The following is a 51,728-nucleotide window of genomic DNA, read 5'->3' on the forward strand; positions in this document are numbered from 1 at the left end:
AGATTCTTACCGCCCATGCCTGCCCTTCCGCAGTATACGTTAAGGTGTACTAATCCTCTTCGTTATGCGGTTTTCAAAGAGCTTGTACATTAAGAATACCGTTGATTTCATTATCAAAATTCCCCCTATTTACTCCCCTTTTTTATCGGGATTTTGTCGGTGTTTTTCAATTGTTATACCTACCACCAAACACTTTCTTCGCCTAATTGCTCGAATGTTTCTCTATTAAAACCATGCATCAATAAAATAAAGAGTAAGTATGGCCAACTAAATGGATGCAATAGTCGTAGCCTGCACCCATATGTGTAACAATCACCTTGTCGTCCTTCTTTCGGAATTAACTTCAACATCCCTGTATAACAGGCAAACTTAACTCCTCGCGACTTTCCTTTTAATTGTTCTTTCAATGTAATATGTTCCATGTAATAATCATCCTTTCTTTATAATTAAATCATCCCTAAAGATGTAGCAATCAATCGAATTGCATTTTTCTTCTTATAATAGAAGTGATCTTTCTTCATCGATAATTCAGTGTAAATAAAGCTGTCTTTCGGCTTTTCTGCATTTAAATACTTTCTCTTGATAATCTCAGCCTCGTCATAATCTAAAACATACTGTAAGGCCTTATCGATTTGTTTGAACTTGATATTACTAATATGTCTCGTGTTTCTAATCTCAGGGAACAAACTGATTCCTTCGTGTTTTAACTCTACTTCATTCTCAAAACGAGTTTTTAATGCGCGGTATTCCTTTAATATTTTCACTACTTCTCTCTGAACCTGTTTTTCTGTCTCTCTATCGATAGCTGGTAATAAAGTTAATTGTCTTTCCATGAAGGAATCCCCCTATTTCGAATTTGTCTTTTTAACCTCACATCAGGTACGTGAAATTTTAATGTTTATCTACTGAATAAGGGAACGATGACTACAATACAGCCCGTTGTCAAAATTTATAAACCTTTATATTTTCAAACAACAAAGCTCAGTAAAGTAGCTCGTTGTCAAAACCTTATAAAAATCTATAAAGTTTGTTTGCTTCCTGCTTCTACGTGTCCGATTTCACCAAAGCTACTTTCGTTTGATATAACACTCCACAGGCGTAAATTCGGATACAACGAATCCTACATATTAGCAGTAACTTTCGATTGTTATTCTGCTAATTTATAACGAGATAAGTTTATTGCTGCGTTTAAATCTCTATCAATTGCATTTCCACATTCACATTTATAGACGCGATTTGATAGTTTTAAATTCTTTTTGATGTTTCCGCAACATGAACATATTTTCGATGAAGGATACCACATATCAGCTTCTACAAATTCGATTCCATGTTTTTCACATTTACACTTCATTTTTTCTTTAAAATCATGGAATCTTTGTTTTGATATAGCCTTCGAAAGGTGTCTATTCTTCATCATACCTTTCACATTCAACTTCTCCATAACGACTCTGCAAGGTTTGGTTTTCACGATTGCATTTGTTGTTTGGTGAATGTGGTTATCTCGTATATTCGTTAATCTCCGATAAAGCAACTTTATTTTCTTTTCGATTTTTACAATGTTCTTAGTTTTGACAAACACTGTTCCACTCTTATTCATTTCGTATTTACGAGAAACTTTTCGTTGCAACCTACGAAGGTGTTTTTCTGTTTTCTTAACATTAGTTGTTTTATTAATGTTTTTAAATTTATCCCCATTTGAACAGATAGCTAATTCTTTAATTCCTATATCAATACCTATACTTTCATTTGTTAATTGTTGTTTATCTGTTTTTATTTCAACACCCACCGAAATAAACCAATACTTCCCATCAAAGCTAATACGAGGATTTGTATATCTATCTGACGTTGGTATTGTTTCCGATGTTTTAACCCATCCGACTTTTTCAATAATGACACTTTCCCCTTTTACTTTTAATCGTTCATTATCATTATAAAATGTAGGTTTAGAATGTTTGCGACTCTTAAATTTCGGTTTATTTGATTTACCTGTGAAAAATCTTTTGTAAGCTTCGCACAAATCCTTTATGGCCTGCTTAGTAATATTGTTCGATACATCATACAACCAACTGTATTCATTCGTTTTCTTCATTTTTGTTAGTTCCTTACGAAGCACGCCATGAGAAATGAATTTACTGCCAGCTTTATATGATTCTTCTTGTTTTTCTAGTGCCCAATTATATGCCCATCTTGCAACGCCAGTAGATTTCCAAAGTTGTTTCTCTTGTTCTTCTGTCGGTTTTAAACGTATCTTTTTCGAAAGAATCATTTGTTACTCACCTCCATAATTCAATTATACATTTAACTACATGTAGTTGCAAGTAGTTTTATTTTATGTATAATTTATTATGAGGTGATAAATTATGAATAACCGAGGATTAAAAAATCGTAAAACAATATCAAATGCTATCGATAAAGATCTACATGAACGTTTTGAAAAACTAGCTCAAGAAACACGTATACCTAAATCTAAGTTACTAGATGAAGCTATTGGCGATCTTTTAAAGAAATATCAAGACTCTACAAAATAGTTGTAGGGTCTTTTCAAAGTAGCCCCCACCAATCTACTCTGCATTGTTCCGTTATCCATTAAGCTGTTGTTCTCTGTAAAGCTACTGTTCTCTTATCCTCATCATGGATAGCCCATCCTTCTTCTAAGTGTTTCATTAACTCGTGATACTTAAATACATCGAATATCCAAACATACTGATTGCTCCCGAAACCTGGTTCTTTCATATACAGCATGAATTCTCTTGTACCTTTGTATCTCGGAATCATCCGTTCAGCTCCTTTACGATTACTTCAACACGTGGTTTCTCTGAATACCATTTGCTAACCTTTAGATCCACTACCTGGCTGTCATCGTTCCATATAACCTTGTTAAGTGCGTCTTTTACTCCTTTTACGTAGTTATCAACATCCGGCTTTGTTGTAGGCCTTAGTAATCCTTCTTCTGCCGCCAATGTTTTTTTTTTAGAGAAGGACTTGAGAGAAGGCTTGTACACCTTCACCTCAAGTTGTAGCGGTCCTTCTAGTAAACTCGCAGGAGCGTACCTTGCTGCTACTGCGCTAACATATCGTTTAAAGTCACGGGATTTTTTCGGATCATACATCCTAACCTGTCCATTAATAGTTGTTGCTCTTGGTCTCCCTTGTGCTACAGGTTCTATCATTATGGTGAATTTAATCATGCTATGCCTCCATTTTCTCTTTGCACTCTTCAAGAAAATCAATAACTTCCTGAACATGCTCCTTTGTCGTCATACTTTCCATCACGTATCCTGCATCGTTATAAACATTGACCTTACTTCCTGTAAACTCCATTCCACACATTCCGTCTGTACCCAATAACTTTACGTTACCTTCCATTCCTTTAACCTCACTTTCTATTCTTCGTTTTTTACATAAAACAACTTCATATAGAAGAACGCCATCGCAAACGTAACTAATTCCGCACCAACTTTATAGTATTCAGCGTTCATCATATAAATCGCAGCCGCTACAGTAGCGAATATCGGGCCTACTGTAAAAACAATTACTGCCAATCTGTTTGTGCATCCATTACGGAAAATAATTGTTATTCCTATTACGATTAAGAGGTGGCCTATTTCTCCTATGATTCTAGGTGTGTTCAATTCGTAAATACCTTTCCCTAATGATGTTATTGCGCTCGCCCATATTATTGCTAAAACTATATTCACTAACTTAGGTGAAAACATGTACACACTTCACTTTCTACAAAAGGATTATTTTATTAAGTTTTGATTCTCATAAATATTTCCTATAACTTCGAAAGCAACTGCACTCATTCTTAAATCATCATCTTCATAACCATAGGAATCTTTGTAATAAAACATTGCTTCTTTTTTATCCCATTCCACAATATAGAGACATTCATCATGATCTTTGACAATATCTCCTTTGAAAATCTTTTTACCATTCTTATCTTTGATGCCTGTATACTGCATCAAATCGTATTTGTTATCCAACTGATCATAACGTGTTAAATCTGCTTCGCAAAAATCATATCCGCGTTGTTCGTGTTCCAAAATAATTAATGTTCCTACAATCCCTACATCGTGATACATCTTCTTTTCTTCTTTTTCCCACGCTCTAAACTCAACTGTATTCATTTCCATCTCTCCCCTGAATAAAACTCAATATTCCGTCAATACTGTAGACAACCCATTAAGTTACTTTCTCCTAGTTCCCCCTTGGAGATGAGCAGTTAGCTTTTGCTAGCTTCTCTTTTTAATTCCCTTTCCCCAACATTTATATTTAATAGGTAAGTATAAAAGCTGTTGTATTTCACTATCATGAGTAGGATGTTCCCAAACATCATCCCACACCTCGAAATGTTCAATAGCTAATACACATTTTCTAGACATACCTTTAACTTTTTCTTCTGCATAAGCAAGTTCTATGCATAATTCCATATCCATTCCCCTTTTCTACAAAATGAAATTTCTATTGTATTTTGTACGATGCATAAATTTCAGATTGATATTTTCGTTGTGTAGGACGATCCTTCCACAAATGCTGATCAAACTTTATTGAATCATCAGTAATCCAAGTTCGTTCTCTATATTTCACATAATCAATCTCAAATTTATGTCCTTTATACTCTATATGGCATCTAGGCATATGTTTTCTACACCAAGGCTTGTCTGCTGTTTCGTAAAATGGCGAGTATATGGATGGTAGTAATTCAGATAAATATCCACCATCCATAATGACTTCCCCCAATTTTGCGCTGCCTATGATTTTTTTCTTATCTATTGTGTACGGCCTGTAATAATCAGTTCCTAACCACTCAAGATAATCATCAAAGTTAAATACTGTACTGGAAGGATTAATGATTCTGCGCTTAAATTTCCGGCACACATTGTTCTTCTCGCTTATTCTGATTTGATCGTTTTCTAACAATCTGCATGTACCATCTTTGAAGTGTTTACATTGACCACAATTTACTCGACAACCATCGTATTTCATGCATTTTCCTTTCGTGTTGAGTTTGTATTAAACTTTTATAATGACCACAATTCAACTTCTTCATATCCTGCAATTAATCCATTCTTCATCAATCCAATAACTGCTGTCTTTGCAGATTCTTCCGTTTCCGTAATACCTACATTGCTTTTTCTAGCGAATGTATCCATCGTGAAAATAATATACATGGATTTCATGCCTCATCCTCCTCAAGTACTGTAACTATTAAGTAATTTCTCGCTCTCTTCCGCTTCATTAACTTCCTCTGATAAGCTGGAGTTGTATAATAACGAACCGTTGCAGGAAGTACGCCCATATGTTGAGCGCATTCCTTTGCAGTTCCAATACATACGAATGATTCACCTTTATAAACGACGTACTCCTTTAAGTTCATTATCCATTCCCCCTTTTCGATTAAAATAACGCTTTTGTTATAAAACTAATCCATCATTATGCTTTCCACTTTATTCATGGTGGCTTGCATATCTTGATACGCACCTAATATATCTTTAGTCTTATAGTTACGTTTACCTAAATTCATGTGTATTTCCCATCTAATCACACTAAATCTATCTTCGCTTTTCCGTTGCTTCTCCAAACGAATAACCGCACGTCTGCGTACCATTTTCACTACGTTTCCCCATTTCTGTACAAAATTCAAATTTGGTCTTACTTCACACCTGTAGATCCAAACCCAAGATTATTTACAACCGATAAATCCTTTGCCGATATGTTTTCTTGTAAATATCTCTTCTATTGTCTTTTCTCCCTTTGCAATCATATTTCTTGTGCTGCTATATGGATAATTCAATTCTTCGCACCATTGCACAAGTGTTTTCGTTTCACCTTTATATTCGATATATTTATTTCTAGAAGTGTTATTGGATTGTGTTTTAACATCTGTCCATCTGCAATTATCCGGTTCGTAATTTCCATCATTATTAATTCGATCAATTGTCAATTTATCGTTATACCCATGTTCTAATGACCATTTTTTAAAAGACTCATAGTTATTTACCCATTCATCACAAATCGTAATGCCTCTCCCACCATATCTAGAGAATCTATAGTTTTTTGGATCGTTGCATCTATTTCGCATTTTTTGATAAATTCTATACAACCTGGTATTAGAATCCTTATGTTTAGAGTGCACCATTTTAGCTGTTTCTACGGAAAGGCATCCACAACTCTTTGTTCTTCCACTAGTTAACGAATCCCCTCTAGTAATTACATGTTCTCCACAATCGCACAGGCACTTATAATAGCTTCTATTGTTTTTTACTTCTCTACTGACTACTAATAATTTTCCATATCTCTTGCCTGTATAGTCCTTCGAATACATCGTTTTTCTTCGCTCATTATCACATTTCTTACTACAAGTTTTCCTTCTGTCCCAAATACTTTTATCTATTTCAAAAAGTGATCCACAAATACAACATTCTTTTGATTTCTTCATCTAATCCCACTACTTCCGAAGCCGCGATTTCCTCTTTCTGAATCCGACAACTCGTCCGCCTCAACAAAATGAGCTGTTTCCACTGGCGCTATGACGCCTTGAGCAATACGGTCACCTTTGCGAATGATATATGTTCCTACTTCCCATCCTTCAGGTGTTTCCTTAAATTCTTCATCTATAGTCCATAATCCATTAGTCGTCATATCGATAAATGGCATTAAGTTCTTTGCAATAACTCCAACTTCTCCACGATACGATGAATCCACCGTACCAAGAATTACTAACAATTCTGTTCGGAATGAAATTCCGCTTCTTGGCCGCACCTGTAATTCGTAACCTGGTGGAATTTCAAAAGACAAACCTGTAGGTACTATTTGAGTTTCAGTTGGTTCGATGATTATGTCCTCTGCTGCTACAAGATCAAAACCCGAATCCCCTGGTTTGGCGTATTTCGGCATTTCCACATCTTTCACTCTCTTAATCTTCACTCTTAAATTCATCCCGTTACGCCCCTTTTAGTAAATTGATAATTTTATTTTTGCGATCAACTAACTCTGATAGATTTCTTTCTGATTTTTGTTTCTCCAGGTTTAACATGTGGATATGTAACTTCGTGTTGCTAACATCGCTTTGAACCTTTTCTAATTCTGATTCGAGTTGAATTCTCGTTTCTTTCTTCATGTAATCCCTCCTATAGTCCTAAATGCCCCATAATCTTTCCTATATTTTCATCAAACCCGCGGTATACTTCATCATCAATAACAAACGTTGGTAATGTATTAGAATTATATTTCTTAGTTAGCACTTCCATATGGTCTTCATTCTCGTCTACGTTTCTTTCAATTAGAGTTACATAAATTTCTGAAGGAAGACTTGCAAACATTTCCTGAGCCCGTTTACACTTACCGCAGTTATTACCCGTATACATAACGATCTTAGTTACCATTCTCTTCAGTCTCCTTCGCTTCTGCTAATAATTGAGTTACTTCAAACGTGCCATGCTCTGTATATTTCATTGTTATTCCTCCTTGTATTTAGATAAGATAGTCGTTAAAGCAATTGCCGTCCCTTCATTCGCAATCCATTTCCCTCTATAGAAACCAGCAAGCCCTAAATCTTCAGCTTCATAATCCTTATCCGCTTCTTTTCTGTTTTCCACTGCTGATTGTTTTAATTGGTCGATATACTCTTCAATCACTTCCCTCATTCTTCCCATCTCCTTTTATTAATTCGAATAGTTCCTGCTCACTCATTTCATACAGCTGACGTCCAGTACTTTCTTCTTTGTAAATCCCTTTATGCAGTAGTACTTCTATGTAGATTCGCTTTTTGTTCACGATTGAAATACCTCTTACCTTTTACTACTGGAATTGTCATTGCGTCTTCTTTGCTCCACCCTTTATGGACTCGCTGGTAATAAGTGTTTTCGCTTATTCCATTTTTAATTGCTATTGCTGCGTTGCTACTTCTTTCGATGGACTTTCTCGTCGCTGCTTCCATTGGATCACAACCTAAATCCATAACTCTTTTATAAAAGGTTTGATAAGCAATCCCGTTACTTTTAGCGATTTTTAATTCTTTCTTATATTCTTTAGAAAAACTTTTATACTTTAATGGTTGCGTCGCTGCTTCGTATGGCGTCATTCCTCTTCTGAGACGAGCGTAAAACGCTTCAGTTCCAATACCATTGTCTAATGCCATCTGAAACTCTACACTGTATTTGTTACACTTCACAGCAGCTTCATGAGGATCCATTCCATCTTTTATTCTCCTTTTATAAGCGGCATAACTAATTCCGTTTAATTCAGCTAACAGCATTAAAGCGCGATCTGTTTTTTTATTTTTTGTATTATGAAGAGGTTGTGTAATAGCTTTTTCTATCGACCAACCATATTCGTTTACACGTTGATATACATTTTTCTTTGAAATACCATTTCTATTTGCAATTAAATACTGATCATCCGTGATGTATACTTTCATTTCAGGATTCCTCCTTAACTTTTACTGAGCAATTTCGACCCGTCCAAATTGTCGGAGTTGTGGCTGCTTTTTCTGCATCCCATTTACGTGTATTAATCCTGGACATGAATGTTTGGTAACCAATACCATTCTGTTTAGCGATATCCAGCCATTTTGTCGCTAATTTATTTCTTCTTTTAACAGGTTTTGTTGCAGCGTCATGGTAACTCCATCCGCCATTTATTCGGCTATGAAAAGTTTCCCTGCCTATTTCGTTCTCCGCAGCAAGTTCCAACCATTTGGTATATTTGCCTTTGTAGTTATGTCTAACCGTTCCAGGCGAGGCTGTTAAGGCTTCCTCTAGCTCCCACTTATCCGATCTATAAAGACGATAGTATAATGTTCTTGCACCAATCCCATTAGCTGCTGCTCTTGCTCGTTCTTCATCAGTTAACCAACGATTTAAAGCCATTCCCTTTTCCCTCCTTAGATAATCTCTTTTAATTCGCCGTTTGTATCGTAGCGATTCCCTTGTTTACCTGGTGGCTTCGTTGCTGCTAAATGATATGACCAACCTCTTTTTAATCGGCTATAGAATGTAAAACGTGAGATTCCATTCTGCTCTGCTACACGCATCCAGTCTCCATGTTTTCTATCAAAGTCCATCTTCTTTGTGCCAACTGGTTGTGTGGTCGCTCTTTCGATATCCCAGTCATAGCGGTATATCCGTTCCTGCAACCTTCTTCTGTCAATTCCATTTAATTCAGCTTTTTTATAATGCTCGTCCAAGATAAAGAAGTTCATTACTATTCCCCTTTCTTAATCCAGATCCATAATCTCCGCTAAAGTCCTTGCACTTACAACCGTTTTTATAATTTGAATTCTTCCATGCTTTGTTACAGCATCGTTATTTGCCGTTTCTTCGTTCTTCGATTCAAACCAATCAATTTTTTGCTTCTCATCCTGATCATAGAAGTGAACTTCATACGTAGGCGTTATAGCGTTATAGCTATTACTATGTAGGAACTTTTCTGAAGTACTAGTGGCTGCATAGTCAAAAGTTCCTATGACATCTTCAAACGAAAGCTGCCCACTTTTCATGACGCAATTCCTTTTTTTTCTTCCTGCTGCATACGATGAATTTCCATTAACCTTGCTATAACGGCATGACGCTTTCTATCCACTTCTTCAGGTGTTTGATTCGCAGCTTCGCAAACGCATGGTCCAAATTGATACATTCCCATTCCAATACTGTTTTGAATTACTCCAGTTCCGTTACACGCGCACATAATCGTCATCCTTTCTTATTACAACTTCGATTCCATAATTTGATATCTGAGCTACTGCAAAAGCCATATTGTTATGACCAGCTATTTGTAAACGTAGTTTGTTGAAGATATATAGCAATTCTTTATCTGAAAATTCAATCTTTTTATCTGTTGGCTGTCGTAGTAATTGACCTTCCGTTTTTTCAAGCACTTCAATTTCTATAGAAAACTTCTCTTCTTCAATTTTTTGGTGAACTTCCCTTACGCTCCTTTGATATCCGTAATGCTTACCAACAGCTTTGATTAAGTCGAACAATGTTCTCGATTCTATTCTTCTTACAGTTGGATCACCGTAGCATATTGAGCAAGCAGTCATTTCCTTTTCTTCAATTCTTACTTCGTGTATATCGATATTATCAATTGCTGCACCGCATATATCACAATACGGTTTAGACGGAGCTTGTACATCATCGTATAGCATTCTACTTCCCCTCCTAAAATGGTAGAGCCTTTCTTCTATAATCCTTTGTATCTTTGAAAACCAGAGCTTTAAAATTGTTAAAGATACGCGATACAATCCGTTCATCATATGCGCCTTCTAAACGCTCCCCTGTAAGGTTTGTCGTAAAGATAGTAGATTTACCTTGCCTTCCATCGAAAACATCGAATAACACCCTATTAATGAAGTTTGTCGCTTTTGTATTCGCATCTAACGCTCCTAACTCAGCTCCTAAGTCATCGACTATTAACACTTTTGCCTTTACTAATGTTCGTATGATTTCATCCTCAGTTAAGGAGGAATCTTTATTGAACGTACTTTTAATCTTCCGTAGTAATTCACCGACTGTGACAAACACGACTGATATACCAGCTCCTGCCAGTTCTTCTGCGATAGCGTAAGCAAGATGCGTTTTCCCTGCTCCGCAATTCCCTGCCATAATCGTATTAAATATCTTTCCGTTGCGATAATCATTTGCGATGACCTTTGCGAGTTCAAGATTCTTTGCTCCTTCCTCGCTAGTCGGTTTGTAATTATCAAAGTTCGCTTTCCTAATGTTGCTATCGGCTATCATGCTTTGTTGATAGAATAAGTGTTTTTGCTTATTTGTTTGATCAGCTTCCCATTTTGTTTGTTCATGTTCTTGAAGTTTTTTACTTTCGTTTTCAAGGTAGCACCGAGGACATACAACTTGTCCTTTGAAATTCATTTTTTTCATTTTATGAGTTTCACAAGTATCAGAAGCCATAGTCATATTGACCCTTTTGGCTATAGCGTCTGGTACTGCTGCTATCGCTCTCTGCATTGTTATTCGCTCCTTTTCTTGATTTCATTTGAATTGTTAACTGGTCGAACTTTTCACGTAATTTTTTAGGAGATAAGATATTTCCTTGCCAAAACGCATCTGCTTGGCACCAATCAATAACATCTTTAATCTCTTGTGGTTCTCTATTATCTCGTTCTCGTATTAATCTGAATTCATTTGCCCACGAATCTAAATTAGGCTCTTTTTGTTTAGGGTTATTACCCTTAATCATTTCAAACAAATACTTAGCTGCATTGGTGTCGCAAGTTTCAAACTTGTGACGAGAAGTCTTTTCTTTCTTTTTATCTTTTTCTTTATCTAATTCTTTTTCTTCTTCTATATCTGTATCGTCATGTGACGTCACGCAAGCGTCACTTTCTATACCCTTGTTTTCTAACGCTAACTGTTGTTGTTTCTTACGTTCACGATACTTTTTATTTCGCTCCGCATTTAATTGTTTCACACGTTCTAAACCATCGATGTTCTGATGTTTTTCCCAATTTGAGATGCATATGTACTGATCATCAGTGACATCAATCATTCCAAATTGCTTAAACGTTTGCAGTGCAAGTCTTACTGTTGCTATTGGCCTATTGAAAAGAGTTGATAGCATTTCTTCTGTAAAAGGAATGTTCTCGCTCAAGAAAATGTAACCACTAGCATTTGTTTTACCCGCTTGAGATAACAACTTAATCCAAATGATTAGCAATGTATCTGCATCCGGTAAACTTTCAATCAATCGAATTTTTTCATCTTCAAACATGCTAGTAGAAAGTTTTATCCATTTAACATCTGCCATTTAATTCGCCTACTCCCTTTCGCATAACGCTATGTCGCCTTGAATTTTAATAATTTTGTAACCCGGATAGCGATCAGGAGTAATGTACTTAACCGCCTTCAATTTCGCTTCTTTCTCATTTTTTACGCCCTTCCATACCCATGAAGGGAGGACGACTTTTGATTGATTTTTATCTAACATAGGCTTTCACTCCTTATTTACTTAGAAGAAACGACTGTGATATAATAGAGAAACAAATTATTGCGTCGTTTCATCAACCAGTCGATTAGGGGTAATCGGCTGGTTTTATTTTGTTTTGATGCTTTCACGCATCGGAATATCCAGGAACCTTTCAATAAGGTGGGGACCAACGTTAGATTCCTGAATATTCCGACAAGCGAAGGCTTGTCCTATTTAGCTAGAGTTATAAACTCCTTATGCATTTCCTCAACCTTATCTGCGCTGTTATGTATCCCTTTAGCTCGTAAATCCTTTATGATCCATGCTAGTTTCTTTTGTTCGTATTCATCCCGTTGCTGTCTATCCATCAATTTCATCCTTCATCAATTTCTTTATGCTTTTGTAGTTCAATCCTACAAAGATGAGAAACACAGCCAATACCATGAAATATGAGTATGTGCTTTCTTCCATTGTTTACACCGCCTTCTGTTCTTGTTCTTTCTTCAGTCGGTCTATGATGTAAGCTTGTCCTTTTGGTGTTACATATGTTGTTGTCCATGTGAAAGGCTCTCCACTTGGTTTCTGTTTAACACCTTGAGCGATTTCGAAGTATCCCTTTTCAACCGCCGCTTGAGTTGGTTCAGTAGAACGTTTGAACATTAACTCCCACTCTCTAAGCTTTGCGAATAACTGACGTTGCCCGATTTTGATATTGTGTTTTGCTGCTAACTTAGCAACTTCACTCACTTTTAGTGATTTATCTGACTGCATACACGCTTCAGCGAATGTTACGAGTGGTTGTTGCTGTACGATTTGTTGTTGTGCTGCTGCGAGCTTTTCTTTCTCTTCTTTTAATTTAGTAATAAGCCCAATTGCGAAGTCTGGATTGGCTACTACTTGTTCCAGGACTTGATCTGTCATGTATGCTCCGTGTTTTCTAATAGAAGGAAGTACTTCGCTTGTTACCCACTTTTTGAATGCTTTCGCTTGTGGTTTGCGACTTCTAAGTATTAGTGAGTAAAGACCCGATTCGTTGATAATCATTGGCTTTCTTCCTGAACCCGAATACTGTTCGTGTTTAGATTTTTCATCGTCATCTAAAGCTAACAACGCTTTGTTTGTATCGTTTAGTTCTAAAATGTCACAAACATCTTTCGCTAGAAACCAAACATCTTCACCTTGTACCACCGTTCGAACTTGCCCAAATTCTTCATTATTGAAAACTTGTAATTGATTCATTTTGTTTCCTCCGTTTCGTTAGTTGTCATTTCGACAACATTTTGAGCAAAAAAAAGTTCATTTATTGATACTCCAAGTGCATTTGCTAAGGTTGGTATCTTTTCAGCATCTAATCTTCTCTTGCCATTTTCTATAAAAGAAATAGCCGAAGCATGGCTGAAGTCAAGCTTCTTAGCTAGTTTTTCTTGTGTTATATTTTTTTGTTTGCGAATATCTCGGACTCTGTTTCCGAATGTCATATCCGCTTCACCTCCTGTCGTTGTCGTTTTGACAACTTCTTGATTTCATTATAGGTTGTCATTTCGTAAATGTAAACCCAATTTTGTCATTTTGTTAAAAATATTTTTACAGATAGTGAAAAGTTGTCAAAAAGTATATATACTGTAATTAAGCAAAAGTATTGAAATGCACAGCACATTTATAATGGGATATTATTTATAAAGGGGAATAAAAAAATTATGAACTTAAACGAAAGATTGAAAGCGTGTCGCGAAAAGAAAGGTTACACACAGACTTTCATCTCAGAAAAATTAGACGTAAATAAAGCAACTTTATCTAGTTATGAATCAGGAAGACGTAAACCTGACTACGAGACATTAACTAAATTAGCAGACATATATGAGGTTTCAGTTGATTACTTATTAGGAAGAGCTATGCATCAGAAGTTAACAGTTAAAGAAACAGAAGAGATAAGTAAAGAGACTAATGAATGGATGATACTGATCAACCAACTTTCAGAGGACAACAAAGAGTTATTTAAATCAACAATCCAAAGCTTTATATCTAAAAATAAAACTCCGTGAGACTAATAATTGTCTACGGAGTTTTATTTTACTTTTTTTCTGTATTTGATAATTCTAGTAGCATTTCACGGAGATGATCAATGTTTACCCCTTCTGTCTTCTCCATTAATAATAATTCAGATACTAAATTCTCCATAATACGTTGTCCCCCTCAAAATGTTTATGTATCAGCTTTTATAAGACTATTTTGGAAAGCATTTGACCATATGGTCGATTCGCTTCCATTCCCCTTAAATTAGAAATGACACTATCAATTGTTGATAGTGTCATTTCCTTTATCTATTAAATTCCCGTTGTGTTGCGACAAAATCAGCCGCCTGTCCCACCGGGATCAGCTTCCATATATAGTACAGGTTGTTCTGATTTAGCAACCTGTTGTGTTTCTTCTGTTTTTACTGCTGTAAAGGAAAAACAAGCTACAGCGGCAATCGCTAAAATCGATTTAATGACCTTTAATTTCAATCATTTCACCACCTTTATGTATGCCTTCATTATATCATTTCAAAGCCATTTTAGGTAGGGAAATATAGAAAAAATCACCTGTTTTTTCAAAATCTGCTATGGCCTCTTCAAAGAATGTTTTATCTCCTGTAGCAAGACCTTTGTAGTATTTTTGGAAAGGAGAAAGACTGCCATATTTCTTTTCTAACCCCTCTAAAATAATAATCGCCTCTTTCTCTTTGCCTATTTTTGCGTATAAATGTGCTTTTTCAGCTAAACTCGACGGGTTTATTTTATCAAGATTCTTTTCATGAACTATATTAAGAAAATCAAGCGTGTTTTTTATAAACCCTTTACGATTAAGAAGTTTTTTATTTGTAATGATTGGAAGAGTGGCGAAAGATTGTTCTAAAAAATAATGCGCCTTTTCATAATCCATCATATGCGTCTCGGCCAATGTACAATAAGCTAATGATTTCATACAATCATAAGGATTAGTTTCATCGTTTATAATTTCGAAACATAATTTCCTCGCAGTCTCTAAATCATTTCCTCTTTGTGCACTCATTGACTCCATTTCTTTTATTCGTAATGAATATGATTTTCTAATGGTATCTTTACTAACATCATCAATCATTGGTTTCAATTGATTTGTATATTGCGAAACCATTCGATAGTCACCGAAATTTAGTTGAGCATATATAAACGCAAACCCTGATAATATTTTAGCTTCGTTGTTAGATGTTTTAAAAGAATTCCTCATCTTGTCCGTCTCCATAAAAAAGTCATTATTAGATATCCTTCCAGACAGTCGCAGAGCAAGTAAATCATAAATAGATGCTATTTTCTTATTTATTCTTGCGTTTTTCGTAGTTTTATCTGAGTTTATTATTTTAGCGGTCAATTGTTTTTGTAATCCGTATTCGCCATACATATTCAAAACTTCCATGGCTACCCGTTCATTAACTGGCGTTAATTGTTCGAACATTTTTTTGACGCATTCTCTTCTATAGTTGATGTTATTCGGTTTATGCAACCTCAATGATTCTACAAAGTGCATAAAGTCAAATTCACTAGTCGCTTTAAAATAACTGTTCACAGTTGTGTGACTAACATCGAATCGTTTAGCTAATTTACGATTCGTGTACCCGTTACTCTTTAAATCCTCATGCATGTCACTTAATAAACTCTGCATTATTTGTCCTCCTCGTGGACAAAAAAGACACGTAAACCCCATTTTCTTACATAAAAGGAAAACGTGTCACTCTCACTCTAAGTTGTGTTATAATAAGTATGTACAAGATCCGCGACAATGTTCCCTAGGTGCTTAGGGGGCAGTGTAAGAGTGCGTCCAACACTACTTACACCGTGGGTCTTTTTTCACGTCCGTTTATTTTATTTGTTTTCATAATAACACAAATTTCCCAAAATTCGGTCATGGAGTTATCTGATAAATATTGAGAAAGTTGAGAAACCGCTTCGCATCAACGTTTCTCGAATTTTTAAAAATAAAATATGCAATTTTGCATGGAACGTATAAAAGACTTCACATGCATATTTTACCACCAATCTCTCAAAATGAGAACACTAGTTCTTATTTTTATTTTCACAAACAGAAACTACAACTACCATTTTAACATTAAAGGTAGTTAACCGCCCATAAATAGTAGTATAGTTGTTTAGTATTTATACTTTAAACTATGAGACACTTTGGACAGATTCTAAAAAAACTAAGGAAGTCACGTGGCTTAACTCAAGAGCAACTTTCCCACAAGTTAAACTTGAGCAGGAGCCAAATCAAGAACTGGGAAACTGATCGGTATCAACCGGATATAGACACTTTGGTTATTATCGCCTCCTTTTTCAATGTTTCAGTAGACGTGCTTATTGGCTTCAAGAGCGATTTTGAAGATGAACCACTACAAGAACTATTATCCAATGTTCAAACAACGTATACGGCGCTAAATGAACATCAGAGAGAACGTTTCTGTAAGCAAGTCTCCGCATTAATCGATATGCTTGAAGATAATCAAGATATATTCTGATTTAAATTCATTGTAGGGGAAATGTTTTCCATTGAACAGTGGTAAAATTTTACATAATATTACCATATTTGACAACGAGGGCTGCGGCTCTCTTTTTTTTATTTGCGTTCGACAAAATATGACAAAATGGTTGTAACTGAATTTGTTATAATCAGGTCAAAATCGTACATTTCATTCGGAGAGGATGCAATAATATGGGATTTAAATTCCGTAAAAGTATAAAGGTCGCTCCAGGAGTTAAAATAAATTTAAGTAGTAAGGGTGTTGGGATGAGTGTAGGAGGAAAAGGTGCTCGTGTTAGTGTAGGTCCATCTGGAACTAGACTTACATCATCAATTCCTGGCACTGGATTTTCCTATGAAAAACGTATCAGTAATAAAAAGAGGAAAGCTACCCAATCGAACTCTTCTCAACAATATCAACAACAATATTATCCTGGTACATGTGAAGTAACTCCTTTTCAAACGAAAGATAACAAATTAAATCATGGCGCTAGAAAGTTAATGATTCCATTTTTTATTCTTATGAGTATATTATCAGTTATTTTCTTTTTTCTAATGGAATTCTGGTATGCTATTCCCTTCGCACTTATAGCTTTCTTTTGCTACAAGAACATTAGAGTTCCTCAATCAGCAATCTGTCCGGCTTGTAACAAAGAAAACATCATGTTATTTAAGCATAAAAAGATTAAATGTTTGAAGTGTAGAAGTACTTTAATACTCAAGAAAGACTAAAAGATTATCAGTTTAATAAACACTAAGAAGTTATAGATTTAATAGTGAAGTGGTAATAGCACTCGAAAGAGTGCTTTTATTTTGTAGATTAATACATACATATTTGGGAGGACTACAAATGAAAATATCTAATAAAATGCTTATTTTAAGCGGTATAGGAATACTGATAATACTCTTTGTAAGGGGAATCTATAATAGTATCAATATGTTTGGAGATGCTGAATATGGACTTGGATATATTTTAGGTCAAGCGGTAGGAGGAACATTAGCATGGTTCAGTATTATCGTGTTTGTCGCATCTTTAATTTTTTTAATTATAGGCATTGTGAAAAAAATAAAAAAGACAGAATCCAGAAAATTGTTTATTAAATCAGCTGTTTCATTTGCAACGTCTGTTGCAGCGATCACTATACTTACAGGAATTAGTTTTGCAGTCGGGAGTATAGAAAGAGAGCATCAAGAAGCGGCCGAACAGAGAAAGAAAGATAATGAATATTTAATGGCTGCAGCTAACTTTTACAATGACATTGATTCATTTGAAATGTTTTCAACTTTAGTTTTATCTGGGTATTCCACTACATGGTCCGAAGCAATTACTAACCGAAAAGACTTTAATGTGGAATTAGTTTCTAAAAAAGTGGAATCTGAACCTATGATTAAACATGCTGATTTACTCCATACGGAAATGGGACAGCAACTAAAACTAGTTTCAGAGGCTTCTAAAGAACACCCAAAAGAATATAAAGAAGTGTATGAAGAATATAAAAGGATATATAGTATTATAACGGCGCTCAATGAACAAATGGCTTCACCAACTGGTAGCTTAATTTCATTTAATCAGAATGTTAATGCGTTAATTCAAGAGTATAAAAAGGCTCAAGGAAGTATTAAGGTAGCAATTACAGATGAAATTAAAAGTAAATCTGAACAAATCGAAGAATCCAGAACAAAAAAAGCTAATGAAACAAAAGTGAATAAAATATAAATTTTAACAACATTTCTCAATGTGTGAAACAACTTAACATGGTAAAATAATATTTGGATGGGAGTCCAATACATATTATTAAAATTAAAGTGGTTCAAGTCGGAGGAAGACACCTTAGGGTGTCTTTTCTTTATTAAAAAAACACGTCATTTTTTAAACGTGTTTTTCAGTAAAACGATATTTAATATAATCTATTCCTAAACTGGTCAATGAAACACTTACTGTTAAACTTAGTGCATAAAACATTAATTTCATACCTGTATAATCTAAAGATTTATTCACAATAAATAATACTAAAACAAATAGTATTGTAGATTTTATATATAGTTTAAGAAAATCAATTTTCATATCAGTCCCTCCTTCATATCTCATTAGAAATGCAAAAATCTTCAAATGAGTGTATAATATACATTAGACAGAGGTATGATTGCACTAGAACAGAGTGGTTGAGACACCCTGTTCTATGTAATACTCACTAATTAGTGAGTGAACGGAACATAACTAAAAGTAACTATCTTTAGCACTCTTAGCCACTCTACAGCTACGTTCATAGCTTGAGTGGTTTTTACATATGTAAAAATAGATAAATTCCGCGTTTTTTGTTCTATATATTCAACGAAAGGTTCAATTAAGTATCTTTTTTCTCAATATAAGAGTTCTAAATGCATGCTATAATTTTAATACAAATTCCCTTTTGTGCAATGAGATAGTAATACCCAATAATAAAGCCCACCTATTTCTGTAGGTGGGTCTCTTCAAATTCTTGAGCATCATGAAAACCTAAATTAAATGAATACAACGTTTCTAGTGTTTCTGAGGCTCCAATGTATTGTAAAATGTTCTCTATATCTTTATATGACTGAAAGTATAGTGTTTTTGCTTTTGGTATTTTCCCGTCAGTTTGTAATTTCTTCTTTTTAATCCCTAATTCATCAAACATAAATTTATTTAAATGTTCCAAGATATCTGTAGATCCATGAATACGTAAGCGAGGTCTAACATAAATTTTGTTGTTTTTTCGTTTCTCTTTCATTGTACCAAGGTCGTGTCGCATTAAAATATAAGTTTTCACGAATACTTCTTTATTAAACTCACCTTTAGGAAATGCTCTAGATTTTTCTTGTATCGGCGTCCACCCTAGTTCTTTTGCTTTTATGATAAATGGATGACCACTATTCATAGATGTGTACCATTCCACATACCCTTTATCTTCACGATATCTTGATCTTGTTTCTTTCCCGAAGAAATCAGCAAACTTCCTTACCATTACTTGTGACTTATGAGTAAATTGAAAATATCCTGCTGATTCATATCCATTACGCCAAACCATACCTAAAGCCTCTGAAAATGTATCTGTTTTAATAAAATCATCAATCCAATAATTTTCTATAAGATTATTAGTCATAAAATTTTCCCCTTAAATTTTATTATTCTAATCAATTGTAGAATAAAACATGTATAAAACAAATATTCAACTTATGAAATTTCACGTACTATATCTGAATGATAAAACCAAATTCGGAAATAGGGCCTAGTCTAACAGTTCCCCACCAAAATAAAACCCCCTAAATAGGAGGTTCAGAGTTAAATAGTTTATATAATAACTACTTTAAAGGACACACCAGTGCGCACTGCTACAAGAGCCTCTATAACTATTGCTTTAAAGAACAGACCAGGTAACACTTCAACATAAATAATAGAATGCTTTAAAGGGACAATGAGTGCGCATCTAACTTACAGTACAAAAAGTACCATAGTACAAGCACATAAACGAAGTATTCAACGTTCGTTAGTGAAATAAACAAATGTACAGTAACCACATATAACATGGCTTTAAAAGGACAGTTAGTGCGCACTATATTATTTGTTTTAACTTTCGTACATATGATTCAGAAATACCCATAATTTTTGCTATTTTACGTTGTGATAATTTTGGATTAGTTGTTAACAGTTCTTTTAATTGTTTAATTTTTTGATCTTTCTCGTTTGTTTTAGTTGTTTTGTGTTCTTCCCAACTAACAGAACCACGTTTTTCTCGTTTTCTCATTTTGTCTCTACGTTTAATTTCTTCAGAATCAATTAGCGTATCCATGACTTCAAGTTCTTTTTCTGTCAGTTTAATATCTAACTTCTTGAAAATAGTCTCTGTTTTCATTGGTTTTATTAAACCGTATGGTAATCCTTGTTTACTGAAGTTGTTGGCCGCAAACGCATCGAAAAACGCAATCGCATCTTTGTACGCATCTTTTGCCGTCCGTTCTATTTCTTTTCGTTTCTGTGGTTCTTTGAACTTATTGTTTAATTGAAATGTCATTTCTAACGTCGCTGTTTGGTTTTTAACGATTAAAGCCGTAGTGAAGGCATAAATGTATGTCATGTCGTGTCTATGCTCTATTTCGCCGTTTCTGAGCGTTACAATCTTCTCTAAATCGGATTTCCTTTTTGTGTTCAAACTATAAAGATTCATTACACCTTTTTGACTCGGAAGAGTTGAAATTGACCCTTTTTTACGTGTTGCGGTGCGTTTTGGTTGTCTCTTCTTCTCTAAAGGTGGCACATAGTCATATAACTCCTGTAAATCGTGCTCGCGTCTTGTCCAAATTTCAAGACCTATTTGCTTTCCGGTTTTGCTATGAGTCGTATATGGCATGCGTAAAACCCTTGAAAGGTCACTGCATGATCCATCGGCTCCTAATGGCATTAACATTTTTATGAAATGATTCGTTATGTATTGAGATAAAAACGCCATTTGCGGGGCAGCTCCGCCTTGTACAGTGTAAATCAGTTGCATTCCTCTTCCGTACATTACAAGGTTTGGACATGGTAACAATCCTTCAGCGATACAATCTTGTAAATTCTGAATCACGTATTCTTTTGAAATATCCAACTTATAAAAATCTAGATCCACACCAATATTTCTTATTTGCTTTAAATCTGTCGCTTTCCTACTTCCGAATGTGAAACTATTCAGAGATAGATAAAAGTCCTTATTTGAAGGGGTAGACATGTTTGAAAGAGTTTTAACATCGTTCGTGCCTATCCATAATTGCTTCTTCTCGCTACCGCTTAAATCTAAAACGGCTATATATCCGCTTTTTTTATGTTCTGATAGATAGCATTCATGCCATTCATCAATAAATGTTTCCTGTGATTGCCGTATAGCTAACACAAATAGACCTCCTTAGAGAATAAAAGGAAGCCACACAAGGATATAAAAGTATTTACCTTATTGATTAAATTTGATATCATAGAGACATAAATTAATTAACAACAGGGTATACACCTTGTGTAACTTATCAGAGAGTCTTAAATCCAAAGTTTGGTCGCGGAGGATTTAGGGCTCTTTCTCATTTATTCGATTAATTTCTACAACAATTGTAATACAAGTTTCATATAGTTACAAGGAGCAGGGAGATAAGCGCGAAGCTTGTCTTCTTTTTTATTGTCAAAAACTTTTAGGGAGGATTGTAGATTCTTAGCGAGAATGTTGCAATTAGGAACGGAAGGAGGAACGAATAAAAATGGATCAGGAACATTGGAACGGGGATCGTGACTCGTTAGAAAAGTCCTATTGGACAAAGGAAGTTGCTGAGACGCTCAGCATAAGTGACAGTTACTTACGTAAATGGTGTTTGGAACTCGAAAAGAACGGTTACAAGTTTATTAAAGTTAAAGACGGAAAGAACAGAGAGAACCGTGCTTTCACGGAACATGATCTATTGGCTTTGCGAAAGTTTCAATCTCTAATCGGGAACGCCGGAACGACACGTTCCATGGCTGCTAAAGTCATAGCAGAAGAATACAGTTTGGAAGATAGGAACGGCGGAACGGGGGCTGTTCCTACACCTCTTATCAGAGATAATGACCGTGACAAAGCCTTGAAGGAACTGAAAGAACTAGCTTTCAATGATTGGAAAGATGAATTGAAAGAACAACTTAGAGAAGAGGTTAAACAAGAGCTTAAAGAAGAAATGAAGCAGCAGATGAAAAAAGCGATTCAGATAGCAGAGGAACGTCTTGGGGAACGACTGAAAGGCCATGACGAGTTACTTATGAAGACGATTCGCGAACAACAGGAAACGAAGAAGCTAATAGCAGCTACACAAGAGAAGAAAAAATGGTGGCAGTTTTGGATTAAATGAGACTGCTGCTGTTTCTTTTTTCAGCCATTCTTCATATCTTCATTGATTAATCATTGGTTGATTTTATGTGTTTTGGTATTTTTCGTTGTAAACGTACATAAGTATCTGTTAGAATCAAAAATATCAATGATTAACCATTGGTTTTGAAAGGGGAATGTATATGTTATTAGGAAATCCATATGCGATTGACTTAGGAAATGGCTTTACAAAGCGTGCTTCAAAGAAAAATAAAGACCTAGAAGCAGCTGTTGTTACAGAATTATCGGTGTTAGCACCTGTAGATGATTACTACAATGAGGCTGAGTTTACAAAAATCGAATTAACAAACACTGACTTCCCTTATTACATAGGAGAAGAAGCTAGAAAATCTAAGCTTCCACTAGTTCGTGCTCTTGGAGAGAATAAAGCAAAGCGTTATGAGGATCCAACGTTTAAGAAACAACTATTCGGATTCATTGCAAAAGACTTCAAAAAGAACGTTACTATTCCGTTACTTGTTACTGGTCTTCCGGTATCTCATTTCGGGAATCAACGTGAGTCATTACAAAAAGTAGCTATGGAAGAGACTGCTGTTAAAGTAAATGGCGAATTAATCACTATTAAAGTCAAACAATGCTTAGTGATTCCGCAGCCCGTGGGCACTCAATATTACTTAGTGAAGAAAGAGATCATTAAGAAAGAAGATCGAATCTTAATTATCGATGGTGGTTTTGGTACTTTTGACGTGACAGATATGAGCGGTAATGCTGTTATTGATCGATTAGGAACTGAATTAGGATGCGAGAAAGCATTCATGACTATTGAACAAATCGTTCGTGATAACATCGGTGAAACACCTGATTTAAGCGTTTCTAACATGCACTATATCCTTGAGAATGGTTATAAGTATAACGGTTCATTATATGACTTATACACTCACAAAGACGTAGCAGAGAAAGTTGATGCTGAATTACAACGTCATTTTGATGCAGCGCTTCGTGAAGTTTCTCAAAAGTTCAATTTAGCTGTATACGATAAAATCGTTTGGACTGGTGGAATGGCTGCACTTCATAAAAAGCGTATCGAAAAGAAAAAAGAGCAATTCCCAACATTTGCGGTTCTAGAAAATGGTCAAGAAGCTAACCTATTAGGATACTACTATTTAGGATGTGATGTCTTTGACAAACTTACAAAAGAAAAAGCTTCAAATTGAGCTTAACCCTAACAATGATAAGGTCCTTTATAACTTTGTAACTCGATTAGAGGAACAAGGGAAAGGGCAAAAAGGCTACGTAAATAAGCAGATTAAAAAACGACTAGAAATGTACCAGGTACTTGCTGAAGTTGCTGGTGAAGAAGATCCGCTTCAGTTAGTTAAGAAGTTGCTAATCAATATAAATACTCATGGCATACAGAACGATGCAGGAGAAGATGAAAAACCATCTGAAGCAGCTGTTGATAATGCTATGGATTTGCTGGACAGTTTAGGTAACTGGTAAATAATTATGTAAAGAAAATATCTCTTCTCCCTCTCTCTCGTTGCTTTTTCGTGGAATAACGGAATTATGGAAAAGTGTCCCTGAGATAAAAGAGAGGGAAGAGGTGGATTTTCGAAAGAGGGGAGCTTCATGAGTGTAATCAACCCTATGTTCGAACCTCGAAAACAATCTACTACAATAACAAACCAACAACCTCGTAAAACTCGTTGTGATAAAAAGAAAGACGTAAAAATCCCCGTAACTGAAATACAAAGACAACTAATAAGATCCTCAGCATTCCAAGAAGGAATAACCACTACACAATACATGTCTAAATTAATTACAGAACACCTCAGAATTGATTATATAAGCGAAATACATGCATACGAATATAAAGACACTAAAAAGTACATCCATGCGAAATTGGAGCAGGAAACACATTCTAAGCTTGTCCAATTAGCAATTGAATGGGGAGTTTCGCAAAGAGCTGCAGCAACACGTATTTTATGCTTTGCATTACGCACTATGTGAGAGGTGACAGCATGTATAGTAAATACGATGTTATGACGAAAGAGATACAACTTATGAGCGCAAATAATTGGTGGGAACGAACTAAGATTGAATGGAAATTAAAAGAGAAGTACCGATTTGAAGTGAAGATGCTCAAAATTTACTTATTCCGCATGAATATTATTATCGAAGATATGGAAGAGGAAGATTATGAATGTAACGCTAGTGATCTAGCCGAGATACTTGTGGAAGACTTCCTTGAGCACATACGCTCTAAAAATAGTATGGAGCAGCTGTATCAAATCTTAGAAAGCAAGAAACACTATACGGATTATGAATTAGAATTCAATGAAAACGATGAGCGATACGGAACAATTGATGTGAAAATTGATAGAAGGACATTGAGAAGAATTGAAGTATTTTTCTCTGATATGGCTCATTCATTTCCGCTACATGGTTATACAGCTGATAAACTAATTAACATTTTAATGTGCGACTATATGAAGTTTTATGCCGAAGAGCCGGGAAAGAAGCTATCCTTACTGAAAAGAAGATTTTCATAATACTTAGAATTCCTATTTTCGGGATGTTTAAAAAATGAAATCTTTGACCACTCTTGTACTAAGAACTTAAAACAGGAGTGATAAAATGGGATGGCTTATTTCTGGCAAAGGAAGAAAGTCAAAGCTCTCCAATTTTCTGGAGAAAAACAAAATTACTCAGCAGGAATTAGCGGAAAGAAGTGGAGTTAGTAAATCTACAATTAGTCGTGTATGCCAAGGTGATAAATTCTCCCCGACTATGAAGAACGCACAAAAGATTATAAAGGCATTAAAGAAGTTATCAAATAAAGATGTTCATTACGATGATTTTTGGATGTAAATAAAAAAAGAGGGATTCCCCAAACGTGGGGAATCCCTCTTTTACCCTACTTCACATACACGTAGGCTTCATTTGCAGTAATATAGTACGTTTCACCTTTACTATTGTGCACTTTATATTGCAGTGAACCATTAACACTTACTTTTGCATCAATTGTAAATCCTAATCCTGTATCTACAGAACCCACAACATCTTTATCCTGCCAAGAAGGAGCATCGTAGAATCGTAAATTATCAACTTTTGAAACAACACGCTTCCCTACAATAGAAGAATCTACTGTGCTTTTTTTACTGAATTTCACATAAGATGGGTCGTTTTTAACCCATTGTTCACCGCCGAGATTTAACCAACCATCTTTTTCAGCCCATACAACATAAGTTTCTGGTTTGTTTAACTGACGAATCTTAGAATAGCTTGTACCAGGTCCTTTACGTAAATTCACGTTGTAACCTTCAATATAAGCAATACCATCTGTTACAGCCGTTGGAACTTCCGCTGGTTTAGATGGCTTCTCTGGTACAGAAACATCTACACTAGAATTATTGTATGCTCGTTGTACATCTGCTCTAAACTGAGCTTCTGAAACACCATGAGACTTTAAGTAATTAAGTGGGTCTTCATGATCTGTACCGCCAAGGTATTTCGTTACATCGTAGTGAGTCCATAATCCTTTTTCTACTGATAATCCACGGTCACGTAAGATTTTAGCTAATAATTTAACGTATTTATCATAGCTACGTTTAAATTTTTCGTAATCTCTCGTTTCGCATAATTCCACATGAACAAATCGTTTATTTGCTCCTGGTCCAGCTCCATAAGCAATGTATTTGGTATCCGCAATTTGGATTGTTTCATTCCAATCAACTGCGTAATGTACAAATGCAGAACGCCATGTACGAGATTCATATTTTTGAATATTAATAGCCGGGGCTTCTGGAGTTGCTGTACTATGCGCCACAACGCCTTCATATGCACCTACGCCATAGCGGTATGACTGCTTTGGTAAATCAGGAATAATAAGTGTTCTATCAGCAAAAGCCCCTGTAGCAAAACTTAACAGGAGCAATAGAGTCATAAATACAGAGGAAGCTAGTTTGATTGATTTTTTCATTTAACATCTTCTCCTTTTTCTTCGTGATCTGTCCAAATACCTAGTGAGACACCTACTGCAAATACATAGGGAAGCAATTCTTCAAGGAAGTTCTTTGCTTCAGGCATTCCGAATTTAGTAAATAAAAATCCAACCAATGAAAAAATCGCAACCCAGGTACGCCAGTTGCGGAATCGTTTTTTGATATTCTCTTTTGACATATTACATGCCGCCTTTCATTAGTAATCCCAATAACCCAGCTACAATTGCCCCTATAATAATTCGTAGAATCCAAGTGGTATTGGCGCTGATTTTTTCGAGCTGCTTATTAATATTTACAATATCTTTCTCATTGACTGTAGTACGCGTTTCTAGTTTACGAATATCTCGCTGCATATCTTTCTGGTCTAATTTAATTTGTTGGATCTCTTGCTTTAACTCTTGAATTTCTTGCATTGGTTCAGCTCCTTTTTTCGAAATAAAAAGGACATTTTCATGTCCCTACTTAAAAAAACTAACATCCATACCGAATATATCTGCAATATCACTCTCGCTACGGTCTGACAAATACGATTCAGTTGTTGATACATCACTATGATTAGCTAGAGATTTTAGTTTTTCTAGCGGTATGCCTTGTTCTCTAAGATTATCAAGCCTAGAATGGCGAAAAGCATGAGGGTTAACTGTAATAACTTTCCCTTCTCTTTTGCTTAACATTCCGGCTAAGATTTCGCACCAGTAATTAAAGGCACTCTTATTGACTGCTCGTTTTTCACCATTTCTATATGTTCTCACAAATAGCTGATTGATACTGTCTGTGCCTCTATCTTCAAGGTACTTCGAAATTAAAATTCTAGTTCGCTCGTTATAATATAACCTGAACTTCTTACTTCTTTTCCCGACTACAGTATTTGTGTAATATCGTTCTGTTAATCCCTCTTTTAATACTTGGTGCACTTCATTCTTTCTTGCTGCACTGTAATAAGAAATTGCTAGATAAACAGCAATAAGCGTTTGATTTTTCTTATCTAGTTCATCAAGTAACCATTCAATCTGCTCTTCTTTTAAAAATGTAATTTCTCGAACTGGATTTTTAGGTAAACCTTTTACTCTTGAACCGATATTAAACTCGTATTCATAATCATCATCGTCAGCACAAAATTCTAACGAGGACCGTAATGCACTCATTAATCCATTAACGCGAGCATTGGACATGTCCATCTCTTGGAATACGATACAAAGATTACGAATATCTTTTCTGGTCAATTCTGTAATTTGCTTATTATCAAAATGCTGATAAATTAAAAACAAGATGATTCTTAAATCCCACTCATATTGTTTTAAAGTGCTTTTTGCCTTACCTTGTGCTTTCTTTTCAATCAGGAAGTCTCTAATTAGGTTTTTATTATCTGAGTTAACGTATTTCTCATAAATTTCAGGATCTACAATTCGTTTCACTACAACCACCTCCTGAGAAAAATAAAAAAAGCATGCCACTGCATACTTTTTATTAAAAGCCGTATTTTATTACAACTAACTGGTTATCTAGATAAGTACGTATATTGTTTCAAAGAGAATAGCCCATAAACCTAACGATAGTACACCACCATAAATCAAACCTTTACCGAAATTCGTTTGTTCCATCATACTATCCACCTCTTTGTATATGTTTGTTTACAGATTATATTAGGTTTGTTAATTCTCAATGACTTCTGTGTGAATTTAATATTAATCTTATTTAGTTAGTTCCTCTAAATCTAATGCTATTAATATTTTTTTTACATCCTCACGAAGTAGAGCTGGAACCTGATCTATTGTTTTATATCCCTTTGTAATTAGAGTTGCGTAAACTGCTGCCATGTACTAAACACTCTCCTTTAATAACTTGTCGATAATTTCTGTTATCGCTAACTGAACCTCGGTAATTTCTTTTTCCATTTGTTTTAACAACTCTTGAGTCGTCGGAGGCTCTGGTGGGATTATTGGAGAATCTGCTCCTACCCACAATCCTTGCTCTTTTTTGAAAATAATCGGCTCGTATAATCCATCCGAAGGTGCTATCCATGTAGCGTTTTCCGGTAGTATATCTTCTTCTACAAAAACAGGGCCTACATACTTAAATTGTTCATCATACAAATAAGCTTGTTTCATCCTCATCCCTCCCTTACATATCAATCATGATATATCCATCCATTTGGGTTACCTTACTTCCCATCGGATATACAAAACACTCGCCGTTATAAGCGATATTACAACCGCTTATAGTGTGCCCTTCTGCTGAAACTGAGTGGATTATCTGATTAAAGGTAACGGTCATACCATTAGGGCTGTAATCTGATGGTAAAGTTGTGAATTTCGTTCGAGTTGTCACCCCTGCCGCAAGCGAAATATCAAATTTAATATGGAAAACTTTTTTGTTTCCGCGTCTTACTAATCGATATTCTACAGAGCCACCAAATCCATTTACTAACGTTCCTTTGATCCAACCAGAGTCAAAAACATTTTCGTATTTCCTCCAGCCAACCCATCCTCCTGATGTTGAATAGTAATTTGAATGATGATATCCTTCTGTATCAATCCCAGTAACAGTTATTGCCGTTGGTTTACGACTAGCATCATTCGCTGTGACATGGATAATACCTCTCGTATTTTGTGGCGGAGAGTTTTGGGCCCCTAGAGTCGCGAATGTATAATAACCAACCTTTAAATTTTTCACCTTTTCATAAAAGTCCTCTGTCCCTGTAACTACAATCGATGGAGATCCGTCTGCTAATGTAAATTTATTTAACTTTGATTTATCGTCTTTTCCTAAAAAACCATTTTTATAACTCGTAGCTTCTGTATGAGCGTCTTCACCAGCTCCCACATGTTCCTTCATAACACGATAAATTTTCCCGACTGCATCTACTAATTTTGTAAGGTTAGTAACCATATATGCGTCCATCTCCTGCCCCGAAACGTAGGATCTTGATTTTCCGAGTGCTTGTATCTATCGAAAAGATATCCCATGCATCCTCGTTAGAATTTCCTTCTTCTCGATATGGCGTTTCTCCAGGATGACTATTGTCACAAAGGCTATTCAAACTTTGTATGCAATTAATTCCTTCAAAATTCATTTGACTATCACGATGTAAATGACCGCTGACAAATGCGATGATTGTTCCTGGTCCTTGACTTGTAAAATCAACATTTACATTTGCAACAACATCCGTTTCTCCGCCAAGCTTTTGAAATTTCGTTCCAGTTTTGAACGCTTTTAAAATACCTAATAATAAATCACCATTAATTTGCCTAAATGTAGCGAACGAGCCATTAATAGGTGCATGGCTGAAGAGAATAACCTGCCATTCATTACTAGGCAGTTTTAGAGCTGTATTACCTAACCAATTTAGTTGTTCGTTTTGGAATCCAGATATATCTATTGTTGGGTATTTATTTTTACCGTTCGAGTCAGCTACATAAGGTAAATCGAATGAATTCAAACCGATCACTCTGATTTTATGTTTCTCGTAATCTTTATAAAAATAAAGAGAGGAACCTTTTCTTTTTTCACCATATAAGCATGTTGTGGTGTGATATAACTTTTGTAGTTCCTCGTCCGTAATTACTTCATCTAATGTATTCTTCCCTGATTGACTACTATAATAGCTGCAATCTTCATGGTTTCCCTTTAAAAGAAATACATCGCAATTTGATCTAGTTAATAGAAGCGACGCTACATCACCATTATGTTTCATTCCATGTGCCTTTGTAGTATTCCCATTAACATTATCACCACCGGCTATAATAGCATCCAGATGTACCAACTTAGACATTTCAGCAATGTATTTATAGTGCCCTAAAGAACTAAAAGCGTAGGGCGTATCTTCATAATGATTATCAGTAAGGAAACCTATATTTAGCGTATCCTCAAAAAGTGGCACCATTGACGCCATATCAACTAACGTTTGTCTAAATACTTCAGGTATATTATTCTTCACTTCAAACATCGTATCTGTGTTTATAATATCGATAATGTCTATCCGTTCAATAGCAGAACTCTCATAGGCTATGAGAGCCAGTTGTGCAACTTTTGTAACATCATTTGCCATAATGTTCGAGCTCCTTTCCAAGTATTTCATCGACTTCTCTCATTACTCCAGTATCAATTACTGTGGAGGCTTCTATTCTTTTCCCTACTGTATTATGAGCGATTCCCTTTTCATCTGTACGAGCATCAACTACTTCAAGATTACTATCGCCCCCACCCTCTAAGATAAGATTATCTATACGAGTAGATTGTATTTCTAAGGTAGTTTGAAGTTTTTCGTCCTGCGCCTCTGTTCTTTGTTTTACTGTTTGATTTATTCCTTTGAGTGCGTTTTCCGTTAACATTGCATTATCGTTAGTTGTATTCTTTAAATCCCTACCAAAAGCATTATCCTTAATACGTCGTAGGATAATATCCAATTCGATTCACCTCTATCCCTTAATAAAATTCGTTTTTTAATAGTTTGTATTACCCTTCTAACCACACGCGAAACACACGTGCATATGCTTTCTTTCCCGCTACTTTGTTTCTCATTCGTAAATAAAAGCTTTTGAGTTCCCCATTTGGAACGCCTAAATCATACACAAGCTCTACATCATCGTTAGACGGTGGCGCAGAAGTCTGCGTGGATGAAATCTTACTCATGATTTGTTGACCGCTATCGCTTGAAACCATTGCGAGTTCAACCTCTCCACCAGCTTCGGTGAAAATTTGTGCCTTTAATTTTACATATCTTGTTTTATGTTCAAACGTGTAAAATTGGCAACTATCTAAGACGTCATGTGTAGACGTTAACCACCAACCATCTTCTACAACGTTTATCCCACGGAACGGAGGATAATGTCCTGCAATATCAAATCCATACTGTATAGCACCACCAATGATTGTCGCGAAACCATCCTCACGTTCAGCACGAAAAAGACCCCGATGACAATCGACGCCTCCTGCACCAATATGGACGTATCTATTTTTATCAGTAGGATCTATATACCAGACTCCAGTATTATCAGCAAACGTTTCTGTATTCATGTATAAACGTTTTAAAGCAAGGTTTAAATTTCCACCATCATCCATAAGTTGCTGTATTTGTCTCTGTGTCTGTTGAAATTGAACCATAATCTGACTTCTTGTTTTCAATTCCTTAAAAGAAGACAATTCAACAATCGGACTAAATGTTTTATCAGTTGGATCATCCACCATTTCTACTATCCTAATCTCGATAGAAATGTCAGCCTCTTCATAAAACATATATACATAATCTCCATAATCGAATTCATGTAAAGGTAGACCGTTTTCTATAAGGTTTGCAATAGATACATTAAATTTAGTCTCTGGAACATCATTTATTTCTTCTTTTAACCTTTGCAACATTGTTTCTTTCGAGTTAAATCGCTCATCCTCAACAGGTTTTTGATCTATAACTCCGTATACTTTTGCTAATGGCGAAGTATATTCCACCATAAATTCTTCTTTTGTTGGCTGCTCTCCAGGTTTGTTAGAAGGTATCTCTTTGCTCCCGTATCCACGTATATAAGTAGCAAAGTTATTCATATTGGTCTCTTCTCCGAACGTTTTTAAATTATGCCCATATCGGAACTGAGCGTCAGTTTCTTTGCCAATCTGATTTTTAAATGTAATGGTTTTACTTTTATTATCTATTGAAAACTCAGCCTTATAACGGTTTAATGCTGTTTGTAATAGAGAAAGTCTTGAATCTCTTCCGAAATTCTCAAAACGTGTCGCTTCAAATGCGCCTTGATTTATATATTTCCAACCAGAATCTTTAAAAATAAAATCCATACATTGTTTAAAATTTGTGTATCCGTCAAGTTTGTCATATTGATATTTCATAAAATCATCAAAAAATATGTGAAGACACGATATTGTTTTTCCGTTATGTCCTGTTTTATTAATTCCTAATATGATATATTCGTCACCATATTTATCTTCAATCTTAGCTCTTTTATCTAGCAACTTATAAGAGTGAGCAACATTTTGAGTATTATATTGAAAAAAAGAAAGAGAGTGTTCCCCATTCACTCTCCTCTTCCTTCTAACATCTTTATAATCTGTTAATAATTCTTTTTGTCCATTAATTCCAGTAACTACGAGCATAATCATCCATCCTTATGAGAAATAATAAAACCTAAAATCAAATTCAATTTTAAAATCACCTGTTGCACCAGTTAACACAAAGTCATTCCATCCAGGATTTAACGTGATTAATCCCCAATTCGTATTTTTAAAAATACTTCCTAGCACATTTCGATATGCTTTGACACCATCTAAAGTAATAACATCTCGCTCTGTTGTTGTCACACCTGCGTAACTCCAAAGGTCACCAGTAGTAACATTTTTTATAGATAGATTGTTAGACTTACCTTTGTACTTTATTTTCAAACCCATAGATTTCGGATCAATGGTAACATTACCGGCATTGTAGATACGGAAAGATGTTGTGTTATGAATATACTTTGTATCCTCCGCCATTAAACCTTGACCTATTTGCCACAATTCTGAATCAAATGTAAAAGAATCTAGTGTTGTTCCAATCGATTCGCAAAATGGAGAGGCTGATTTAAAAGTAATGTCAAAAACTCCGTAAGACCCATTTCCTTTTGGTTCTATTTCATATCTTGACGCTACTCTTACTTTCCATCGTTTTCCTGGTTCCCTATTGGTAGTTATATAGAAAGGTTCTTGTGATGCAAACAAACGAAATATTTCATCTCTAAATAAATAAAAGTCGTAAATATCTCTCGAACGAAAGAATATTCGCGACTTTATGTTATCTTGAGCTTCAAAACTTCCTCCAGGTAAATCAATATCACCATGACGGCCAGGTATCTTTTCGTATTGTGCATTAAATATTGGAGAAGATGGTAAGAACATAAGAACTTTTATGTCATTATTTGAAGACATAAAAAACTCCTGCCCGTTAGATTTTGCAATAGTTAGTGTTTGTTCACTCATACTTTCACCCCTTGCACGAATAAATCAGTACTAAATTGATTCCCCTGTAATAAATCCAATGGCGATAATAAGACTTCTGCTAACGCCCTATCATTAATAACAATTTGCAATGGCTTTTTTTGAACCAATTCATAATTATTCGGTGTATATGACTTACTTGATTGACCCGAAACAGTCGAAAAACTCGGAATATTACTATCTACTTCAGATGGTTGATTTAAAACATGTTTAATATCTTTGCTTACATTAATACCACTAGGATAACCTTCATTAAACGAACTCATTATGTTCGAAAGAGAGTTTTGATTAAACCCTTTTCTTAACGAATTGTAAGCTGAATAAGCTAGTTTCACACTTTCCTTTTCAACATTCCGTGTGCTTTGAGCAATACCGACCTCAAAGCCTTCTCCAAATGGTTTACCTGCGCCATCACGTACAAGTCTTGATGGTGAGTTAATATTTAGTGTTGATTTCATAGCTTCAAATGCACCTTGTGCTAATCCAGACGCTACTCTAGAAATGTATGAACCTTTTCCACTCATACCTGAAGCGAATCCCTCTGCGAAGCTTTCACCTACACCATTTGCACTCACACTTCCCATACCTGATTTGCCAGACTCAGCTACATTTTTACCACTTGCACTAGCTTGTCCTTTTGTATTTTCGAGTCCTTGGGAAAACTCGCCACCGCCTTTTTGACCATGCGGGGTACCATTGATAGTGTTGAATCCTCCATGAGCCGAAGCTACTGCTTCAAGGGCGCTCCCTCTAATGACACCATTTTGATTAACAATTCCACTCGCTACTCCTTGTCCACCTTGAGTTCCGGCTGGATTACCATTAATAGTATTAAAAGCACCGTGAGCACTAGCTACAACTTGTAATGCACTACCTCTGATGTATCCATCCTGGCTAATGATCCCTTGACCTAATTCACTACCGCTTTTACTACCGCCGCCACCATCAGTGGTACTTCCCATAATTCCCTGCACGGCTTGTTTCTTTCCTGTCGCCGCATTTTCTGGAGCTGTATTATTAGTAATACCATTTGCTTGTGTTTGACTTATATCAAATCCAACTTGGGTTAAATCTAACTTTGCACCATTTTGAATTAATGCAGCGATAGCTTTAGCCGCTACTTCAGCGTTGATTGAGCCATTTTGCATTCCTTGGACAAGCGTCTGCACATTAAATTGTCCTGCTGCTCCAAGGTCAACTTGAACATTGCTTTTAATATCTAACCCCATAGTCTGTGCGACCTGAGGTAAAGATAATGCTCCAATCTGCATCCCATTAATTAACGTTTGAATGTTGTTTTGTCCCTCTTGTGTAGCATCAACTTTCACACCATTTTTAACATTCTGTTGGAAGAACTGAAATACCGTATCAAAAGATAACGTTCCGTTTTGAAGTCCTGTTATCCACGAATCCATTGTCATTTTTCCGTAGATTCCAAGATCGATAGTTGTATCACCTTGCATATTCTTGTTTAGAAATTCTCTTACTTGACTGGTATCTTTCGTTTTAATACCATCAATCCATTTTTGCATGGATTCAATACCACTTTGAGAAAGATCTACTTTATAAACATCTTTTAATTTATTGACATTTGCAGTTGCTACTGCGTTACTATCTATTTCGCCTTTTTTCATCTTGTCGAGGAAAGTATCAATCGTAAATTGTCCTGCTGGCCCTAAATCAATTTTCATTTTCCCGTCTATTTCTCTTGCCATAGATTCAGCTAATAGTCGAGAAGATTCTGTTCCTTTCTGCAGCTCTCCAACATACATCCCTATACTTTCAATCTTCGAATTACCATATTGTAATTCGAATGCTAATAATTTATCTTTATGCTCTTTTTCAGCTTTTTCTTGTTCACTATTGAAACGATTAGAAACCTCTTCATATGTTTCTTTTCCGAAAAGATAGGCTTTTGTTTTCTCTGCCCATCCTTTCTTTTCTGCTTCAATTTTATTAGCATTTGCAAATACAAGCGAGGCATCTTCAGCCTTTAAATGTTCCTCTAATTTTTTAAATCCATCACCGCGTATGGCTTGTAAACTTGATACGTGTTCTGCTTCATACAAAGCAATTGCATCTAATGTAGCTTTCCTTTCTTCAGGTTTTATTTCGCCCATTTTGAAAGCTTTTTCTACATTTTCACGCCAACCCTTAGTTTGCTTTTCTAATGATTTAACACCATCATCATAAACCTTTATAATACTTTCGAATCGTTTTCTACCTGCATCTACTGATAACATGCCACCAGATTCGATTTCTTTTGAGATGGATGTAATTTCTTTTGCTTTCGAATAAAACTGTTGAACATTTTTATCTGCTACCTGTAAAGCTTGATCAAACTTTTGGGCAAAGTCTTTTGGCATTTTCATGGTATCTCCTTGATACCTTTTTATGCCTTCTTCTAAAATAGATTCAGCCTGTGTAGCTACTTCGATTTCTTTATTAATAGATTCAATTACATTATTTTTCACTTGCTCTAATGTTTTTTGAGCGCCCTCTGGAACAGAACCCATTAACTGACTAAACATTTTATTGAATTCGCTTTTCTTTCCTTCTAATTCTTTGATGACTTCATTTGTCATACGTTGGAAAGCCTTGATAGTTTCATCAGCAGCTTTATTTGCTTCTGCGCCTGTTTTTAGTTTTAAATCAATCATGCTATTAATAGCTTTATCTTTTAAATCTATATACGCACCCGCAGCTTTTTTTGTCCCTTCACTTACTCTCCCACCGAATTTAGCAGTTTCTTCACTTGCGTTTTGCGATTCGTTAATAAAATATCCAATAGCTGCCGTTGCACCAGCTATACCTAACACCGTTAAACCTACAGGGCCTGTTAATGCGGTAAATGCCGTCCCTAATATCGCTACAACTCCACCAGCACTTGCGATAGAAGTTGTTAATATGCCAACACCAGCTATAACTCCGCCTATCCCTGCTAATATCGTAGCTCCTACTGCTGCTATAGCTGTAAGTCCGAATATCACTCCGGCACTAATAGAAATGAACTTTTGTACACTAGGTGATAGATTATTAAACCCATCTACCAGAAATTGAAGACCACCAACCATTGTGCTAACAACTGGCATTAAAGCATCGCCAATCGTCTTTTTCATAGTATCGAATGCACCACCTAATTGTTCAATGCGCCCCTTCATTGTGTTCATCTTCGTTTCAGCTGTCTCTAAGGCTGTGGTTTTAGACATCTCGCTGTACATGTTATTTACGCCTTTAGCGCCTTCATTGAACAAAATTGTGGCTCCACGAACTGCATCGGAACCAAATAACGTTTCGAGTGCCATACTGCGCTGTTGATCTGTTAAATCTTTCATAGATTCATTAAGAGTTCCAGATATATTTTCTAAACTTTCAATATGGCCTTCTTGATCATAGAATTTAGATGACAAAAAAGCTGAACTTGTTGCTAGTTCACGGAAGGTCGTATCGCATTTATCATTCCATTTTGTTACACCTTCTGTTTTCATTACATATTTTTCTAAAGCAACCTCTATATCCCCCACGTTTCTGGAAGCTGGTTGAATACCGTTTCTTACTAAGAAATCAAATCCGGCTTGTGCATTATATGTGATTAAACCTAAATCCTTCATCTTGTTGTACGCTTCTTTAGTTGATGGATTTAATCTCATAAGCATAGTTTTCAATGAAGTACCTGCATCAGAACCTTTTAACCCATTCTGAGCAAATACAGCTAAAGCTGTTGCAGTATCTTTAAATGTCATACCTGCCCCAGCTGCAACTGCTGCGGAAGCTGAAAGACCATACTTTAATTCATGCACATCAGTAGCCGAGGCATTAGCTGCACCCGCAAGTAAGTTTGCGGCATCGGTAACACTCAATCCATCCTTTTTAAATGCATTTAGAGCAGTTGAAGCAATTTCAGCAGCTTCACCAAGTTCTAGTTCTCCTGCTGAAGCTAAATTTAGCGCCCCTTCAAGCCCGCCATTTATAATATCAGTTAGCGAAACCCCAGCTTTTATTAATTCTTCAATCCCTTTTCCAGCTTCTACTGATGAATATTTCGTGTCTTCACCATACTTAACTGCCAGTTTAGATAGAGTCTCCATTTCAGTTCCAGTTGCGCCTGATACAGCTTTTATGTTAGCCATCTGTTGTTCAAAATTCATTGATTCCTGAACAGCAGATTTCAATCCGCGCCCCATTGCATAAGCCATACCGCCAAATACTAATCCAATTTGCATACCAGCATTTTGCAAATTGTTCCCCATTGTTTCCAGATGTCTACCGGTATTCATCATTCTATTACTTTGTTCATCGAGATGCCTGTTCGCTTGTTGTAGTTCTGTCTCGAATCTATTTAATTCAGTGGTCGCCCGATGCAATTGTTCCGCGTACCGTTGCGTAGATTGACTAGTGGCTCCCTCAGCTTGTTGTGAACGATTGTAGGCATCACTTAACTGCTGTACTTTCTGTCTCTGGGTATCAACCATTCTATTTAAAACGTCAACCTTCGCATGTGCTTGTTCGGATCTATTCGCAAATCCACCCATACCTGTACTTACCGATTGAAGTTCAGCTTGTAACGCCTTCATCGTATTAGAAAGCTTATCAATACCCTTTTGATCTGCTTGCCTGTTTACTTGTTTCAATTCATTTTCAAATCTATTTAAATCAGCTACGGCTCGGTTGACCTGTGCTGCATATCTCTGAGTAGCTGCATCATTTTCACCAAGTTTAGCTTTGTTTTGATCGTAAGCAGCTCTTAAACTTTTAACTTTTTCTTTTTGAGCCTCAATAATACGATTTAGTACATCAACCTTCGCTCTAGTCTGATCGCTTGCATTTGCGAATCCACCCATACCTGTACTTACTGATTTCAATTCGTTTTGTAATGTTTTTACCGCACGACCGGAAGTAGCGATACCTTGTCGAAAATCAACATTATCTAAGGAAAGCCTAACGACTAAATTATTTATTTCATTTGCCAACACCTCACCTCCTTAAAATATCTGGTCGATGTATGCAAATTGTTTTTCTGTTTGTTTATTCGCTTTCTTTCTGACCAGGCGTAAATAATATATGATGTCCATTTCGTCTATTTCGTTTAACTTATAACCTTGATCCATTAAGGAGAGATACATATCTTCAAAAAAATCTTTAAAAGTTGTAGTCTCTCCGTTTATTCGTTTGGGTCAGTATCTTCTTCGCTTGTATCTGCGCCTATAGCTTCGACTAAACCAGTAGTGATGTATTTGAAGAATGCTGCAATTGTTTTATACATAAGTCGCGTATCAATTCCATCTAAAAATTCATCTGTAGTAAATTGATTCCCAAATCCTCTGCATACAAAATCAATCAGGATATCTAAAACTTCTGTTTGCGTTTCTTCAAATTCGATTTGTTGGCTTCTTAGGTACTTTTCCTCTAAATCAGCCCCTTCACGTCCAATTCTTCCTGAAATAAAACTAGGCGAGTAAAACACCTTTTCTTTTCCATCTATGAATAATGTGACTTTCATCTTTTGCATTTTGTATGACTCCTTCCGTTAATAAAAAAATAAAAACGAGGGGATATTTCCCCTCGTTACTTCGTCGTCCCACCAGTTGATGCGTTAGGATTATAAACCTTTTTAAACCAGTTTTTCGCCGTATCAGCAGTGAAATCAGTCATATCCTCATCACCTGTATACTGCCAATCACCATTATTATCTGTTTTGATAAATGCACCCTTAATTTTTGGTGTTTGGAAGTTTACCTTGTCTCCTTTTGTTTCATACGATTCCTCAACTAATTCGAAACGACCTTTTAACATCCAAATATATCTGTATTTGTTAGTTGATTTTAAAGCTCGGAAGCCAAGAGCTACATATGGAGCAATATCAGAAGAGTTTTTAATAAGAACACCATTTTTAATGGTATGCCCTAATAAATCAGCTTGAACTTCCAATGGTAAGTCTTGAGCCTCGAACTCAACTTCAACTTCACCAAGAGATGATACTGTATCAGCTGGACCATCATCAGCATATAGAGTTTCTGATGATGTTTTAGGCTTAATACTAGCGTTGATTGCTCCAATAATATTTTTTACTTCATCATGTTCCAAAACAGTTTTATCATCCGTTTTCACCTTTGAATAATGTAAATCTTTTAAACCGACTAATGCCATATTTATTCCTCCTCGACTTTTCTAAATCTCATTGCATAATGAAATATCTGTGTATCATCTTCATATAAATCAGCAATTGCATATCTCGTAAAATCAATAGCATTCATAATCGTATCCACTTTTGAATGAATTGCCGTTGTACTGTTTTTTGACCAAATATCTATTTGAAAGGTAATTTCACTTGATGCTATTTCATCATCTGTAAACGAATCTGGTACATTGTTTAGCTCAAAAAATGTAATCCTAGGAAACTCATCTGCATTTCTCGCTTTCCTATAATAGATTCGTTTTCCTCCTAAAACAGATACAAGCTCTTGATTAGATTCAAGAGCTTGTAAAATAACTGGGCGTAAGTTCTTCAAAGTTTCAACCTCATTTCGTCTCTAAGAATATCTGTCATAGCACGAACAGCTTCAGTTTTTGAAGAACTAAATCCAGGTTCTATAAAAGGCTGTGCTGGCATTTTCGAGGTCCCCCACTCCATAAATTTCATATAGAAGAAAGGAGATCGGTCAGCTTTATCTATACCAATCTTAACTGTTTTCAAGCCATCCTCATTCTTTGCCTTTGTAACACGAATGTTATCGGCGGCATGCTGGCCTGTACGCCATGGTTCACTTTTAGAAGACGGTTTCGGACTAGCACTTCTTGGTGCATATTCTGATATTGACTGACGAATAGGCTCAGCCCCCGCTGCAAGCGCCCTGTCTTCTATTTTGTCCCCTCTTAATCCCAAAGTACTAAGTTCGGATATTAATTGATCAAATCCCATTAAATCTACACTATTAGCCATTCATACCACCGCGTTTCCACATGATTAGTAGTGTGTATTTTTCAGTAGGAATTACTGAAACAATTTCATACATTTGATTTTTATATTTAATCTGCATATCCGCAGTAACATCTTCTCGATATCGAATTTCACTTTTTCCTTGAACGGCACTGTTTGTCGCTGCCGCTTGGAAGTACTCTCTTCCCTTCAAAAAAATGAATGAGCCCCAAGTAGTAAATGACTCTATATATCCATCAATTGGTTCGCCATCCTCGTTTTTTGCATCTGGATCTTTCATAAAAAATGCTAAACGTTTATTCCTTTTAGCTAATGTCATAAAGCTTCACCTTCGTATTTCATTTGAAGGATATTGCTTTGCAAAGATCGTTCCAATTTCCTATATGAATCAGGATCATATTGGATTGCTACATAAATTATTACTGACAATCTATATAAAGCTGAATCCTTCTTCTCAGAAACTCCAGCATTAGTAAAATATTCTTTTGCAGAATCAAGTAAAAGAGTGAGGTTCATATCATCCTCACTCCCATCGATTCGTAAGTATCCTTTTACTTGTTCAAGCATATCATTCATATGCATACCACCTATCAACCACTAGATACAGCTGTTTTCACTGATAATTCCGCGCTTAATGGAGAAATCAATCCATTGTTACCTACAGATTTAACTTGATATGAATACGTTGTATCACCAGTTAAACCAGTATCCTTATAAGTAGCTGTCGGTGAAGTTCCTACTTGTTTCCCGTTACGGAATACTTGGTACTCTTTAATACCCCCATCGTACACAACAGGAGACCAACTGATGTTGGCCGTTGTTACTGTAGTAGAATCAACTTTTAATCCTGTTGGCGCTTGGGGATCTTTAGGGCTGCGCAACTACCTTCGCAACACGGAATGCTGATTTCAATTTGATTTTATGGTCTAACCAAGCTGTTAGAACAAATAATTCCATACCACTGTCTACATCTTTGTCACGGTCATAAAGCATGTTGAGGTCATAGTTAAAATGTGAATAACGGAAATCACCAACTACGGGATCTGTAGCATTATCACAGAAGATAACTGGTCGTCCTAGGACTTGTTCAGGTTGAGTGTTATAAAGTGTTGCATTTCCATTTGCAAGGATTTCAATAATGTCAGAGTAATCCTGATAAGTCATGCAGATTTTTGCGTTTGCACGATAATCTTCATGAAGGTCAGCAAGAGCTTTTTTAATAGCTTTATATTTATTTTCAGCACTAACCTCTTTAATACCAACTTTATAGAATGACATCGCCTCTTCTCCTGTTTTAGGGGTTTTAGCGAAAGCTACTTTTTTCTCTTTTGCTGCTAAACCTGATTCAAGTGCTGCATCAACAGTTTGCACTAAGTTTGTATCAGTACCGTTTAACACTGTTTCTGATACTTTAGCTTTTACTTTGAATTTATTACGACCGAATGTTACCGTATCGCCTTCCGCCTTAAGTTCTTTTGCTGTTGCTTCATCCGAAACAAAGTCGTCATCATCCAAAGTGAAATCGATTTTAGGGACTTCTAAGTTTGTAATGTTTGTGAATGTAGCAACATCACGTAACGGATTTTTTACAAAAGGTTCATGTAATAGTTCATTTGTTAATGTAGATGGTAAGAATTTCTCTCCACCAGAGTTATTACGATCACCTAACGCCATTTTAGCTTCATCAGTCATTGGGCGATTACGAATCGTAGCACGAATTAATTCTGCTTTTGCTGCTGTTTTGCGCGCTTTTGGGTTTTCACTTTGCAAACCAGGAATACTAGGATCTTGCTTCGCTTGAATAGCTGCACGTTGTTCCGCTTCTTGCTCATCATGCTGAGCTTTTAATAAGTCAAAACGTTCTTTTAAATCTTCTTTAGTGTTTTTTAATTGTTTGATGTCTTCAATTGGTACATTAGGATTTGCAGCTTTAGCAACAATATCACTTTCAACTTGTGCTAACTGATCACCTACAGTTTTTAAATTAGCTTTTAATTCATATAATTTCATCTAAATTCCTCCTAAATATAACTTCAGTTTTTCATTGCTTGCTTTTGATTCAGCAATAAGTTGTTTTCTATATTCCTGCTCTTTAACATTGTCAGCTGCATTAGACTTATTTGTGTGATTCAATAAGTCTTCCGGGGTGTTTTTATATCGATTAAACATATCTTTATTTACACTAGCCGCAATCTCTGTTGCTGATTCAACAACATCACATAAACCATAATCCAAGCATTCTTGTGCCGTTAACCATGTTTCATCATCCATTAACTTTGTTAAATCTTCCTCTGAGATACCGTCACCAGCTTTTTGCATGTATGACTGTCTAATGGATGTATTCACTTTATCTAGCATGTCTGCCGCTTCACGTAAATCATTAGAATTACCTGCTGTATACAGCCATGCATTATGGATCATCATCATTGCATTTGATGGCATGTGAATTGTGTCTGCTGCCATTGCGATTACACTTGCAATAGAAGCGGCTAATCCATCCACATGTACATTTACATGTGCTTTATGGCGTTTTAGCATGTTATAAATTGCAACTCCCTCAAATACATCGCCACCAGGAGAGTTAATATAAACATTGAGTGTATTGATATCGCCCATATTGTCTAACTCTTGTTTGAAGCTTTTTGCTGAATGAGCATAATAACCTCCACCCCATGAAGCGATTTCTACATATAAATAAAGATCTGCTGTATCATCTGTTTGGTTTTTAAATTCCCAGTACTTCTTAATTCCCATCACCTCCCTTCGATTCAGGTGCTCTTTTACCATTTCTTTCTGTAATAGGTGTGTCGATTGGATACAAGTCACCACTAATAAGTAGTACATCGCCACCATCTACAGGTGGCAATTCCTCATAAGCCCTAACCTCATTAGGTTTGAACCAACCAGATCGGATTCCTTTTGAGTAAAATTCACCCCTAGTTTGAATATCTCCACGTAAAAGAGCGTTCACATTGAACTTAAACGTAAGTCCTTGCGAACGCTCTGTAACAGATAGAAGCTTCTTATTAAATTCCTGCTCATACATTCTTACAATTGGAATCAACGTATTTTGTAAAAATTCTAATGATTGTTGCTCCATACTTGAGAAATTAGCGTTACTAAAATCCCCAAGCATATGAGGTGGTATATTGTAAACTGTCGCTACTCGAGAACGCGTTATTCGTTCTACCTCAAATACCTTTGTATCAATGAAATCTCGGCTAATTTCTTTTAAATCAGAGCCATTATCTACAATAATTACGCCACTTCCATTTGTAGAATAAAACTCTTTGAACGATTTAAGCATGGATTTCTTCTTTTCATCATTCATATTGGTTGCTATTTTCAGCACAAAAGAAGCTTTAATACCATTCTCCATTTGAGCTAGGCTGAATTCTTTAACTTGTGCATCATAATCAATGGAATCCCTTAGAACATGTATTGGCTTGATTCCTTTATAACCAGACGTATGAATGTGCTTAACGTGAATCATATCCATATTATGGACATAATACCGTTGCCCATCTTCACCCTGTATTTCATAATAAAGTTCTTTTGACTTCTCTTCTAAAACTGGTTCTACTCTAGTCGGATCTAAAATATCCAATGCTTCAACCTGAAATCGATAATTATAACGCTTTAAAGCGTATGCATTACCTTCAATATCACGAAATACTTCCATTGTTCTAATAAAATCAAAGCTTGTCATATTTGGGTTTGGAGAAGTATTCATTAAATCCGCCATTCTGTTGTTAGTTATAGGATAAAAATCTTTGTATAACTTCAACGGCAATGTCGCTAACGAATTTGATAGACGAGAAACAGCTGCAAATATAGTTTCGTTATTTGCTAGAACATCATGATTTTGCCAACTACGTTTACTAGTAAGTTGGTTCCATTTCGTAAAATTTTCATCGGTTATCTTTCTTCTACGGAAAACATTCTTTACTGTGTTCATAAAACCCATTTTCTCACCTCCTAATCATTAAAATTCCATACTTCTATAACAGGTTCTGAAGAAGTCATCAGCATAGCTCGAACGTGAGCGTTAATCAAAGATGCTATCGGATCTATCCTCTCAATTGATTTAGCTTTATCAAGCATGATATTCCCATTATGATCTTCTTTTGTTATGGCATTTCCAGTTGCCCAACTTAAAACAGGGTTGTCGTCATGAATAACGTTTTTAGAATATACTTCTTCTCTAAAATTCTTAGTTGGCTCACCTAAAGTGCCTATTCCTTGCCTAATTTCAACCATTACATATCCTTCAGCTTCCATATCCTGCGCAAACTGGCTAGCATTCCAAGGGTCATAGCATATCTCTTTAATGATAATTCCATATTGTTCTTCTAAATTCTTTATATATGTTTTTATGAAATTGTAATCTACAACACTGCCAGGGGTCGTTGTAATGTATTCCTGTTCATTCCATAAGTCATAACGGACCTTATCTTTCTTTACTTTTTCTCTCATTGAATCTTCTGGCATAAAACTATGACTAAATATGTTGTATTTATCAGTCTTAATAATGATCCCAAGCGATGTTAAATCAATTTTCGCTGATAAATCGATGCCCAATATAGCTTCGCAACCTTCAAAATCCTTCAATTGAAGATTATCATCACCACAAGTACTCCATTTGGACATATCCATATATCCGCTGTCTTTCATATCAACCCAAATGTTCATGTTCTTAGTTAAGAAATTTCGCATTTTTTCAGGAACATCAAGAGCGATTTGAAGCTCACTTCTCAAGAACTTAAGCCCTTCCTCGTAATTAGCAACAATAGGATTAGCTTTCACCCAATTTCTTTCATCCTTTATATCGTCACCTTCATCAAGTTCGCAAATCATTACGAAATATTCTTCATTTTCAACAGGTAAATTAGGGTCCAATATCTTGCTTACATACTGATATTCAGTAAAACATGGTTTCGAAAGGTCAAAACCTGCCGTTGTAATGACTACCATTAATCCTTCTGGTCGTGCTACCATACCTGAAATAAGTACATCGTATATTTCACTAGTATCATGCGCATGATATTCATCGATTACAGAAACACCTGGGTTCGTTCCATCACCAGTTTTTCTTGCTTCTTTTGATAACGGTTTGATAATTGAACCGCTCTTTATATGAGTGATTTTTCCGTAGCTATCAGTAAATTTCCCTTTTAACATGTCAACCACAGCGATTTGGCTTAATACCTCATTGTAAACTAAGGAAGACTGGTCCCTTCCCCATCCAGCTATATAAACCTCTTGTTGTTCTTTAGATAAGAAGCATTCATAAGAGCAAATTATTGCTAATAACTGTGATTTTGCATTCTTACGAGCAAGTTGAATATAAACTTTCTTAACTTTACGTCTGTCGTTGTCTTTACGCTTCCAACAAAAGATATTTGCCACGACGAATAATTGGAAATCAACTAATTCTATCTTTTGCCCTGCAAGGACCCCCTTCGTGTGCTTGAACATAGATGACCATTTATAGAATCGATATAATTCCTCGATATCAAAATAATACTCGAAGCCATCGTTTTGAATAAGGTTCAAGTCACGTAAAAACAGTTCGCATGCTCGTATATGCTTCTTACATGCTGGTACTTTCTTATCTACAATATCTATAGCATACTGATAAATTCGCAAATACAGGCTTTGAGCTGAGACATTTTCATTTTTCATTGCTCTCACCTACAATCTATTACCAAATAGCTTTTCTTCCTCTGTTTTTGGTGGGTCTTGTCCACTCTTTGGCATAACTAACTTACATCTTGAAGTGATAGTTAGTCCTAAGTCACTAGCCGCTTGCCTACATTGTTTAAAAAGCTTGTCCTGATTAACGAGCAAATCTGTATAAACATCATTTGAAACTATCTCTTCTATGGATTCAACTTTATTGCCATCCTGATCGGATTTAATAAATATCTCTATCTTCGTTGGAGAAGTATCAAGTAGTGTTTCTGTTACCTGCCAATACATCTTTTCAGACAATAAATAACGAGCTAATGCATCGACATCGAGATTAGACATAATCCCAATTTCCGCTAGCTCGTCAGAAATCTTTTTAAATTTTCTTCTTAAATCTTTCGGGAGGTAAGTCGGTGCTTTTATCCTATTACTAGGTGCTTTAATTTCTTGCGACTTCCGTTCCTCAATTTCTTGTTTTGTTAAATTCTTTTTTCCTTTATATACAATCAAATCAATTGGTTGCCTTGGACGTGCCATCTTCTTACCTCCTCTCAGATTTTTAGTTTAGGGAGCCCAAACCGCCATTTTTGAAAATTTCATTTAGGGAATTTTCTGCGCGTGAAGCGGGGCGGCGGTCTGGAGGGTCGCCTGCCTTCAAATGTTCATAAGGGGGGCTATATACAAACCAGTGTGTATAAAAATATATCAATCAAATCGGATGATTATATTGAACAATTTTTGTATTTATCCCTTTTTCATGACTCTCAACATGTTCTATATGAATGTAATTAGGATACTTCTCTTCAACATCATCAGTCTTATAATCAAAACTTACTCTGACCTTACCATCAATCTTCTCTCCCTTATAATGTACTTCTGGTACGCCGTTTATATCTGCTAGTACAATAGATAGCAAAGGTTCGCTCATCTTTATCCCCTCTTTCCATGTACTTTGTTATGGCATGCATTACATAAACTTACTAGGTTATCTATATTCAAACGTAACTCCCAATTATCTTTAACTTCTACTTTGTGATGGACCATATCAGCAGGCTTCAGTATTCCTTCTTTAAAGCATTGTTGGCATAAGTTATTATCTCGTAACAGTGCTTGTCGTCGTACTGTTTGCCATGCTGTACTGTTATAAAACGTAGTAGACCTAGTGTCACGTTGTACCCTGTCATAATAACGGGTAGCATGTTTGTTATGGGTATCACAATAACGTTGTGTTGTAAGCTCAGGACATCTCGGATGAGTACAAGGCTTCTTCGGTTTACTTGGCATTTGATTCAACCAACTCTCTTACTCTATCCATCTCTGCTGCAATCTTCTCATTAGTCTCTTGTAATTCATCCCATACCTTTTGTTTACGTTTAATACTTGTGGACTTCTGTAATCTAAAGCGTAGATTCTTTTGATGTTGCATTAACTTCCTTACTACCTTATCATCGTAGAAACAATTCTGCTCTACACTGCATTCAGGACATACAAAGTAATGTTCATTTATATCTTCAGTAATCCGTTTACTCTTAATTTCTTTTATCTTATATTCATATTTGCATTCTTTACAAATAACTTCTGTCTTCATCTATCACTCACCTCATGCTAATTGCTTATGTTTATTAGTTATCCCAAAGCCCATTAACTTTTATATAATCATTTAACTCCTCAATTGTTTTAAAATGATGCGATCCATGTTTGTCGGTTAACGCATATAGTTCAGTTGTTCCTGGTTTGATTGGGATTTTCTCTTCTTTCCCATTCTGATTAGTTACCAGATAAACTTTCACCTCAGGTTCTTCACCCATAAATAATTTCATTTGTTCTTTTGTTATGGGAATTACTGCCTCAGGCTTCTTGAATGCTTTTCTAAAATCAGCAAAGGCCATTCTCTCACATCCTCTTATACAAATAAAAAAGCAGCATATGTGCTACTGTAATTGTTTTACTATCTCATTAAACAACTGTTGTCCTTTTTCCGGATATCTTTCTAGACCGCCATCAGCAAAGTATTCACCTTCACTATTTATCATTTCAATTAGCACTTCACCCTTTTCCCAAACTTGCAAAGAGAATGCTACACAAGATTCGAACACTTTTAATGCTTCTTCTCTATCCGCAGTCGCTAACATAATATCCGTATCAGCATTGTCCCACATCACAACTGTATAGATCAGCACGAAATCACCTCAAAAGAATCTTATTTTAAAAAATCCATAACGAAAACTAATTTATGCAGGGAAATGAATATTATACGCAAAATGACTACCGATAAGATACATTATGTAAATAAGACGGATGGGAAATACCTTGATATCAGTGTTTTTGTGATTTCCTATGAATAAGAGGTATTCATAATTTTATACATTGGCTTAAAAACGCCATTTTTAGCACCTAATCACCGTTATTTCCTGCATAAACTTCACCTTGTTAACTATCTATATTTTCGTTCGGTTTTCGGTCTGTTAAACGGATACGTTTCATTTACTAAAGCTTTTCTTAGTCGTTCCATCACATCAAGAACTTCTTCCTTCTGATTTAGAATGTTTTTAACTTTACTTCCATGTACTTGAAAATTGATGCCGTCGCGACCATCTTCAGTAATACTAAATAAAACATCGTGTTGACTCATGATTCCCCTCCTCTATTTTTGAATGAAACTTCACATTGCAAGAGATATCCCTCTAATTCCCAAATCTTATTCGTAATTCGGTCTTTGCAGATTTCGATACCGATATTCACGTCATAATTGGCAGGATCAACACACGCGCTAGACTCTGTTAAAATGAATCCATTCGGCAATTTAGCGATTACCACTGTACACTTGCCGTGAAATTCTTTTACCGTCCAATGCGTTCGTTCTAAAATGCTATCAATTTCTTCCTTAGCAATTGTGTTTTTTACCTTTTGTTCTTTCTTTTTCGCTTTAACCATTAAATTGTTTACTAATGCAATCTGTCCTGCTGTAACAGCTTCTTCAATTCCGATTTCCCCATCCTCATCTCGTCGTTCAATTAACTTCGCGCTAAGTTCCTCTTTAATTGATTGCAATTCTGATAATTTAATAATCGTCTCTTTGCCCATCTTATTTATCCCCTTCCGCGTGGTAATGATATTCCAAAAGACCTAAGTCATTTGTCGCCCCGAATTTCAAAATACTGATACCTTTCGAGAATTTATGATTAAGATTTTCGTCATATGTTTTTAAATAATACTCCATCTTAGGAATAATATTTGTAGTAGGATTTACAATTAATTCTGTTGATGGAAAACCTTCCATGAATATTTCAACAAATACATATTTCGCTTCATTCTCAAATGCTTCTTTAAAGACTTTTTCAAATTGTTCTCTTTTATTCATTATTCAACCACCATCCAGTCGTCCGCTAACATATCAGATTGGTACGCTTGAGCAGGAGCAACACCGCCCATATCTTTTAAAACCGCAAAAATAGTTGGACCTAAATAAAATGATGTCTTGTATCCTTCGTCCTTTGTTTCATTAAGATATGGTTTATTTGATAAAAACCAATAACCACCCCAAATAGCACGAGTTACTTTCTTGCCTTTCTTTAATGCATTTATCGCATCACCAAAACTTAAACCTTCTTCGATAACAGTTGTATATCTCACTTGTTTTCCCTCCTCTATTTTCGTTCGTTGTGTTCGTTTGTTTTGTTAGAATTACTTACCCAACAGATAGTCCACCCATTCAACTTGTTTCTTCAATTCCTCATCAGGCATATTCTCTAATCCTTTAAGAGTGTAATCTTCTCCAAACTCTTTTCCACCATCAATGACGAATTGAATCATTTCTTCTCTAGTCATGTTCTTATTACCCCTTATCTTTCCTTAACAACAAACAAGACGCCCACCAGATCACGGCAGCGCCTACGATAATTGCTATTATTTTAGTCATGATTTAAATCCTGAGATTTGATTCGGCACTATTAATACGTTGTGCAATTGTATCAGCATGAACTGAAATCTTAGTTTGAGGGAAACCAGAAAACTTATTAGTAAGTCTCTCCAACTTCTCCAATGCGGCCACACATTCATTAGCAGCAGCAGTTAACTCTGCAATATTTTCATTAGCTTCTTTTGTATCAACGTCTACTTTTACAGCAACAGTATTCTTTTTATCGTTTTCCATTAATTCCTTAACTCCTGCCGTTTTTGTAGCTTTATATCCGTGATCTTTAGCATATTGCTCAATGAAATCGTACATTTTTCTAACTTTAGATTGTTCTTCTGGTGTACACTCACCTTCAATTACAATTTCAAACTTAATTGTTCTCTCTTCCATCATTCATCCTCCTAATTGCTATTGGTTTAATCACTATTCAATCACTAGTCCTAATTCACGTTGAACTCCAGAGAACGAGTATCCATATGCATAACCTACAATACGAATACCTGCAGCGTATCTATGCTCTAAATCTTCATTGTAAGTTTTCTTGTAATACTCTAATTTAGAAACGATATTATGTTTATCATTAATAATTACCTCATCACTAGGGAAGCCATCCATTTCAATCTGTACAGCTACATAGTTAGCCTCTTCACTTGCTGCTTCATTAAAACATTGTTCTAATCCTTCTAATGTTAATTCCATCCTTATCCTCCTAACCAAATGTCCATTTTGTTTAATATGCGGGCAAGGATTTGCGCCTTGCATGACAATGATTATAGTGTCAGTTTATTAAACCCGTTAACAAGGTTCATTGTCAGAGTGATAACACCGCACTCCACATCGTTACATGTGTTCGTCTACCTATTCCGCCACCGCATAAATGTTTAATGTGTAATTTCTATATAACAAAGAAAAAAGCACCCGTTATGGATGCTTGTGGTTTTAAATTATAAGTTTTCTTTAATCATGCTAACCATATAATTTATTGCTTGCGCTTCATCTCTTGAACCTAATTCTTTAAATTCAATAAATAGTCCATCGTCATTCATACAACGTGCGCCGCCATAATAAATACTATTAACATCAGAAAGTTTTATTTCCCAGTATTCAATTCCATTACTGCTCTTAACCGGGTACATGAAAGTTTTTAATACATAAATTGGCTCCATTTTATCTCCTCCTTTCCCAATCTATCTATTCGACAGAAAAGAAGAAAATCCTACAAAACAAAAAGCCATCACCGCAAGGTGACAGCTCCTAAAGGGGAAGAGAGATAACAAATGGCAATAAGTATCTCTTAGATTGATGTCAAGATTATTCTTAACATTCTCCAAACCACCGTATCAACTAGTATGGCTACACGCCCTGTGTTCGGTGACTGGGAGAAGACTAAGAATCTTCTCGTTTATACTCCGTGGAGTCGGCTACTTAATGTCATTTTCACCAATTTCTTTTACACAATGTGATTATATCCAAGACGCATATCTTTCTTCCGGCGCCTTGTTTGAACCAACACACAAGACTGAGGGGAATGTTCAGCTGTATTGGCTCAAACAAAGAGCGGAAGCTCTCTGCTCGTTTAATCGTTTAGAAGAAGAACCTTGACTTACATTAGTAAATGTTGTGAGTAATTACTAATAAATTAAGTTATTTCTTCTTGCTAGGAGACGTGGTCCATTCAATCGAACAGACCAACATCCCCATTTGTAAAGCGATCCATTTTTAACATAAAAATCAATAAACCACATGACAGGGTGGTTTTACTACCTATGAGCCTACAAACGAAAGGCGGTACGTTTATACACTCAATGCGAAGTAAAACAGTATGACGAATGCGATTTAGCTCACACCCGCCACACTGGAATATGTTTTAGTTAGTTTAAGGGAATCTTACCACCCTTACGGCG

The 51,728-nt window shown here is 35.8% G+C and carries 83 protein-coding genes; 11 read left to right on the forward strand and 72 right to left on the reverse strand.

The features are described 5' to 3' along the window. Positions 1 to 179: 179 nt before the first annotated feature. The 3 genes from J0835_RS28625 to J0835_RS28635 all read right to left on the reverse strand — a co-directional run bounded on the left by J0835_RS28625 (position 180) and on the right by J0835_RS28635 (position 2,266). Positions 180 to 422 (reverse strand): hypothetical protein, encoded by a 243-nt coding sequence (locus tag J0835_RS28625; protein ID WP_242250187.1) that lies wholly within the window; start codon positions 420 to 422, stop codon positions 180 to 182. A gap of 24 nt (positions 423 to 446) precedes the next feature. Then, positions 447 to 833, reverse strand: a complete 387-nt coding sequence (locus J0835_RS28630; RefSeq protein ID WP_242250188.1) for an ArpU family phage packaging/lysis transcriptional regulator — start codon at positions 831 to 833, stop codon at positions 447 to 449. A 314-nt stretch (positions 834 to 1,147) separates the two neighbouring features. Beyond that, positions 1,148 to 2,266, reverse strand: a complete 1,119-nt coding sequence (locus J0835_RS28635) for an RNA-guided endonuclease InsQ/TnpB family protein (protein WP_333728202.1) — start codon at positions 2,264 to 2,266, stop codon at positions 1,148 to 1,150. 94 nt (positions 2,267 to 2,360) lie between these two features. On the opposite strand from J0835_RS28635, the gene J0835_RS28640 reads away from it, so the two are divergent. Next, complete coding sequence (locus J0835_RS28640) at positions 2,361 to 2,528, forward strand: ribbon-helix-helix domain-containing protein (protein WP_001065203.1); 168 nt, start codon at positions 2,361 to 2,363, stop codon at positions 2,526 to 2,528. 58 nt (positions 2,529 to 2,586) lie between these two features. Here J0835_RS28640 and J0835_RS28645 read toward each other — a convergent pair whose 3' ends face one another. The 27 genes from J0835_RS28645 to J0835_RS28775 form a co-directional block, all read right to left on the reverse strand. Further along, complete coding sequence (locus J0835_RS28645; RefSeq protein WP_242250190.1) at positions 2,587 to 2,775, reverse strand: hypothetical protein; 189 nt, start codon at positions 2,773 to 2,775, stop codon at positions 2,587 to 2,589. Further along, positions 2,772 to 3,188 (reverse strand): RusA family crossover junction endodeoxyribonuclease, encoded by a 417-nt coding sequence (locus J0835_RS28650; RefSeq protein WP_242250191.1) that lies wholly within the window; start codon positions 3,186 to 3,188, stop codon positions 2,772 to 2,774. Before J0835_RS28650 ends, J0835_RS28645 begins: the two co-directional genes overlap by 4 nt. Before the next feature lies 1 nt (position 3,189). Continuing rightward, positions 3,190 to 3,366 (reverse strand): hypothetical protein, encoded by a 177-nt coding sequence (locus J0835_RS28655; RefSeq protein WP_242250192.1) that lies wholly within the window; start codon positions 3,364 to 3,366, stop codon positions 3,190 to 3,192. Positions 3,367 to 3,383: 17 nt separating this feature from the next. Next, positions 3,384 to 3,542, reverse strand: coding sequence for a hypothetical protein (locus J0835_RS28660; RefSeq protein WP_242250193.1), 159 nt, complete (start codon positions 3,540 to 3,542; stop codon positions 3,384 to 3,386). Positions 3,543 to 3,743: 201 nt separating this feature from the next. Next, positions 3,744 to 4,130 carry a YopX family protein gene (locus J0835_RS28665; RefSeq protein ID WP_087983543.1) on the reverse strand — a complete coding sequence of 129 codons (387 nt, stop codon included), beginning with the start codon at positions 4,128 to 4,130 and terminating at the stop codon, positions 3,744 to 3,746. 105 nt (positions 4,131 to 4,235) lie between these two features. Further along, complete coding sequence (locus J0835_RS28670; protein WP_000417842.1) at positions 4,236 to 4,433, reverse strand: hypothetical protein; 198 nt, start codon at positions 4,431 to 4,433, stop codon at positions 4,236 to 4,238. 31 nt (positions 4,434 to 4,464) lie between these two features. Then, complete coding sequence (locus J0835_RS28675) at positions 4,465 to 4,728, reverse strand: hypothetical protein (RefSeq protein ID WP_140386962.1); 264 nt, start codon at positions 4,726 to 4,728, stop codon at positions 4,465 to 4,467. 296 nt (positions 4,729 to 5,024) lie between these two features. Next, entirely contained in the window at positions 5,025 to 5,183 is a 159-nt protein-coding gene (locus tag J0835_RS28680) for a hypothetical protein (protein WP_176373405.1), read from the reverse strand. Then, complete coding sequence (locus J0835_RS28685; RefSeq protein WP_087983539.1) at positions 5,180 to 5,380, reverse strand: hypothetical protein; 201 nt, start codon at positions 5,378 to 5,380, stop codon at positions 5,180 to 5,182. The genes J0835_RS28680 and J0835_RS28685 overlap by 4 nt, the downstream gene beginning before the upstream one ends. Positions 5,381 to 5,425: 45 nt before the next feature. After that, positions 5,426 to 5,611 (reverse strand): hypothetical protein, encoded by a 186-nt coding sequence (locus tag J0835_RS28690; protein WP_087983621.1) that lies wholly within the window; start codon positions 5,609 to 5,611, stop codon positions 5,426 to 5,428. A 75-nt stretch (positions 5,612 to 5,686) separates the two neighbouring features. Next, positions 5,687 to 6,442 (reverse strand): hypothetical protein, encoded by a 756-nt coding sequence (locus tag J0835_RS28695; RefSeq protein ID WP_333728203.1) that lies wholly within the window; start codon positions 6,440 to 6,442, stop codon positions 5,687 to 5,689. Continuing rightward, positions 6,439 to 6,942 carry a dUTP diphosphatase gene (locus tag J0835_RS28700; RefSeq protein ID WP_242250159.1) on the reverse strand — a complete coding sequence of 168 codons (504 nt, stop codon included), beginning with the start codon at positions 6,940 to 6,942 and terminating at the stop codon, positions 6,439 to 6,441. The genes J0835_RS28695 and J0835_RS28700 overlap by 4 nt, the downstream gene beginning before the upstream one ends. Positions 6,943 to 6,946: 4 nt before the next feature. After that, positions 6,947 to 7,123 carry a hypothetical protein gene (locus J0835_RS28705; RefSeq protein ID WP_165570321.1) on the reverse strand — a complete coding sequence of 59 codons (177 nt, stop codon included), beginning with the start codon at positions 7,121 to 7,123 and terminating at the stop codon, positions 6,947 to 6,949. A gap of 10 nt (positions 7,124 to 7,133) precedes the next feature. Further along, positions 7,134 to 7,388 carry a glutaredoxin family protein gene (locus J0835_RS28710; protein ID WP_176373402.1) on the reverse strand — a complete coding sequence of 85 codons (255 nt, stop codon included), beginning with the start codon at positions 7,386 to 7,388 and terminating at the stop codon, positions 7,134 to 7,136. Between the two features lie 72 nt (positions 7,389 to 7,460). After that, positions 7,461 to 7,649, reverse strand: coding sequence for a hypothetical protein (locus J0835_RS28715; protein WP_087983535.1), 189 nt, complete (start codon positions 7,647 to 7,649; stop codon positions 7,461 to 7,463). Continuing rightward, positions 7,633 to 7,779: a Fur-regulated basic protein FbpA gene (locus J0835_RS28720; protein WP_087983533.1), complete on the reverse strand. Its 147-nt coding sequence runs from the start codon at positions 7,777 to 7,779 to the stop codon at positions 7,633 to 7,635. The genes J0835_RS28715 and J0835_RS28720 overlap by 17 nt, the downstream gene beginning before the upstream one ends. Then, positions 7,739 to 8,422 carry a hypothetical protein gene (locus tag J0835_RS28725; protein WP_176373400.1) on the reverse strand — a complete coding sequence of 228 codons (684 nt, stop codon included), beginning with the start codon at positions 8,420 to 8,422 and terminating at the stop codon, positions 7,739 to 7,741. The genes J0835_RS28720 and J0835_RS28725 overlap by 41 nt, the downstream gene beginning before the upstream one ends. Position 8,423: 1 nt before the next feature. Further along, positions 8,424 to 8,873 carry a nucleoside permease gene (locus tag J0835_RS28730; RefSeq protein WP_242250160.1) on the reverse strand — a complete coding sequence of 150 codons (450 nt, stop codon included), beginning with the start codon at positions 8,871 to 8,873 and terminating at the stop codon, positions 8,424 to 8,426. A gap of 14 nt (positions 8,874 to 8,887) precedes the next feature. Further along, complete coding sequence (locus tag J0835_RS28735) at positions 8,888 to 9,205, reverse strand: hypothetical protein (protein WP_087983530.1); 318 nt, start codon at positions 9,203 to 9,205, stop codon at positions 8,888 to 8,890. 15 nt (positions 9,206 to 9,220) lie between these two features. Then, positions 9,221 to 9,502 (reverse strand): hypothetical protein, encoded by a 282-nt coding sequence (locus J0835_RS28740; protein ID WP_087983528.1) that lies wholly within the window; start codon positions 9,500 to 9,502, stop codon positions 9,221 to 9,223. Continuing rightward, the gene (locus J0835_RS28745) at positions 9,499 to 9,690 is read right to left on the reverse strand and encodes a hypothetical protein (protein ID WP_087983527.1); all 192 of its coding nucleotides are present in this window, start codon (positions 9,688 to 9,690) and stop codon (positions 9,499 to 9,501) included. Before J0835_RS28745 ends, J0835_RS28740 begins: the two co-directional genes overlap by 4 nt. Next, the gene (locus J0835_RS28750) at positions 9,677 to 10,150 is read right to left on the reverse strand and encodes a hypothetical protein (protein ID WP_087983525.1); all 474 of its coding nucleotides are present in this window, start codon (positions 10,148 to 10,150) and stop codon (positions 9,677 to 9,679) included. Before J0835_RS28750 ends, J0835_RS28745 begins: the two co-directional genes overlap by 14 nt. Positions 10,151 to 10,163: 13 nt before the next feature. Then, on the reverse strand, positions 10,164 to 10,922 hold the full coding sequence (locus J0835_RS28755; RefSeq protein WP_242250195.1) for an ATP-binding protein: 759 nt from the start codon (positions 10,920 to 10,922) through the stop codon (positions 10,164 to 10,166). Then, a complete protein-coding gene (locus J0835_RS28760) occupies positions 10,906 to 11,772 on the reverse strand; it encodes a phage replisome organizer N-terminal domain-containing protein (RefSeq protein ID WP_087983521.1) in 867 nt (288 codons plus the stop codon). Before J0835_RS28760 ends, J0835_RS28755 begins: the two co-directional genes overlap by 17 nt. A 9-nt stretch (positions 11,773 to 11,781) precedes the next feature. Then, positions 11,782 to 11,952: a hypothetical protein gene (locus tag J0835_RS28765; RefSeq protein WP_242250161.1), complete on the reverse strand. Its 171-nt coding sequence runs from the start codon at positions 11,950 to 11,952 to the stop codon at positions 11,782 to 11,784. Between the two features lie 453 nt (positions 11,953 to 12,405). After that, a complete protein-coding gene (locus J0835_RS28770; protein ID WP_333728204.1) occupies positions 12,406 to 13,170 on the reverse strand; it encodes a phage antirepressor in 765 nt (254 codons plus the stop codon). Then, a complete protein-coding gene (locus tag J0835_RS28775) occupies positions 13,167 to 13,409 on the reverse strand; it encodes a helix-turn-helix domain-containing protein (RefSeq protein ID WP_242250164.1) in 243 nt (80 codons plus the stop codon). The genes J0835_RS28770 and J0835_RS28775 overlap by 4 nt, the downstream gene beginning before the upstream one ends. A gap of 219 nt (positions 13,410 to 13,628) precedes the next feature. Here J0835_RS28775 and J0835_RS28780 point away from each other — a divergent pair, with 219 nt between their 5' ends. Continuing rightward, positions 13,629 to 13,973 (forward strand): helix-turn-helix domain-containing protein, encoded by a 345-nt coding sequence (locus J0835_RS28780; RefSeq protein WP_242250165.1) that lies wholly within the window; start codon positions 13,629 to 13,631, stop codon positions 13,971 to 13,973. 309 nt (positions 13,974 to 14,282) lie between these two features. Here the strand turns inward: J0835_RS28780 and J0835_RS28785 are convergent, their stop codons facing one another. Both J0835_RS28785 and J0835_RS28790 read right to left on the reverse strand, forming a co-directional pair. Further along, a complete protein-coding gene (locus J0835_RS28785; protein ID WP_000770087.1) occupies positions 14,283 to 14,435 on the reverse strand; it encodes a hypothetical protein in 153 nt (50 codons plus the stop codon). Between the two features lie 34 nt (positions 14,436 to 14,469). Beyond that, entirely contained in the window at positions 14,470 to 15,609 is a 1,140-nt protein-coding gene (locus J0835_RS28790) for an AimR family lysis-lysogeny pheromone receptor (RefSeq protein ID WP_242250166.1), read from the reverse strand. Positions 15,610 to 16,114: 505 nt separating this feature from the next. On the opposite strand from J0835_RS28790, the gene J0835_RS28795 reads away from it, so the two are divergent. The 3 genes from J0835_RS28795 to J0835_RS28805 all read left to right on the forward strand — a co-directional run bounded on the left by J0835_RS28795 (position 16,115) and on the right by J0835_RS28805 (position 18,178). Then, a complete protein-coding gene (locus J0835_RS28795) occupies positions 16,115 to 16,459 on the forward strand; it encodes a helix-turn-helix domain-containing protein (RefSeq protein ID WP_242250167.1) in 345 nt (114 codons plus the stop codon). A gap of 194 nt (positions 16,460 to 16,653) precedes the next feature. Further along, positions 16,654 to 17,193 carry a DUF4236 domain-containing protein gene (locus tag J0835_RS28800; RefSeq protein WP_000505892.1) on the forward strand — a complete coding sequence of 180 codons (540 nt, stop codon included), beginning with the start codon at positions 16,654 to 16,656 and terminating at the stop codon, positions 17,191 to 17,193. A gap of 118 nt (positions 17,194 to 17,311) precedes the next feature. Continuing rightward, entirely contained in the window at positions 17,312 to 18,178 is an 867-nt protein-coding gene (locus J0835_RS28805) for a hypothetical protein (RefSeq protein ID WP_000703675.1), read from the forward strand. 153 nt (positions 18,179 to 18,331) lie between these two features. Here the strand turns inward: J0835_RS28805 and J0835_RS28810 are convergent, their stop codons facing one another. From J0835_RS28810 to J0835_RS28820, 3 genes are all read right to left on the reverse strand, one after another. Further along, positions 18,332 to 18,526, reverse strand: coding sequence for a hypothetical protein (locus J0835_RS28810; protein WP_000686778.1), 195 nt, complete (start codon positions 18,524 to 18,526; stop codon positions 18,332 to 18,334). A 385-nt stretch (positions 18,527 to 18,911) separates the two neighbouring features. Then, positions 18,912 to 19,583, reverse strand: a complete 672-nt coding sequence (locus J0835_RS28815) for a hypothetical protein (RefSeq protein ID WP_000183779.1) — start codon at positions 19,581 to 19,583, stop codon at positions 18,912 to 18,914. Between the two features lie 450 nt (positions 19,584 to 20,033). Next, positions 20,034 to 21,347, reverse strand: coding sequence for a hypothetical protein (locus J0835_RS28820; RefSeq protein WP_000879774.1), 1,314 nt, complete (start codon positions 21,345 to 21,347; stop codon positions 20,034 to 20,036). A 352-nt stretch (positions 21,348 to 21,699) separates the two neighbouring features. Here J0835_RS28820 and J0835_RS28825 point away from each other — a divergent pair, with 352 nt between their 5' ends. The 6 genes from J0835_RS28825 to J0835_RS28850 all read left to right on the forward strand — a co-directional run bounded on the left by J0835_RS28825 (position 21,700) and on the right by J0835_RS28850 (position 25,169). Continuing rightward, complete coding sequence (locus J0835_RS28825; RefSeq protein ID WP_000371782.1) at positions 21,700 to 22,320, forward strand: DUF3967 domain-containing protein; 621 nt, start codon at positions 21,700 to 21,702, stop codon at positions 22,318 to 22,320. A gap of 160 nt (positions 22,321 to 22,480) precedes the next feature. Beyond that, entirely contained in the window at positions 22,481 to 23,512 is a 1,032-nt protein-coding gene (locus tag J0835_RS28830; RefSeq protein WP_000924190.1) for a ParM/StbA family protein, read from the forward strand. Beyond that, the gene (locus tag J0835_RS28835; protein ID WP_033656254.1) at positions 23,472 to 23,798 is read left to right on the forward strand and encodes a hypothetical protein; all 327 of its coding nucleotides are present in this window, start codon (positions 23,472 to 23,474) and stop codon (positions 23,796 to 23,798) included. The genes J0835_RS28830 and J0835_RS28835 overlap by 41 nt, the downstream gene beginning before the upstream one ends. A 129-nt stretch (positions 23,799 to 23,927) precedes the next feature. Beyond that, a complete protein-coding gene (locus J0835_RS28840; protein ID WP_000111443.1) occupies positions 23,928 to 24,308 on the forward strand; it encodes a hypothetical protein in 381 nt (126 codons plus the stop codon). Between the two features lie 11 nt (positions 24,309 to 24,319). Continuing rightward, complete coding sequence (locus tag J0835_RS28845) at positions 24,320 to 24,850, forward strand: hypothetical protein (protein WP_000287076.1); 531 nt, start codon at positions 24,320 to 24,322, stop codon at positions 24,848 to 24,850. Between the two features lie 85 nt (positions 24,851 to 24,935). Then, a complete protein-coding gene (locus J0835_RS28850) occupies positions 24,936 to 25,169 on the forward strand; it encodes a helix-turn-helix transcriptional regulator (RefSeq protein WP_000539767.1) in 234 nt (77 codons plus the stop codon). 46 nt (positions 25,170 to 25,215) lie between these two features. Here J0835_RS28850 and J0835_RS28855 read toward each other — a convergent pair whose 3' ends face one another. From J0835_RS28855 to J0835_RS29035, 37 genes are all read right to left on the reverse strand, one after another. After that, positions 25,216 to 26,280 carry an N-acetylmuramoyl-L-alanine amidase gene (locus J0835_RS28855; protein ID WP_000748221.1) on the reverse strand — a complete coding sequence of 355 codons (1,065 nt, stop codon included), beginning with the start codon at positions 26,278 to 26,280 and terminating at the stop codon, positions 25,216 to 25,218. Next, positions 26,277 to 26,480, reverse strand: coding sequence for a hypothetical protein (locus J0835_RS28860; protein ID WP_242250168.1), 204 nt, complete (start codon positions 26,478 to 26,480; stop codon positions 26,277 to 26,279). The genes J0835_RS28855 and J0835_RS28860 overlap by 4 nt, the downstream gene beginning before the upstream one ends. Position 26,481: 1 nt before the next feature. Next, a complete protein-coding gene (locus J0835_RS28865; RefSeq protein WP_242250169.1) occupies positions 26,482 to 26,715 on the reverse strand; it encodes a hemolysin XhlA family protein in 234 nt (77 codons plus the stop codon). Between the two features lie 45 nt (positions 26,716 to 26,760). Beyond that, entirely contained in the window at positions 26,761 to 27,717 is a 957-nt protein-coding gene (locus J0835_RS28870; protein WP_242250170.1) for a tyrosine-type recombinase/integrase, read from the reverse strand. Positions 27,718 to 27,993: 276 nt separating this feature from the next. After that, positions 27,994 to 28,119, reverse strand: coding sequence for a CD1375 family protein (locus J0835_RS28875; protein ID WP_254913138.1), 126 nt, complete (start codon positions 28,117 to 28,119; stop codon positions 27,994 to 27,996). A gap of 3 nt (positions 28,120 to 28,122) precedes the next feature. After that, complete coding sequence (locus tag J0835_RS28880; RefSeq protein ID WP_242250171.1) at positions 28,123 to 28,410, reverse strand: hypothetical protein; 288 nt, start codon at positions 28,408 to 28,410, stop codon at positions 28,123 to 28,125. A 13-nt stretch (positions 28,411 to 28,423) separates the two neighbouring features. Beyond that, positions 28,424 to 29,191 (reverse strand): hypothetical protein, encoded by a 768-nt coding sequence (locus J0835_RS28885; protein ID WP_087983589.1) that lies wholly within the window; start codon positions 29,189 to 29,191, stop codon positions 28,424 to 28,426. Then, complete coding sequence (locus J0835_RS28890; protein WP_333728205.1) at positions 29,181 to 30,350, reverse strand: metallophosphoesterase family protein; 1,170 nt, start codon at positions 30,348 to 30,350, stop codon at positions 29,181 to 29,183. Before J0835_RS28890 ends, J0835_RS28885 begins: the two co-directional genes overlap by 11 nt. After that, entirely contained in the window at positions 30,340 to 30,708 is a 369-nt protein-coding gene (locus J0835_RS28895; RefSeq protein ID WP_087983585.1) for a hypothetical protein, read from the reverse strand. Before J0835_RS28895 ends, J0835_RS28890 begins: the two co-directional genes overlap by 11 nt. A 49-nt stretch (positions 30,709 to 30,757) precedes the next feature. Next, positions 30,758 to 32,404, reverse strand: a complete 1,647-nt coding sequence (locus J0835_RS28900; protein ID WP_242250173.1) for a phage tail protein — start codon at positions 32,402 to 32,404, stop codon at positions 30,758 to 30,760. A 12-nt stretch (positions 32,405 to 32,416) separates the two neighbouring features. Next, a complete protein-coding gene (locus J0835_RS28905; protein WP_242250174.1) occupies positions 32,417 to 33,262 on the reverse strand; it encodes a phage tail family protein in 846 nt (281 codons plus the stop codon). Continuing rightward, positions 33,259 to 38,250 carry a phage tail tape measure protein gene (locus tag J0835_RS28910; RefSeq protein ID WP_242250175.1) on the reverse strand — a complete coding sequence of 1,664 codons (4,992 nt, stop codon included), beginning with the start codon at positions 38,248 to 38,250 and terminating at the stop codon, positions 33,259 to 33,261. The genes J0835_RS28905 and J0835_RS28910 overlap by 4 nt, the downstream gene beginning before the upstream one ends. A 191-nt stretch (positions 38,251 to 38,441) precedes the next feature. Next, positions 38,442 to 38,789, reverse strand: a complete 348-nt coding sequence (gene gpG / locus J0835_RS28915) for a phage tail assembly chaperone G (RefSeq protein ID WP_242250176.1) — start codon at positions 38,787 to 38,789, stop codon at positions 38,442 to 38,444. Positions 38,790 to 38,845: 56 nt separating this feature from the next. Continuing rightward, complete coding sequence (locus J0835_RS28920) at positions 38,846 to 39,427, reverse strand: major tail protein (protein WP_087983575.1); 582 nt, start codon at positions 39,425 to 39,427, stop codon at positions 38,846 to 38,848. Positions 39,428 to 39,429: 2 nt separating this feature from the next. Beyond that, a complete protein-coding gene (locus J0835_RS28925) occupies positions 39,430 to 39,789 on the reverse strand; it encodes a DUF3168 domain-containing protein (RefSeq protein ID WP_242250177.1) in 360 nt (119 codons plus the stop codon). Further along, positions 39,786 to 40,220, reverse strand: a complete 435-nt coding sequence (locus tag J0835_RS28930; RefSeq protein ID WP_242250178.1) for an HK97-gp10 family putative phage morphogenesis protein — start codon at positions 40,218 to 40,220, stop codon at positions 39,786 to 39,788. Before J0835_RS28930 ends, J0835_RS28925 begins: the two co-directional genes overlap by 4 nt. Then, positions 40,213 to 40,536: a phage head closure protein gene (locus tag J0835_RS28935; protein WP_242250179.1), complete on the reverse strand. Its 324-nt coding sequence runs from the start codon at positions 40,534 to 40,536 to the stop codon at positions 40,213 to 40,215. The genes J0835_RS28930 and J0835_RS28935 overlap by 8 nt, the downstream gene beginning before the upstream one ends. Further along, positions 40,533 to 40,793 carry a head-tail connector protein gene (locus tag J0835_RS28940; protein ID WP_242250180.1) on the reverse strand — a complete coding sequence of 87 codons (261 nt, stop codon included), beginning with the start codon at positions 40,791 to 40,793 and terminating at the stop codon, positions 40,533 to 40,535. The genes J0835_RS28935 and J0835_RS28940 overlap by 4 nt, the downstream gene beginning before the upstream one ends. Before the next feature lie 14 nt (positions 40,794 to 40,807). Continuing rightward, positions 40,808 to 41,098 (reverse strand): fibronectin type III domain-containing protein, encoded by a 291-nt coding sequence (locus J0835_RS28945; protein ID WP_242250181.1) that lies wholly within the window; start codon positions 41,096 to 41,098, stop codon positions 40,808 to 40,810. After that, positions 41,085 to 42,227, reverse strand: a complete 1,143-nt coding sequence (locus J0835_RS28950; RefSeq protein ID WP_242250182.1) for a phage major capsid protein — start codon at positions 42,225 to 42,227, stop codon at positions 41,085 to 41,087. The genes J0835_RS28945 and J0835_RS28950 overlap by 14 nt, the downstream gene beginning before the upstream one ends. Continuing rightward, positions 42,228 to 42,971, reverse strand: a complete 744-nt coding sequence (locus J0835_RS28955) for a head maturation protease, ClpP-related (protein ID WP_223262125.1) — start codon at positions 42,969 to 42,971, stop codon at positions 42,228 to 42,230. Then, on the reverse strand, positions 42,961 to 44,184 hold the full coding sequence (locus J0835_RS28960) for a phage portal protein (RefSeq protein WP_242250183.1): 1,224 nt from the start codon (positions 44,182 to 44,184) through the stop codon (positions 42,961 to 42,963). The genes J0835_RS28955 and J0835_RS28960 overlap by 11 nt, the downstream gene beginning before the upstream one ends. Before the next feature lie 11 nt (positions 44,185 to 44,195). Further along, positions 44,196 to 45,902: a terminase large subunit gene (locus J0835_RS28965; RefSeq protein ID WP_242250184.1), complete on the reverse strand. Its 1,707-nt coding sequence runs from the start codon at positions 45,900 to 45,902 to the stop codon at positions 44,196 to 44,198. Positions 45,903 to 45,911: 9 nt separating this feature from the next. Beyond that, positions 45,912 to 46,445: a phage terminase small subunit P27 family gene (locus tag J0835_RS28970; RefSeq protein ID WP_087983558.1), complete on the reverse strand. Its 534-nt coding sequence runs from the start codon at positions 46,443 to 46,445 to the stop codon at positions 45,912 to 45,914. A gap of 172 nt (positions 46,446 to 46,617) precedes the next feature. Further along, complete coding sequence (locus J0835_RS28975) at positions 46,618 to 46,836, reverse strand: hypothetical protein (RefSeq protein WP_242250185.1); 219 nt, start codon at positions 46,834 to 46,836, stop codon at positions 46,618 to 46,620. A gap of 2 nt (positions 46,837 to 46,838) precedes the next feature. Next, complete coding sequence (locus tag J0835_RS28980; RefSeq protein ID WP_087983625.1) at positions 46,839 to 47,192, reverse strand: HNH endonuclease; 354 nt, start codon at positions 47,190 to 47,192, stop codon at positions 46,839 to 46,841. After that, positions 47,182 to 47,496, reverse strand: coding sequence for a hypothetical protein (locus J0835_RS28985; RefSeq protein ID WP_087983554.1), 315 nt, complete (start codon positions 47,494 to 47,496; stop codon positions 47,182 to 47,184). Before J0835_RS28985 ends, J0835_RS28980 begins: the two co-directional genes overlap by 11 nt. Before the next feature lie 34 nt (positions 47,497 to 47,530). Next, the gene (locus J0835_RS28990) at positions 47,531 to 47,797 is read right to left on the reverse strand and encodes a hypothetical protein (RefSeq protein ID WP_176373410.1); all 267 of its coding nucleotides are present in this window, start codon (positions 47,795 to 47,797) and stop codon (positions 47,531 to 47,533) included. Between the two features lie 42 nt (positions 47,798 to 47,839). After that, positions 47,840 to 48,088: a hypothetical protein gene (locus J0835_RS28995; RefSeq protein ID WP_087983552.1), complete on the reverse strand. Its 249-nt coding sequence runs from the start codon at positions 48,086 to 48,088 to the stop codon at positions 47,840 to 47,842. A gap of 254 nt (positions 48,089 to 48,342) precedes the next feature. Continuing rightward, a complete protein-coding gene (locus J0835_RS29000) occupies positions 48,343 to 48,540 on the reverse strand; it encodes a hypothetical protein (RefSeq protein ID WP_074585901.1) in 198 nt (65 codons plus the stop codon). Continuing rightward, positions 48,537 to 48,842, reverse strand: coding sequence for a Gp49 family protein (locus tag J0835_RS29005; protein WP_242250196.1), 306 nt, complete (start codon positions 48,840 to 48,842; stop codon positions 48,537 to 48,539). Before J0835_RS29005 ends, J0835_RS29000 begins: the two co-directional genes overlap by 4 nt. 151 nt (positions 48,843 to 48,993) lie before the next feature. Continuing rightward, entirely contained in the window at positions 48,994 to 49,269 is a 276-nt protein-coding gene (locus tag J0835_RS29010; RefSeq protein ID WP_242250186.1) for a hypothetical protein, read from the reverse strand. Beyond that, positions 49,269 to 49,541, reverse strand: a complete 273-nt coding sequence (locus tag J0835_RS29015) for a Thoeris anti-defense Tad2 family protein (protein WP_100635114.1) — start codon at positions 49,539 to 49,541, stop codon at positions 49,269 to 49,271. Before J0835_RS29015 ends, J0835_RS29010 begins: the two co-directional genes overlap by 1 nt. Before the next feature lie 51 nt (positions 49,542 to 49,592). Beyond that, positions 49,593 to 49,736 carry a hypothetical protein gene (locus J0835_RS29020; RefSeq protein ID WP_193434168.1) on the reverse strand — a complete coding sequence of 48 codons (144 nt, stop codon included), beginning with the start codon at positions 49,734 to 49,736 and terminating at the stop codon, positions 49,593 to 49,595. Positions 49,737 to 49,830: 94 nt separating this feature from the next. Continuing rightward, complete coding sequence (locus J0835_RS29025; protein ID WP_000392742.1) at positions 49,831 to 50,214, reverse strand: hypothetical protein; 384 nt, start codon at positions 50,212 to 50,214, stop codon at positions 49,831 to 49,833. Between the two features lie 33 nt (positions 50,215 to 50,247). Then, positions 50,248 to 50,523: a hypothetical protein gene (locus J0835_RS29030; RefSeq protein WP_000424058.1), complete on the reverse strand. Its 276-nt coding sequence runs from the start codon at positions 50,521 to 50,523 to the stop codon at positions 50,248 to 50,250. Between the two features lie 245 nt (positions 50,524 to 50,768). Further along, positions 50,769 to 50,990 carry a hypothetical protein gene (locus J0835_RS29035; protein WP_212934935.1) on the reverse strand — a complete coding sequence of 74 codons (222 nt, stop codon included), beginning with the start codon at positions 50,988 to 50,990 and terminating at the stop codon, positions 50,769 to 50,771. Positions 50,991 to 51,728 lie beyond the last annotated feature (738 nt).

Source organism: Bacillus cereus group sp. Sample62 (assembly GCF_036851315.1).
Lineage (GTDB): Bacteria > Bacillota > Bacilli > Bacillales > Bacillaceae_G > Bacillus_A > Bacillus_A wiedmannii.

Excerpts from the sequence above, each read along its gene's own strand:
- J0835_RS28890 (WP_333728205.1), bottom strand. The coding sequence starts at position 30,350 with ATGGCAAATGATGTTACAAAAGTTGCACAACTGGCTCTCATAGCCTAT.
- J0835_RS28950 (WP_242250182.1), bottom strand. The coding sequence starts at position 42,227 with ATGAAATTATATGAATTAAAAGCTAATTTAAAAACTGTAGGTGATCAG.
- J0835_RS28980 (WP_087983625.1), bottom strand. The coding sequence starts at position 47,192 with ATGCCAAGTAAACCGAAGAAGCCTTGTACTCATCCGAGATGTCCTGAG.
- J0835_RS28700 (WP_242250159.1), bottom strand. The coding sequence starts at position 6,942 with ATGAATTTAAGAGTGAAGATTAAGAGAGTGAAAGATGTGGAAATGCCG.
- J0835_RS28755 (WP_242250195.1), bottom strand. The coding sequence starts at position 10,922 with ATGACTATGGCTTCTGATACTTGTGAAACTCATAAAATGAAAAAAATG.
- J0835_RS28880 (WP_242250171.1), bottom strand. The coding sequence starts at position 28,410 with ATGAAACAAGCTTATTTGTATGATGAACAATTTAAGTATGTAGGCCCT.
- J0835_RS28940 (WP_242250180.1), bottom strand. The coding sequence starts at position 40,793 with ATGAATGATATGCTTGAACAAGTAAAAGGATACTTACGAATCGATGGG.
- J0835_RS28970 (WP_087983558.1), bottom strand. The coding sequence starts at position 46,445 with ATGGCACGTCCAAGGCAACCAATTGATTTGATTGTATATAAAGGAAAA.
- J0835_RS28795 (WP_242250167.1), top strand. The coding sequence starts at position 16,115 with ATGAGACACTTTGGACAGATTCTAAAAAAACTAAGGAAGTCACGTGGC.
- J0835_RS28905 (WP_242250174.1), bottom strand. The coding sequence starts at position 33,262 with ATGAGTGAACAAACACTAACTATTGCAAAATCTAACGGGCAGGAGTTT.
- J0835_RS28985 (WP_087983554.1), bottom strand. The coding sequence starts at position 47,496 with ATGAAGACAGAAGTTATTTGTAAAGAATGCAAATATGAATATAAGATA.
- J0835_RS28770 (WP_333728204.1), bottom strand. The coding sequence starts at position 13,170 with ATGAATCAATTACAAGTTTTCAATAATGAAGAATTTGGGCAAGTTCGA.
- J0835_RS28805 (WP_000703675.1), top strand. The coding sequence starts at position 17,312 with ATGAAAATATCTAATAAAATGCTTATTTTAAGCGGTATAGGAATACTG.
- J0835_RS28790 (WP_242250166.1), bottom strand. The coding sequence starts at position 15,609 with ATGCAGAGTTTATTAAGTGACATGCATGAGGATTTAAAGAGTAACGGG.
- J0835_RS29020 (WP_193434168.1), bottom strand. The coding sequence starts at position 49,736 with ATGACTAGAGAAGAAATGATTCAATTCGTCATTGATGGTGGAAAAGAG.
- J0835_RS28690 (WP_087983621.1), bottom strand. The coding sequence starts at position 5,611 with ATGGTACGCAGACGTGCGGTTATTCGTTTGGAGAAGCAACGGAAAAGC.
- J0835_RS28655 (WP_242250192.1), bottom strand. The coding sequence starts at position 3,366 with ATGGAAGGTAACGTAAAGTTATTGGGTACAGACGGAATGTGTGGAATG.
- J0835_RS28675 (WP_140386962.1), bottom strand. The coding sequence starts at position 4,728 with ATGGATGGTGGATATTTATCTGAATTACTACCATCCATATACTCGCCA.
- J0835_RS28680 (WP_176373405.1), bottom strand. The coding sequence starts at position 5,183 with ATGAAATCCATGTATATTATTTTCACGATGGATACATTCGCTAGAAAA.
- J0835_RS28735 (WP_087983530.1), bottom strand. The coding sequence starts at position 9,205 with ATGAACTTCTTTATCTTGGACGAGCATTATAAAAAAGCTGAATTAAAT.
- J0835_RS28715 (WP_087983535.1), bottom strand. The coding sequence starts at position 7,649 with ATGAGGGAAGTGATTGAAGAGTATATCGACCAATTAAAACAATCAGCA.
- J0835_RS28935 (WP_242250179.1), bottom strand. The coding sequence starts at position 40,536 with ATGACATTAGCTAAAAGGAATAAACGTTTAGCATTTTTTATGAAAGAT.
- J0835_RS28835 (WP_033656254.1), top strand. The coding sequence starts at position 23,472 with ATGTCTTTGACAAACTTACAAAAGAAAAAGCTTCAAATTGAGCTTAAC.
- J0835_RS29030 (WP_000424058.1), bottom strand. The coding sequence starts at position 50,523 with ATGGAATTAACATTAGAAGGATTAGAACAATGTTTTAATGAAGCAGCA.
- J0835_RS28630 (WP_242250188.1), bottom strand. The coding sequence starts at position 833 with ATGGAAAGACAATTAACTTTATTACCAGCTATCGATAGAGAGACAGAA.
- J0835_RS28840 (WP_000111443.1), top strand. The coding sequence starts at position 23,928 with ATGAGTGTAATCAACCCTATGTTCGAACCTCGAAAACAATCTACTACA.
- J0835_RS28975 (WP_242250185.1), bottom strand. The coding sequence starts at position 46,836 with ATGAGCGAACCTTTGCTATCTATTGTACTAGCAGATATAAACGGCGTA.
- J0835_RS28965 (WP_242250184.1), bottom strand. The coding sequence starts at position 45,902 with ATGAAAAATGAAAATGTCTCAGCTCAAAGCCTGTATTTGCGAATTTAT.
- J0835_RS28635 (WP_333728202.1), bottom strand. The coding sequence starts at position 2,266 with ATGATTCTTTCGAAAAAGATACGTTTAAAACCGACAGAAGAACAAGAG.
- J0835_RS28800 (WP_000505892.1), top strand. The coding sequence starts at position 16,654 with ATGGGATTTAAATTCCGTAAAAGTATAAAGGTCGCTCCAGGAGTTAAA.
- J0835_RS29000 (WP_074585901.1), bottom strand. The coding sequence starts at position 48,540 with ATGAGTCAACACGATGTTTTATTTAGTATTACTGAAGATGGTCGCGAC.
- gpG (WP_242250176.1), bottom strand. The coding sequence starts at position 38,789 with ATGCAAAAGATGAAAGTCACATTATTCATAGATGGAAAAGAAAAGGTG.
- J0835_RS28885 (WP_087983589.1), bottom strand. The coding sequence starts at position 29,191 with ATGGTTACTAACCTTACAAAATTAGTAGATGCAGTCGGGAAAATTTAT.
- J0835_RS28865 (WP_242250169.1), bottom strand. The coding sequence starts at position 26,715 with ATGCAAGAAATTCAAGAGTTAAAGCAAGAGATCCAACAAATTAAATTA.
- J0835_RS28725 (WP_176373400.1), bottom strand. The coding sequence starts at position 8,422 with ATGAAAGTATACATCACGGATGATCAGTATTTAATTGCAAATAGAAAT.
- J0835_RS28845 (WP_000287076.1), top strand. The coding sequence starts at position 24,320 with ATGTATAGTAAATACGATGTTATGACGAAAGAGATACAACTTATGAGC.
- J0835_RS28685 (WP_087983539.1), bottom strand. The coding sequence starts at position 5,380 with ATGAACTTAAAGGAGTACGTCGTTTATAAAGGTGAATCATTCGTATGT.
- J0835_RS28740 (WP_087983528.1), bottom strand. The coding sequence starts at position 9,502 with ATGAAAAGTGGGCAGCTTTCGTTTGAAGATGTCATAGGAACTTTTGAC.
- J0835_RS28775 (WP_242250164.1), bottom strand. The coding sequence starts at position 13,409 with ATGACATTCGGAAACAGAGTCCGAGATATTCGCAAACAAAAAAATATA.
- J0835_RS28730 (WP_242250160.1), bottom strand. The coding sequence starts at position 8,873 with ATGGCTTTAAATCGTTGGTTAACTGATGAAGAACGAGCAAGAGCAGCA.
- J0835_RS29010 (WP_242250186.1), bottom strand. The coding sequence starts at position 49,269 with ATGAATAAAAGAGAACAATTTGAAAAAGTCTTTAAAGAAGCATTTGAG.
- J0835_RS28815 (WP_000183779.1), bottom strand. The coding sequence starts at position 19,583 with ATGACTAATAATCTTATAGAAAATTATTGGATTGATGATTTTATTAAA.
- J0835_RS28900 (WP_242250173.1), bottom strand. The coding sequence starts at position 32,404 with ATGCTCGTAGTTACTGGAATTAATGGACAAAAAGAATTATTAACAGAT.
- J0835_RS28745 (WP_087983527.1), bottom strand. The coding sequence starts at position 9,690 with ATGTGCGCGTGTAACGGAACTGGAGTAATTCAAAACAGTATTGGAATG.
- J0835_RS28955 (WP_223262125.1), bottom strand. The coding sequence starts at position 42,971 with ATGGGAATTAAGAAGTACTGGGAATTTAAAAACCAAACAGATGATACA.
- J0835_RS28670 (WP_000417842.1), bottom strand. The coding sequence starts at position 4,433 with ATGGAATTATGCATAGAACTTGCTTATGCAGAAGAAAAAGTTAAAGGT.
- J0835_RS28780 (WP_242250165.1), top strand. The coding sequence starts at position 13,629 with ATGAACTTAAACGAAAGATTGAAAGCGTGTCGCGAAAAGAAAGGTTAC.
- J0835_RS29005 (WP_242250196.1), bottom strand. The coding sequence starts at position 48,842 with ATGGTTAAAGCGAAAAAGAAAGAACAAAAGGTAAAAAACACAATTGCT.
- J0835_RS28705 (WP_165570321.1), bottom strand. The coding sequence starts at position 7,123 with ATGAAGAAAGAAACGAGAATTCAACTCGAATCAGAATTAGAAAAGGTT.
- J0835_RS28850 (WP_000539767.1), top strand. The coding sequence starts at position 24,936 with ATGGGATGGCTTATTTCTGGCAAAGGAAGAAAGTCAAAGCTCTCCAAT.
- J0835_RS28960 (WP_242250183.1), bottom strand. The coding sequence starts at position 44,184 with ATGGGTTTTATGAACACAGTAAAGAATGTTTTCCGTAGAAGAAAGATA.
- J0835_RS28650 (WP_242250191.1), bottom strand. The coding sequence starts at position 3,188 with ATGATTAAATTCACCATAATGATAGAACCTGTAGCACAAGGGAGACCA.
- J0835_RS28825 (WP_000371782.1), top strand. The coding sequence starts at position 21,700 with ATGGATCAGGAACATTGGAACGGGGATCGTGACTCGTTAGAAAAGTCC.
- J0835_RS28765 (WP_242250161.1), bottom strand. The coding sequence starts at position 11,952 with ATGTTAGATAAAAATCAATCAAAAGTCGTCCTCCCTTCATGGGTATGG.
- J0835_RS28695 (WP_333728203.1), bottom strand. The coding sequence starts at position 6,442 with ATGAAGAAATCAAAAGAATGTTGTATTTGTGGATCACTTTTTGAAATA.
- J0835_RS28810 (WP_000686778.1), bottom strand. The coding sequence starts at position 18,526 with ATGAAAATTGATTTTCTTAAACTATATATAAAATCTACAATACTATTT.
- J0835_RS28855 (WP_000748221.1), bottom strand. The coding sequence starts at position 26,280 with ATGAAAAAATCAATCAAACTAGCTTCCTCTGTATTTATGACTCTATTG.
- J0835_RS28930 (WP_242250178.1), bottom strand. The coding sequence starts at position 40,220 with ATGGCTAATAGTGTAGATTTAATGGGATTTGATCAATTAATATCCGAA.
- J0835_RS28665 (WP_087983543.1), bottom strand. The coding sequence starts at position 4,130 with ATGAATACAGTTGAGTTTAGAGCGTGGGAAAAAGAAGAAAAGAAGATG.
- J0835_RS29035 (WP_212934935.1), bottom strand. The coding sequence starts at position 50,990 with ATGGAGCCAATTTATGTATTAAAAACTTTCATGTACCCGGTTAAGAGC.
- J0835_RS28875 (WP_254913138.1), bottom strand. The coding sequence starts at position 28,119 with ATGGCAGCAGTTTACGCAACTCTAATTACAAAGGGATATAAAACAATA.
- J0835_RS28710 (WP_176373402.1), bottom strand. The coding sequence starts at position 7,388 with ATGGTAACTAAGATCGTTATGTATACGGGTAATAACTGCGGTAAGTGT.
- J0835_RS28645 (WP_242250190.1), bottom strand. The coding sequence starts at position 2,775 with ATGATTCCGAGATACAAAGGTACAAGAGAATTCATGCTGTATATGAAA.
- J0835_RS28760 (WP_087983521.1), bottom strand. The coding sequence starts at position 11,772 with ATGGCAGATGTTAAATGGATAAAACTTTCTACTAGCATGTTTGAAGAT.
- J0835_RS28990 (WP_176373410.1), bottom strand. The coding sequence starts at position 47,797 with ATGGCCTTTGCTGATTTTAGAAAAGCATTCAAGAAGCCTGAGGCAGTA.
- J0835_RS29025 (WP_000392742.1), bottom strand. The coding sequence starts at position 50,214 with ATGGAAGAGAGAACAATTAAGTTTGAAATTGTAATTGAAGGTGAGTGT.
- J0835_RS28830 (WP_000924190.1), top strand. The coding sequence starts at position 22,481 with ATGTTATTAGGAAATCCATATGCGATTGACTTAGGAAATGGCTTTACA.
- J0835_RS28640 (WP_001065203.1), top strand. The coding sequence starts at position 2,361 with ATGAATAACCGAGGATTAAAAAATCGTAAAACAATATCAAATGCTATC.
- J0835_RS28860 (WP_242250168.1), bottom strand. The coding sequence starts at position 26,480 with ATGTCAAAAGAGAATATCAAAAAACGATTCCGCAACTGGCGTACCTGG.
- J0835_RS28920 (WP_087983575.1), bottom strand. The coding sequence starts at position 39,427 with ATGGCATTAGTCGGTTTAAAAGATTTACATTATTCAAAGGTGAAAACG.
- J0835_RS28625 (WP_242250187.1), bottom strand. The coding sequence starts at position 422 with ATGGAACATATTACATTGAAAGAACAATTAAAAGGAAAGTCGCGAGGA.
- J0835_RS28750 (WP_087983525.1), bottom strand. The coding sequence starts at position 10,150 with ATGCTATACGATGATGTACAAGCTCCGTCTAAACCGTATTGTGATATA.